Source organism: Castellaniella denitrificans, assembly GCF_027214045.1.
Taxonomy (GTDB): domain Bacteria; phylum Pseudomonadota; class Gammaproteobacteria; order Burkholderiales; family Burkholderiaceae_B; genus Castellaniella; species Castellaniella denitrificans_A.
On sequence record NZ_JAPWHE010000002.1, the window covers coordinates 111,665 to 167,335 of the forward strand.

Consider the following 55,671-nt stretch of genomic DNA (forward strand, 5'->3'; position numbering starts at 1 on the left):
ACTGGATCACCTTTCTCGATCCGGAAAGCGCTTTCGACATCACACTGAACGTGAAGATGATCATCATGGCGGTCTTCGGCGGGCCGGGCACGATCCTGGGCCCCATCGTCGGCTCCTTCATCTTGTCGGCCCTCTCCGAATTCCTGTCCAGCGAGGTCACCAGCATCGCGGGCCTGTTCTTCGGCGCCGTCATCGTGATCGCCGTGGTGCTGATGCCGCGCGGCCTGGCCGACGTGGCGCGGCGTTTCCGCCAGACGGGCTGGCGCTATTTCATCGAAAACATCCGGATGCATCGGCTATGAGTTCAAGTGCGATCCTAGAGGCTCGCGGCCTGACCCGCCGCTTCGCCGGACTGGTGGCCGTGCACGATGTCAGTTTTTCATTGTCGCCCGGAGAGATCCTCGGCTTCATCGGCCCCAATGGCGCGGGCAAGACCACGCTGATCAGCCTGCTGAGCGGCACCCTGGCGCCCACCGAGGGCGAGGTCTGGTTCGACGGACGGCGCATCGACCGCATGGCGGCCTTCCGCCGGGCGCGCCTGGGCATCGGCCGCACCTTCCAGATCATGCAGCCTTTCCCCGGCCTGTCGGTGCTGGACAATGTGGCGGTCGGCGCCCTGTTCGGCCGCGGCCAGGGCCAGTCCAGGCTGGCGCTGGCGCGCGAAAGCGCCCGCGAATGCCTGCGCTTCGTCGGGCTGGGCAAACACATCGATCACCGCGCCGAGGATCTGGGGGGACCCGACCGCAAGCGCCTGGAACTGGCCAAGGCCCTGGCCATGCAGCCGCGCGTGCTGCTGTGCGACGAGGTCATGGCCGGCCTGAACCTGGTGGAGATCGACGAGGTCATCGAAATCATCCGCAAGGTGCGCGACACCGGCATCAGCATCATCGTCATCGAACATGTCATCAAGGCGATCCGCACCTTGTCGGACCGCATCATGGTGCTGCACCATGGCGAGAAGATCGCCGACGGCGCGCCCGACAGCGTGCTCACCGACAGTCGCGTCGTCGAAGCCTATCTCGGGAAGAAGCGCTCATGAACGCCACCCATTCCTCGCAGGACGCGATCCTGCGGATCCGCGACCTGTCGGCGGGCTACGGCCTGGTCCAGGTGCTGCAATCGGTCTCCCTCGATGTCCGGACGGCCGAATTCCTGGCGCTGGTGGGCGGCAATGGCGCGGGCAAGACCACCCTGCTGCGGACGCTTTCCGGCCTGCTGCCCGTGCAATCGGGAACCATCGAATGGAATGGCCGGCCCGTCGGCGGGCTCACGCCTGACACGATCTTCCGCCTGGGGATCGTGCAGGTACCCGAAGGCCGCCAGCTCTTTCCCCGCATGTCGGTCCAGGACAATCTGCTGATGGGTGCCTACCGGCGTGACGACAAGGCGGAAGTGCGTGCCGATCTGGACAAGGTCTACGGGCTGTTCCCCCGGATGGCGGAACGGCGGCGCCAACTGGCCGGCAGCATGTCCGGCGGCGAACAACAGATGTGCGCCATGGCGCGCGCCCTGATGGCCCGGCCGCGGTTGCTCCTGGTCGACGAGATGAGCCTGGGGCTGGCGCCGATCATCGTGGACCAGTTGATGGAGAATCTGATCGAGATCCGCGACCAGGGAGTCACCATCCTGCTGGTCGAGCAGGACATCCACCTGGCGCTGGCGGCGGCTGACCGGGCTTATGTGCTGGAGACCGGCCGCATTGTGCGCGAAGGGCCGGCCCGCGACCTGATCGAAGACCCGGAACTGAAACGGGCCTATCTGGGGGTCTAGGCGCCCAGGCCCGGCTCAGGCCGCATCGCGGACGGGAGGAGCCGGCTGGGCGACGGCCTCGGCCACGACGTCGCGCGACAGTTCCGGCGCCAGCATCTCCATCAGGACATAGACGAAATCGCGCAGGAACACCCCGCGCTTGATCGCCACGCTGGTGGTGTGCCGACCGAAGAGATGTCCGGCGGGGAGGCCGACCAGTCCCTTGTCGCGACGCGGGTCGAACGCCATGCCGGCGATGATGCCGATCCCCAGGCCGATGTCGGCGTAGGTCTTGATCACATCGGCGTCAATGGCCTCCAGCACGATGTCGGGCTCGATCCCCGCCCGCTCGAACGCCGCGTCGATGGCGCGCCGCCCCGAAAACGCCCGGTCGTAGGTCACGATGGGATACCGGGCCAGGTGCTCCAGCGACAGGTTGCGGGCGGCGCTGGACGTCAGCCCGGTCAGGGGATGATCGGGAGGCACCACCAGCGTGTGCTCCCATGCGTACACCGGCAGGGCCACCAGGCCCGGGGTCTGGGCCAGGGTCTCGGTGGCGATCGCCAGGTCCGCCTGCTCGTGCAGGACCAGCCTGGCCAGATGTTCCGGATTGCCTTCGGCCAGGGATACATGGACCTTGGGAAAGCGCGCGCGAAACGCCGGGATCACGCGCGGCAGCAGGTAGCGGGCCTGGGTGTGTGTGCAGGCGATCACCAGTGAGCCTTCGTCGCGCTGGGCGAATTCGTCGCTGACCTTTTTCAGGTTGTCGACTTCGCGCATGATGCGGTCGATGACTGCGGACACGGCCTGGCCTGGCTTGGTCAGGCCCTTGAGCCGCTTGCCGTGTCGCTCGAAAATCCGCACGCCCAGTTCGTCCTCGAACTCGATGATGGCCTTGGACACCCCAGGCTGTGACGTATACAGCGAGCGGGCGGCTTCAGTCAGGTTGAAGTTGCGCCGGATCGTTTCGCGGACAAAGCGGAATTGCTGCAGGTTCATGGCGATGGCCCTATAGGAAGAGCCATTATATGTAATATAGAACCTGTTTAATATTATTTTTTGTTATTTGTTTAGGCGGGCGGCCAGCCGGAGCATGGCCCGCGCCCTTCAGGGGCGCGGGCGAAGCGTCCCTATTTCATCGAGATCGTGGTGTTGACTTCGCGCGAATGCGCCTGCCAGCGGGCGGTCACCGTCTTAGTCTGGGTCCAGAAGTAGATCGACTGACGGCCGTTGGGGCCCAGGTCGCCCAGCTTCGAGGCCCGCGAGCCCGTGAAGCTGAACCAGGCCACCGGCACCGGGATGGGGATGTTGATGCCCACCTGGCCGACGTCGATGTTGTTCTGGAAATATCGGGCATGCCCGCCGTCCTGCGTGAAGATCGAGGTGCCGTTGCCGTTGGGGTTGGCATTGATGAAGGCCACCGCCTCTTCCAGCGTGTCCACCAGCACCACCGACAACACCGGCCCGAAGATCTCCTCGCGGTAGATGCTCATGCCGGCCTTCACGCCGCTGAAGACCGTCGGCCCGACGAAGTTGCCCTTTTCGTAGCCGGCGACCTTGACGCCGCGACCATCGAGCAGCAGTTCGGCGCCCTCGTCCACGCCCTTCTGGATGAAACCCTCGACGCGCTGCTTGGCGGCGGGCGAGATGAGCGGCCCCAGGTCCGCCTGGCGGTCGGTGCCGACGTTGATCTTCAGCTTGCGGGCGCGCTCGACGAAGTCGGGCAGCCATTTCTGCGCCTCGCCCACCAGCACCAGCACGGAAATCGCCATGCAGCGTTCACCGGCCGCGCCGAAGGCCGCGCCCAGCATCGAATTCAGGGCGGCCTCGCGGTCGGCGTCGGGCATGATGACGCTGTGGTTCTTGGCGCCCATCATGGCCTGGCAGCGCTTGCCGGCGTTCGAGGAGCGTCGGTAGATTTCCGTGCCGACGCGGGTCGAACCGATGAAGGAAACGGCCTTGATGTCGGGATGGTCGCACAGGGCGTTGGCGACGTCCGGCCCGCCATGCACCACATTCAGCACCCCCGGCGGCAAGCCGGCCTCCAGGGCCAGTTGGGCCACCATCAGCGAAGCCGTGGGATCCTGTTCGGACGGCTTGTAGACGAAGGTATTGCCGCAGGTCACGGCGATGGGGAACATCCAGCACGGAAGCATCACGGGGAAATTGAAGGCCGTGATCCCGGCGCAGACGCCCAGGGGCTGGATGACCGAATAGACGTCGATGCCGGTGGCGGCGTTCTCGGCGTAATCGCCCAGTTGCAGGGTGTTGGCCGACACCGCGTGATCGACGCCTTCGAGGCCGCGCGCGACTTCGCCCTCGGCGTCGGGCAGGGTCTTGCCATGCTCGCGGGAAATGGCCTCGGCGATCTTCGGGGTATGTTCCCGCAGCAACTGGGCGAAGTCCACCATGATCTGGCGGCGCTTGGCCTGGCTGGTGTTGCGCCAGGTCTTGAAAGCTTCCTTGGCATTGGCCACCGCCCGCTCGACCTCGGCCGGCGTGGCGAAAGGCACCCGGGCGACCACTTCCTGGGTCGCCGGATCGATGACGTCGCGCCATTCCGTGGTTTCGGACTGGACGAGTTCCCCGCCGATCAGCAGCGGGACGCGTGGGATGTCGCTCATTCAAACCTCCTGGGTAAATTCAGTGAAAGCGGAAATCAGTGCTTGACCAGCGGGCAGGTCGAGGCCGACAAGGGCTGGAAGGCGTCCTTGGCCGGAATCGTGGCCACCAGCCTGGACAGGTCCCATTCGCCCTTGGACTCGGCGGGCTTCTTGACCTCGTACAGGTACATGTCGTGGATCACCCGGCCGTCGGGACGGATGGAGGCATTGTGCATGATGGGATCCTGGATCGGGATCTCGCGCATCTTCGCCGCCACCGTATCTCCCTGGGTGGAGCCGGTGGCCGCCACGGCCTTCAGGTAATGCCGCACGCTGGAATACACCCCGGCCTGCGTCATGGTGGGTTTCTTGCCCTGATAGGCCTTGGCGAAACGGGCCGACCAGGCGCGCGAAGCATCGTCGAAGTCCCAGTAGAAGCCGTCCACATAGCTCAGGCCCTGGGCGTTTTCCAGGCCCAGCGCGCGCAGGTCGGAGAGGAACACCAGCAGGGACGCCAGGCGCTGGCCGCCCTTGACGATGCCGAATTCGCGCGCCTGTTTGATCGCGTTGACCGTATCCTGGCCGCCGTTGGCCAGGGCCACGACCTGCGCGCCGGAACTCTGCGCCTGCAGCAGATAGGAGGCGAAGTCCGGCGCGTTCAGCGGATGCGGGACGGAGCCTTTGACCGTGCCGCCCAAGGCCTTGACCATATCGGACGCGCCCTTTTCCAGAGAATGGCCGAAGGCGTAGTCCACCGTGATGAAGAACCAGGACTTGCCGCCCTTGTCGAACATGGCCTTGACGCCGCCGATGGACTGGGAATAGACGTCGAACATCCAGTGGAAGCCCACCGGAGAGCAGCTCTTGTTGGTCAAGTCCGTGGTGGCCGGACCGGAAAACATCACGACTTTGTTCTTTTCACGGGCGATGTTCTGCACCGCCAGGGCCACGGCGGAATTGGTCAGGTCGGCGATGGCCGTCACCCCGTCGCGATCGAACCATTCGCGGGCGCGCGCCGCCCCCACATCCGCCTTGTTCTGATTGTCCGCCGACACCAGATCGATCTTCATGCCCTTGCATTCGGCCTTCAGGCAGTCGTCGATGGCCAGTTGCGCCGCCGCGACCGATCCCATGCCGCCCATGGACGCGTAAGTGCCCGACATATCGGTCAGCACCCCGATCTTGACAGGCGGGGTCGCCGCCTGCGAAACGGACATGGACAGCGCGGTGGCGCACAGGGCGGCCGCCAGGGTCGGCGTGAATTTCTGCATGGTCTTGTCTCCGTTGTCGTTCGAGCCCGCCGTCCGTGCGGCAGACCGGGAGAGTCGTTGCTCCCCGGTTCAGTTTAGTTGTGTGAAAAACTTATTACCATCAAAATATTTGCACATTCATTGACGATATTTGCACAAGAGAAACCATGACCGATTGGGACGCGATCCGCTATTTCCTGGAAGTCGCCCGCACGCAGCGGGCCAGTGCCGCCGCGCAGCGCCTGGGGGTGCGGCACAGCACCGTCACGCGGCGCATCCGCGCACTGGAACAGGATCTTGGGGTAACGCTGTTCGACAAATCCCGTGCCAGTGGCTACACGCCGACCGAAGAGGGCCTGCGCTTTTTCGCACACGCCGAGCAAGTGGAGAGCGCGCTGCTGGCGGCCCGCGAATCGCTGTCCGGCGCCGCCCAGATGCCGTCCGGTCATCTGCGGATCGGCTCCACGGAAGGTTTCGGCAGCACGATCCTGACCCCCCTGATCGTGGACTTCCAGCGCCGCCACCCGGCGATGACCCTGGACATCATGCCGGTACCGCGCTTCATCAGCCTGTCCAAGCGCGAAGCCGACATCGCCATCGCGCTGGAGCGCCCCCAGCGCGGTCCCTACCTGTGCACCAAGCTGGCCGACTACAGCCTGCGGCTATACGGCACCCGCGACTATCTGGCCCGCCACGCGCCGATCCGGCGCCAGGCCGATCTGGGCGGGCATACCTTCATCGGCTACGTGGACGAACTGCTGTTCAGCGACCGGCTGCGCTACCTGGACGACCTGGTGCCGCCCTCGCGCGTGGTGTTCCGCAGCACCAGCGTGCTGGCCCAGTACCAGGCGGCCCTGGGTGGTCAGGCGTTGGCGGTTCTGCCCTGCTTCCTGGCGGCCCAGGACGAGCGCCTGGAGTCCGTGCTGGCCGATTCGGTCCTGGTCACGCGCAGTTTCTGGATGTACTGCCACGAGGATCTGTACCGCACACGCCGGGTGATGGCCTTGTGGGATTATCTGAAACAGGCCGTGGCGCTGAACCGCGATCTGCTGGATGGCCGGGCCCGGGAACTGCGCACCCCGGCCGGGGACTGGACGCCGTCCTACGCCCTCCGCCGCCCGGACCCCGGCCCCGGAAAGCCCCCCGCCCGGGGCTGAAAAAGGCTCAGGCCGGCGGAGCCTTGCGACGCCTGGGCTTGGGCATGCGCACCCGCCGCCACATCAATCCCAGGCCCAGCGCCAGAAACACGGCATGCACCAGCCACAGGCCGACGCCGAAGGACAGCGTGCCGTTGGCGATCCAGCCGCGCGACAGATTGATCAGGTTCATGTATAGCAGGGCCAGCAGGCCGGCGATCAGCAGGTCGCCCGATCGGCCCAGGCGCGGATTCACCGCGCCCAGCGGCAGGGCGATGAGCGCCAGGTTCAGGACCGCCAGCGGCAACGACAGGCGCCACATGAGCTGGGACAGGGACTCGGGATCGCCCTGAGTGATCAGATCCAGGCTCGGGCGCGCCTTGATCTGCTGCAAGGCCTGTTGCCGCCTGGCTTCCAGTGCCCCGGGATCGCTGCGGCTCTCGATGCGCACGCCGTAATGATCGAAATCGAGCATGCGCATTTCAGGTGAGTCCGGCTTCAGGTCGTAGCGATGCCCCGGCCCCAGCACCAGGAAGCGGTCGCCGTTGGCCTCGGTGCGGATGGCGGCGCTTTCGGCCGTGACGACGCTGAGCCAGTCAGGCTCGATGATCCGGGCCACCACCCGGCCCAGTTCATCGTCCGGTCGGGTGGGCGATTCGGCGAAGAAGACCCGCCGTCCATCGTCAGTCTCGATGAACTGGCCGGCCGAGACCTTGGACAAGTCGGAACGCTGCTCGAAGCGCTGGCGGTATTCGGCGATCTGGCCATAGGCCCAGGGCGAGGCCGTCAGGGTCAGCACCGCCACCACGGCCGCGACCGGCAGGGCGAAGCGCATCACGGGCCACAGCCACTGGCCCAGCGACAGGCCGCTGGCGAACCAGACGGACATTTCCGATTCGCGATAGCTGCGCGTGACGGTGGTCAGCACCGCCACGAACAAGGTCACGGACAGGATCACCGGCAGCGCGGTGATGCTGGAAAAGGCCGCCAGGCCCAGCACCACGTTGGCCCCGATGTCGCCATTGGCCGCCTCGCCCAGCAGACGCACGATGAGCACGCTCAGCCACACCACCAGCAACGTGGAAAACACGATGCCCGCGTGGCTGGTGATCTCGGAAAAGACGGCGCGCTTGAACAATGACATGGGAAAATGCGGAATAATGGACCGTCTGCTCTCGAATCCACCGGACCCAAGGAAAACGAATGGAATTTAGCACATCGACGTCGGCATCCCTGCACACGCTGAAGACCCAGGCCCTGGCCGTGGGCGTGTTCCAGGACGGCGTCCTGAGCCCTGCCGCCGAGGCCCTGGATCAGGCGTCCAAAGGCGCGATCCGGGCCATCGTCAAGGCGGAATTCGACGCCGCGCCCGGCGCCATCCTGACGCTGCACGCGCCCGCCGGCATCACCGCCGAGCGAGTCATTTTACTCGGCCTGGGCGCTCAGGACCGTCTTCCGGCAACCATTCTGGCGCGCGCCCACGAGGCCCTGGCCGCCTATTGCGTGCGCGCCGGGCTGGGCCACGCGGTTTCCACTCTGTGCGCCCTGCCTTGCGCGGACGCCGACGTCGCCGATTGCGCCCGCACGGCGGCCCGGCTGGTCAGCGCGGCCACCTACCGCTACGACGCCACTTTCAGCAAGTCCAAACCCGCGACCAAGCTGCGCGCCTTCGTGCTGCATCTGGGCCGGACCCAGGCCGCCCGGGCCCGCGCGGGTCTGGACCAGGGCGCGGCCATCGGCGCGGGCATGAACCTGGCCCGCCTGCTGGGCGACCTGCCCCCCAACGTCTGCACCCCGTCCTACCTGGGCAAGACGGCGCGCGGCCTGGCCAAACAGTTCAAGACCCTGAAAGCCGAGGTCCTGGACCAGAAAAAGATCGAAGCCCTGAAGATGGGCTCTTTCCTGTCGGTGGCGCGCGGCTCGGCCGAACCGCCGGCCTTCATCGTCCTGCGCCACACCCCGGCCGCAGCCTCGGCCCGCAAGGCCGCCCCCATCGTGCTGGTGGGCAAGGGCATCACCTTCGACGCCGGCGGCATTTCCCTCAAGCCCGGCCCCGGCATGGATGAAATGAAATTCGACATGTGCGGCGCCGCCAGCGTGCTGGGCACGATGCGCGCCGTGGCCGAACTGAACCTGCCGCGCGAGGTCATCGGCATCGTCCCCAGTTGCGAAAACCTGCCCAGCGGCACCGCCAACAAACCCGGCGACATCGTCACCAGCATGTCGGGCCGCACCATCGAGATCCTCAACACCGACGCCGAAGGCCGCCTGATCCTGTGCGATGCGCTGACCTACGCGGAACGCTTCAAGCCCGCCGCCGTGATCGACGTCGCCACGCTGACCGGCGCCTGCGTGATCGCCCTGGGCCACGTCAACAGCGGGCTGTTCACCCAGGACGAGACCCTGGCCGCAGACCTGCTCGCCGCCGGCCGCCAGGCGCTGGACCCGGCCTGGCGCCTGCCCCTTGAGGACGCCTACCAGGATCAGCTCAAATCCAATTTCGCCGACATGGCCAACATCGGCGGCCGGCCCGCCGGATCGGTCACCGCCGCCTGCTTCCTGTCCCGTTTCACCGGAAAATATCCCTGGGCGCACCTGGACATCGCGGGCACGGCCTGGCTCGAAGGCAAACAGAAGGGCGCCACCGGTCGCCCCGTGCCCCTGCTGGTCGGCTACCTGCTGGGGCAATGCCAGGCATGAGCGCGCCGGGCCGCCCCGAGCGCACAGGCCGGATTGCGCGGCACGGGGGCATGATCCGGTGAGCCGGGTGGATTTCGCCTACGGCGCGGCCCACCGGCTACGCATGGCCTGCGGCACGGCGGCGCGCCACGTCGGCGCGGGCCGCCGCCTGCTGGTCTACTGCACCGACGAGCGCCGCCTGCGGCGCTTCGACGCGCTGCTCTGGGAATTCGAGCCGGCCAGCTTCATTCCGCACGTACTGGCCGATGACCCGCTGGCCGACCAGGCCGATGTGGTCCTGGTCGCCGACGCCGCGACCCTGAACCGTACACCGCCCCTGGGCTGGTTGCTCAACCTGGACCTGGAGTGCCCGCCCGACGCCGGACGCTTCGAGCGCATCCTGGAAATCGTCTCCGGTCACGAAGCCGACATCCAGGCCGCCCGCAGGCGCTGGGCCACGTACCAGCAGGCCGGCCACGATGTGCGGGGACACCGCCTGCCCTCCGACCATCCCGCCATCGGGAACCATCGCGGCGCTTGAGTGTCTAATGTAATGGACTGCCATGCCGGGCTGCCCGGTATGGCCCGGATCGATGCCGCTCACATGGACGACACCGTTCAGCTTGTTGTAAGATTAAAGTGATTCCGGCCAGTGCCCCGCACCGGCCCCACGCACCACAGGAAACCGCCATGTCCGACTTCCGCCATACCCTCCCCGACACCGGCGCCTATGCCGCTCCGGCCGCCGCCCGCAACCGCGTCCTGCGCAATACCTACTGGCTGCTCGCGCTGTCGCTGATCCCCACGGTCCTGGGGGCCGCCGTCGGTCTGACCTTCGGCATGAACCAGGTCATGGCCACCAGCCCCGGCATCAGCACACTGGTGTTCCTGGTGGGCGCCATCGGTCTGATGTTCATGATCGAGCGCAACAAGAACTCCTCGCTGGGCGTCGCCCTGCTGCTGGGCTTCACTTTCTTCATGGGCCTGATGCTGTCGCGACTGCTGGGCCACGTCCTGGGCATGGGCAACGGCGCCCAGCTCATCATGCTGGCTTTCGGCGGTACGGCGGCGGTCTTCGGCGTCATGGCCGCAGTCGCCACGACCACCAAACGCGACTTCACCCACCTGCAGAAATTCCTGTTCGTGGGCGTGGTGCTGCTGATCGTGGCGTCGCTGGCCAACATGTTCTTCCAGATCCCGGCCCTGATGCTGACGCTGTCGGTGCTGGCCATCGGCATCTTCTCGGCCTTCCTGCTGGTCGACCTGCAGCGCATCGTCCAGGGCGGCGAAACCAACTACGTCTCCGCCACGCTGGCCGTCTACCTGGACCTGTACAACATCTTCGCCAACCTGCTGATGCTGCTGGGCATCTTCGGCGGCAACCGCGACTAGCCTTTCCAGGCGATCGAACATCAAGGCGGGCCGAAAGGCCCGCTTTTTTTACACTGGCTGGCGTCAGCCCAGTCCTCCGGAACGCATCTTCCTCACCCCCTCGGCCGCCACCAGGCCCACCGCGATCCAGATCGGCACGTAGGTCAGCCACTGGGCCGGGGCCACGGGTTCCCCCATGAGCAGGAACGCCACCCAGAACAGCAGCATGGGCTCCACGTAGCTCAGCAACCCGAACAGGGACAGGGGCAGCATGCGGCTGGCCGCCAGATACATCGACAGCGACACCGCGCTCAGCAGCCCCAGCAGGGGCACCTGCAGGATCAGGCGCGGGTGGGCGGCGAACAGACGCACGGCCTCGCCGGCCTGGGCCTGGAGGACAATGACGGCAGCCGGCAGCAGGAAGAACATGTCGAACCACAGGCTGGTCAGCGCGTCGATCCGCAGCCGCCGGCGCAGCATGAAATATGGCGGATAACCCAGCGCCACCAGCAGCGTGGTCCAGGACACCGTCCCCAGCCGCCACCACTCGTGCCCGACGCCCAATGCGGCGAAAGCCACCGCCCAGGCCTGCCAGGCACTGAGCCGTTCACGATAGAACAGCCGCCCGACCAGCACCATCACCAATGGCAGCAGGAAATAGCCCATGGACACATTCAGCGCATGGCCATGCAGCGGCGCCCACACGAACAGCCACAGCTGGACCCCCAGCAGGAGCGAGCACACGACCATGGCCGCGAGAAAGCGGCCCCGGGATAAATCCCGCGCGACCTGGCGCACCGCCCCCCAGCCGCGCGCGCGCTGCACCACCAGCGCCAGCATCGGCAACCCCATCAGAATCCGCCAGGCGAACACGATATCGCCATCGAAGGGCCGCATCAGCGTCGCGTAGTAGTACAGGGTGGCGAACAGCGCCGAGGACGCCACCGACAGGAGGATGCCTTTTTTCATCGTTTTCGTCGGTTCGCGAGCGCTCAGTAGCGCTGCAGCTCCATCAGCACCTGGCGCGTGCGCAGCGGCGCGTCCAGCACTTCGTCCAGGCGCTCCCGCAGCGCCTGGCGCAGCGACGGTCCGGCGCCCGCCTGCTCGAAGTCCGGCATCGGGGCGTCCAGCCCGTAGCCGGCCTGCTCCAGCAACAGCCATTCGAAACGACGCAGCACGGCGGCATGAGGGCGTTCCCGCGACCCCGCCAGCACATCCAGAGCGGCCTCGTACGCATCGAACACGCCCGGATGCGGATCCTCGCGCGCCAGCAGGCGCAGGATCAGCTCGTTCATGTACCAGCCCGACATCATCGCCCGGCCGTCCAGCAGTCGCACCGGACCGGACTCGGCGCGCGTCAGCGTGCGGACCTCGGTCGAGCCGGTCCATGACAGCCACAGCGGCTGGAAGCCGACCAGCACCGGACGCAATGCGGAATACGGACGTTTGGCGCCCTTGGCCACCAGTGCGACGCAACCGTGGTCGCGGGTGAAGGCCTGTACGATCAGGGAAGTTTCACGCCAGGGGCTGGCGTGCAGCACGTAGCCGCGCGCATCCAGGATGCGCTGGCCGCGTCTACTCATAGCCCAGTTCCCGCAGGGCCGCCTCTCGATCCGACCAGCCCTTGCGGACCTTGATATAGACGTCCAGGAAGACCGGCTTTTCGAGCAGTTTGACGATGTCCTGGCGGGCCTCGGTGGCGATGCGCTTCATGTGCTGTCCACCCGCTCCCAGCAGGATGGGCCGATGGCTGTCACGCTCGATCACGATGCAGGCCGCGATGCGCGCGCCTTCCGCGTTTTCTTCCCATTGCTCGATCACCACGGTGCAACCATAGGGCAGCTCGTCGCCGACCAGGCGGAAGATCTTTTCCCGGATCAGTTCGGCCGCCAGGAAACGCAATGGCCGGTCCGTCAGCGTGTCGGCTTCGAACAGATGTTCGCCTTCCGGCAGATGGCGGGCGATCTCCTGGACCAGGATGTCGAGCTGCACGTCGCGCAGCGCGCTGACCGGCACCACGGCCGCGTAGGGAAATTGTTCCATCAGGCGGGACACGTAAGCGAACAGTGCGTTCTTGTCCTTGACCGCGTCGACCTTGTTCACCGCCAGGATGACCGGGCGGTTCTTGGGCAGCAGCGGCACCACGCCCGCATCGCCCGCCGACCACTTTCCTGCCTCGACCACGTGGATCACGACATCGACTTCGGCCAGGGCCTGGGTGACCACCCGGTTCATCATGCGGTTCATGGCGCCGCCATGCCGCGTCTGGAAACCCGGCGTGTCGACGAAGACGAACTGGTCCCGATCGCGCGTCAGCACGCCGTGGATGCGGTGGCGGGTGGTCTGGGCCTTGCGCGAGACGATGGACAGTTTCGCCCCGACCAGGGCATTGCCCAAGGTGGACTTGCCCACGTTGGGACGGCCCACGATGGCGACGAAACCGCAACGGCTGGGGCTGGTAGCGTTCATTTCTTGTCCTGTTCCTTCTGGCTCTTGGGCGTGTCCTGCGCCACGGCCACGGGCAGGGACAACTGGGCCGGCTTGCGGCGGCGCGACGCCCGGCGCGCGGGCCCCAGGGCTTCGATGGCGACGATCGCCTGGCCGGCGGCGGCCTGTTCGGCCGCACGGCGGCTGCTGCCCGAAGCCTGCACCCGGATGCCGAGCGGGGCGATCTCGCACACCACGTCGAACATCTGGTCATGTGCTGCCCCCCGGGTGGCGACGACCTCGTAATGCGGCAAGGGATGGCCGCGACCCTGGACGAGTTCCTGCAGCAGGGTCTTTGGATCCTTGCCGAATGTGCGCAGATCGATGTGCGCCAGGATCGGGCGGTACAAGCGTTCGATGACGCGGCTGATTTCCGGATAGCCGCCATCCAGGTAGACGGCGCCGAAGAGGGCCTCCAGCGCGTCGGCCAGGATCGAGGGTCGGCGAAAGCCGCCGCTTTTCAGTTCGCCCTCGCCCAGACGCAGGTGGGCCGACAAGGAAAGGTTCTGGGCGATGTCGGCCAGCGCGGACTGCTTGACCAGGTTCGAACGCACCCGCGACAGGTCGCCCTCGTCCATTTCGGCGTGCTCGGCGAACAGCAGCGTGGAGACGACGAAATTCAGCACGGAATCCCCCAGAAACTCCAGGCGCTCGTTGTGCGGCATGCCATGGCTGCGGTGGGTCAGGGCCCGCTCCAGCAGGGCCGCGTCCCGAAAGCGATAGTCCAGGGCGGACTGCAGGGAGTCCAGGGAAGCCATTACTCGAATCCACCGATCCGGCTCGGCGAGCCGAAGTTCATCCAGATGAAGAAAGCGCGGCCGACGATGTTGCGGTCGGGCACGAAGCCCCAGTAGCGGCTGTCCAGGCTGTTGTCGCGGTTGTCGCCCATCATGAAGTAATGGCCGGCCGGCACCGTGCAGCGCACCCCGTCGGGCAGATAGGTGCACGCCTGGAAATCCGGAAAGCGCGTGATCGGCATCAGATCCTGAGGCGCCTGGGTGTTCAACAGGATGCGGTGCGACACGTCGCCCAGCTGTTCGCGGTATTGCCCCACGTAGACCGCGCGGTCGGGCTCGTAGTAGTCGCCGTCGCGGCTGCGCGGGACCGGCGTGCCGTTGATCGACAGGACCTTGCCGCGATATTCGATCACATCGCCCGGCACCCCGACCACCCGCTTGATGTAGTCCACCGACGGATCGACCGGATAGCGGAAAACGACCACGTCGCCGCGCCGGGGCGAGCCCAGGTCGAGGACCTTGCGGTCGATCACCGGCAGACGCAACCCATATTCGTACTTGTTCACCAGGATCAAATCGCCGTTTTCCAGGGTCGGCAACATGGAGCCCGACGGAATCCGGAAGGGTTCGACCACGAAGGAACGCAGCACGAACACGAACAGGATCACCGGAAAGAAACTGACGCAGTATTCCACCCACCAGGACGGGCGATTGGCGCGCTCATAGGCCTGGTCGCATTCGACCCGCAGGGCATCCGGATCGAGTCCGGCGGCGTTGTTGCGGCAGGCCTGCGCGGCGGCCTCGGCGCGGGCGCGGCGCCGGCCGCGCAGCATCCCGACATCCAGCAGCCAGACCAGGCCCGTCACGACCAGCGCGACGAACAGCAACAAGGCGAAGTCCCAACTCATGCGGCGTCCTTTCTCATTTATCCTCGACCTGCAGGACAGCCAGGAAGGCTTCCTGAGGAATCTCGACATTGCCGACCTGCTTCATGCGTTTCTTGCCGGCCTTCTGCTTTTCAAGCAGTTTCTTTTTACGCGTGATGTCGCCGCCATAACACTTGGCCAGCACGTTCTTGCGCAAGGCCTTGACGTTTTCGCGAGCGACGACTTCCGCGCCGATGGCGGCCTGGATGGCGATGTCGAACATCTGGCGCGGAATCAGCCCGCGCATCCGCGTGACCACGTCCCGTCCCCGGTGACGGGCATTGGCGCGGTGCACGATCATGGAGAGCGCATCGACCCGGTCGCCGTTGATCAGCAGATCCACGCGCACCACGTCGGCCACGCGGTATTCCTTGAACTCGTAATCCATGGAAGCATAGCCGCGCGACACGGATTTCAGGCGGTCGAAGAAGTCCAGCACGATTTCCGCCAGCGGAATCTCGTAGCGCAGGTGCACCTGGCGGCCATGGTAGCTCATGTCCAGTTGCACACCGCGTTTGGCCGTGCACAGCGACATGACCGGCCCCACGTATTCCTGGGGCATGAACAGCGTCACGGTCATGACGGGTTCGCGGATTTCCTGGATCTGACCGACTTCGGGCATGCGCGAAGGGCTGTCCACGCTCAGCAGCGTGCCGTCGCGGTGCAGGACCTCGTAGACCACCGACGGCGCGGTGGTGATGATGTCCATGTCGAATTCACGTTCCAGCCGCTCCTGGACGATGTCCATGTGCAGCAGACCGAGAAACCCGCAGCGGAAGCCGAAACCCAAGGCCTGGGAGACCTCGGGCTCGAACATCAGCGAGGAATCGTTGAGCTTGAGTTTTTCCAGGGAATCGCGCAGTTGGTCGTATTCGCTGGACTCGACCGGATAGACCCCGGCGAACACCTGGGGCTTGACCTCTTTGAAGCCCGGCAGGGGCGCCGCGGCCGGCTTGCCGGCCAATGTCAGGGTATCGCCGACCTTGGCGTGTTCCAGTTCCTTGATGCCGGCGATGATGAAACCGACGTCGCCGGCCGACAACTGGTCGCGCGGCTGGGACTTGGGTGTGAAGACGCCCACCTGTTCGCACAGATGGGTCGCGCCGGTGGCCATCAGCAGGATCTTGTCCTTGGGCCGCAGGGTGCCGTTGACCACCCGCACCAGCATCACCACGCCGACGTAGTTGTCGAACCAGGAATCGATGATCAGGGCCTGCAGCGGCGCGGCGGGATCGCCCTGGGGGGGCGGCACCCGCGCCACGACGGCCTCCAGGATCTCGTCGATGCCCAGACCGGTCTTGGCGCTGGCCAGGATCGCGTCGGTGGCGTCGATGCCGATCACGTCCTCGATCTCCGCGGCGGCGGCGTCCGGGTCGGCCGAAGGCAGGTCCATCTTGTTCAGGACCGGCACGACCTCGACGCCCAGTTCGATCGCGGTGTAGCAGTTGGCCACGGTCTGCGCTTCGACACCCTGGGTGGAGTCCACCACCAGCAACGCGCCCTCGCAGGCCGACAGCGAACGGCTGACTTCATAGGAGAAATCCACATGACCCGGCGTGTCGATCAGGTTCAGGGCATAGACCCGGCCATCGGCCGCCGTATAGCGCAGCGCCGCCGTCTGGGCCTTGATGGTGATGCCGCGCTCGCGCTCGATATCCATCGAATCCAGGACCTGGGCCTCCATTTCGCGGTCCTGCAGGCCCCCGCAGCGCTGGATCAGGCGGTCGGCCAGGGTCGATTTGCCATGATCGATGTGCGCAATGATGGAAAAGTTGCGGATGTGGTCCATAGGAAGATAGAAAGAAAAAATGAAAAAGGGAACGCCGCGGGGCGTCCCCTTCTCGTTCAGGCCGTATTTTAGCTTTTTCCCGGAAGGGGCATCATTGCGGCTTGATGATCACCCATTGGGACTGCTGATCGCGGCTGACCAGCAGCACGGCCGGGCGGGATTTGTCCAGACCCTTGACGATCTGGGCGTACTGCTTCGGACTGGAGACGTCGGTCTCGTTGATCCGCAGGATCACGTCGCCCGGCTCGATGCCCGCCGCCGCCGCCGCGCCATCGGCCTGGTCGACCACCACGCCCTGGTCGCCGGCATCGGCAGGCAGGGCCTTGACCTTCAGGCCCAGGCGGTCCGTTCCCTCATTGGGGGAAGGCGTCTCGTCGTTGCGGGACGCGGCCTTGTCGTCGAGCTCGGCGACCGTGGCCTTGAGCTCCAGCGACTTGCCCTTGCGCCAGACCTGGACCGTGGCGCTCGTGCCCGGACGGGTCGCGCCCACCAGACGCGGCAGATCGGTCATGTGCTTGATGGCCTGGCCGTTGAAAGCCGTGATCACGTCACCCGGATGGACACCGGCCTTGGCGGCCGGCCCGTCGGCCTCGACGCTGCTGACCAGGGCGCCCTGGCCCTTGTCCAGCCCCAATGCCTTGGCGACGTCGTCCTGGACCTCGGTGATCTGCACGCCGATGCGGCCGCGGGTGACCTTGCCGTGGGCCTTGAGCTGCTCGACCACGCGCATGACCTCGTCGATGGGAATGGCCAGGGAAATGCCCATGAAGCCGCCGCTGCGCGAGATGATCTGCGAATTGATGCCGACCACCTGACCCTGCAGATTGATCAGTGGGCCGCCGGAATTGCCGGGGTTGACGGCCACGTCGGTCTGGATGAACGGCAGGTAGTCGCCCGTGTCGCGGTTGATCGCGCTGACGATGCCGGCCGTGACGGTCGAATCCAGCCCGAAAGGCGAGCCGATCGCCAGCACCCATTGCCCCTTGCGCAGCTTGTTCGAGTCGCCGATGGGGATCGGCTTCAGGCCGGAGGCGTCGATCTTGATCAGGGCAATGTCGGTGCGGGCGTCGGTGCCGATGACCTTGGCCTTGTATTCCTTGCCATTGGTCATGGTGACGAAGATGCCGTTGGAATTGTCCACGACATGATTGTTCGTCAGGATGTAGCCATCGGCGGAGATCACGAAGCCCGAGCCGATGCCGCGCGGCACCGTGCGCTCACCCTGGGGTTGGGCGGGCGGCTGCTTGGGCCGGGCGCGCGGGCCCTGCTGGCCGAAGCCGGGCGGCATGAAGTCGGGTCCGAAGAACCAGCGGAACAGTTCGGAAGGATCGCCGTTCCCGGGCCCCATGGGCGAGCGGCGGACCGGCACGGCCTCGGTGGTGCGGATGTTGACCACAGAGCTTTCGGTCTCCTGGACCACCTGGGTGAAATCGGGCAGCGCCGCGCTGGGGGGGGCCACCGCCTGCGCCTGGGCGGCGCCAATGGGCAGGGCCATCGCCAGACTGACGGCGGCGCTCGCCGCCGCGCGCGCCACAGCGGTGTACGGCAGATGAAAAGCCATGGAGTTCTCCTTGGAGGATAGAAGGATCAGTGAGCGGCCTGGGGCAAATATTGCACGGCATGCGCCAGATCATGCACAGTCTGCGCGGGCACCTCGCCGACCGCGGTCAGCCAGTAGGAAGCCAACCGCATCCGGTAGATGTTGATCGCGCCCTGCCTCAGGCCGCCCTGTCTGATACTTTGATCGCGTTTCGGGTCAAAGGTTTCAATGAAGATCGAAATCGCCGCCAATCCGTCGGACAGCACCATCTGATCGACCGCATGGCCAGGACCCATCTGGCGCGTCAGTTCGGCGATGGGCTTGAAGCCGGGGGGCGGCGTGAACCGCCAGCCCCTCGCAGCCAGGTTGGCCGGTTGGCTGGATTCGGTCCGCAGTTGCCAGTCGCGGGTGTTCCACCGCGAGGCCAGCGCCCCGGGGGGGATTTCCGTCCCGAATTGAACCCGGCTGAAGGCCACCTGGTCCACCAGCCTGCCCTGGGGGTCCAGGGTCTGGGCCTTGAGCAACAGATGGTTCTTCAGATCGGTGCAGATCCGGTAGCTGTAGCGCAATGCGTCGCGCGCACGCAACTCGGATATGGCGCATTCCCGTCCGGCGACGCGGTAGGTGCGATCCAGGCGCTCCCAGTCATAGTGCTTGGCGATGGATGCGCCCTCGCCCAGCAGCAGGGCCGGAAAATGGTCGCTGTGTGCGGGCCGCTCGACGATGAGACGGCGCTCCGGCAGCAGGCACTGTTCCATGCCGTTCTGCCTCAGGCATTCCTGGGGTGCGCCGTCGAGGACCTCCTGGCGTTCTCGCTCGCCGGTCCCGTCGACCTGGTGGACCAGATGCGTGGACTGGAGCATGCGGCCCTGCTGGTAGACAGTGACGCCGGCATAGTCCAGGGTCCGGGCTGCGGCCTGGACCTGGCGCAGGAACGCCAGCGGATCGGCCTCGGCCGCACCGGCCGCGGCGGCCCACGACAGTGCCAGACACAGCCCAGCCCGGCGTCCGGCCCGCGCCCAGGCCGGCATCAGCGCGCTCCCATCCCGTCGTAGGAGACCTGACGCACCGCACCCGCGCCCGCCATCGACTGGTGCGCGGCCATGTAGTCGGCCAGGCCCGGATCGGTCGCGTCCGTCTCGGCGGCCTGGGCCATGACCGGCGCGGCGGAGGGCGGCGCGTCCGGGGCGAAGAAGAACGGGCGGGCCATCCAGACGACGGACGCCACGGCCGCTGCGACCGCCAGCCCGGACAGACTGTTGCGCACCAGATGACGACGGATCAGCGGCGACGGCGCGACGATCGCGGGCTCGGCGTCCAGGGCGGCCGACACGCGCGCATAGAAACGGTCGGTCGGACGGATCGCCAGGTCCGGACTGCGCATGACGTCGCCGATCAGATGGTAGGTGTCCCATATCTGACGCCCATAAGGGGTGTCCAGTTCTTCGGAACGGATGTCGGCCTCGCCGTCCACCCAGGAGGACACCGAGGCTTCCCAGGCGCGTTCTGTCACGGCGGAATCGGGTTTGGCGTTCATGACGGCTCCTTACCAGCGGTGTTCCGAATCGCGTTCCATGACCGGCCGCAGACGCGCCGCGATGGCCTCGCGGGCGCGATAGATGCGCGAACGGACGGTGCCGATGGGGCATTGCATGGTGCTGGCGATCTCTTCATAACTCATCCCTTCGATTTCCCGCAACACGATCGCGGCGCGCAGATCGTCCGGCAGTGCGTCGATGGCCTCGTTGACGGCCTGGGCGACCTGCCGGCTGGCCATCAGCGATTCGGGGGTACTCTGATCACTTAGGCCATCGATCTGGTCAAAAGTTTCACCGTCCTCGTTTTCCAGGGGCGTCACGGCGGCGGGCCGGCGAAAACTGGCCGCCTGCCAGTTGCGGGCGGTGTTCAGGGCGATACGGTAAAGCCACGTGTAGAAGGCGCTCTCGCCCCGGAACTGAGGCAGGGCGCGATAGGCCTTGATGAAGGCCTCCTGGGCGACGTCTTCGATCTCGGCCGGATCGTGGATCATGCGCGACAGCAACCTCATGATCTTGCGCTGGTATTTGATGACCAGCAGATCGAAGGCGTGGCGCTCGCCGCGCCTGACGCGCTCAACCAGCGCGAGGTCGACCTCGCGCTCGGTCACGGGAACCGCCTCGCGGCGCGCATGCCGCTCGGGCGCATCAGACACGGAACAGTCCGCGGGGGCTGCGCCGTGCCCTGTCCGGTTCCCGCAGTCAGAGGCGCCCCACCAGCATCGAACCGTTCGTGCCGCCAAAACCGAAGGAGTTGGACAGCGCCACGTCGATCTTCAGGTCGCGCGCCTCGTTGGCGCAATAGTCCAGGTCGCATTCGGGATCCTGGTTGAAGAGATTGATGGTCGGCGGCGAAATCTGATGGTGCACCGCGAGGGTCGTGAAGACCGCCTCGATGCCGCCCGCCGCGCCCAGCAAGTGTCCGGTCATGGACTTGGTGGAATTCACCACGAGCTTGTACGCATGGTCGCCGAAGGCGAGCTTGAGCGCCGCCGTCTCGTTCTTGTCGCCCAGGGGCGTGGACGTGCCGTGGGCGTTGACGTAGCTGATCTGGTCGGGATTCACGCCGCTGTTGCGCAGCGCGTGCAGGATGCCCCGGCGCGGACCGTCCTGGTCAGGGCTGGTGATGTGGTGCGCGTCGGAACTCATCCCGAAGCCAAGGAATTCGCCGTAGATGCGGGCGCCTCGGCGGCGGGCATGTTCGTATTCCTCCAGGACCAGCACACCGGCCCCCTCGCCCAGGACGAAGCCGTCACGGTCGCGGTCCCAGGGACGCGAGGCGGTCTCGGGATCGTCGTTGCGGGTCGACAGCGCGCGCATGGCGGCGAAGCCGCCCATGCCCAGGGGGGACACGGAGCTTTCGGCGCCGCCCGCCACCATGATGTCGGCATCGCCGTATTCGATCAGGCGCGCGGCATCGCCAATGCAATGCAGCCCGGTCGTGCAGGCCGAAACCACGGCGTAGCTGGGGCCCTTCAGGCCCAGCATGATGGACAATTGGCCCGAGATCAGGTTGATCAGCGAGGCCGGCACGAAGAACGGTGAAATGCGGCGCGCTCCGCGCTGCAGGTATTCGATCTGGGTCTCCTCGATACGAGGCAGACCGCCGATGCCCGAGCCGATGATGGTACCAATGCGGTCGGCGTCCTCGGAGGAGATGTCCAGGCCCGAATCACGCCAGGCCTGGATGCCGGCCGCCACGCCGTAATGGATGAAGGAATCCATCTGCTTGGCTTCTTTGGCGCCCATGTAGTCGGTGACGTCGAAGCCCTTGACCTCGCCCGCGATCTGGCTGTTGAGCACCGAGGCGTCGAAACGCGTCACCCGGCCGATCCCCGAGCGCCCATGGACAATGTTGTCCCAGGCGGTCTGGACATCATTGCCCACGGGCGACACGATGCCCAATCCGGTTATGACGACACGTCGTTTCACTGAGTCGGCTCCTGAATCTGTAAAAAATAAAAAGAACCCATGCCGCGTGGGCTGTGCGCGCTTGCGCCCGCCTCGCGGCCTGCATGCCGCCCGGATCCGCCGGACGATGAAAAAGGGCAGCCCGGGACGGGCCAGACAGGGCGGGCTGTTTCAGCCCGCCGATGACGCCCGCCTCGAACCGCCCCGGCAGCCTGTCCGGCTTGGTGCGACAGGCTGTCGACCCTGATGCGGCAAGCCGCAACAGGGTGGTGATGATTACTGCTTGCTGTGCGAGGTGATGTAATCGACCGCCTGCTGGACCGTCGTGATCTTTTCGGCTTCCTCGTCGGGAATCTCGGTTTCGAATTCGTCTTCGAGGGCCATCACGAGCTCGACCATATCGAGCGAATCGGCACCGAGGTCGTCAAGGAAGGAAGATTCGTTCTTGATCTCGGCTTCGTTGACGCCGAGTTGCTCAGCGACGATCTTCTTGACGCGCTGTTCGATGCTTTCCATGCATATCTCCAGTAAGGAAAAATCCCGCGAATTATAGCCAAATGAGAGCAACGGGGCTGCGGGTTTGTGTCAAAAAAAACAGTCCCGGCCGTCGGACGGCTTCCATTCCGGAAGCACGGTCGCGCCCGGGCCTGCCTGCTGAGGTTGAACGGATTTTACCTTAGACGGGCCGGCTCCGTTCCGGATGTCTACATATACATACCACCATTGACGTGCAACGTCGTCCCTGTTACGTAGCCGGCCTGGGGGCTGGCCAGATAGGCGACCGCATGGGCGATTTCCGCCGCCGAGCCCAGTCGGCCCAGGGGAATCTGACCCAGGATGGCGGCGGTCTGGCTCTCGTTCAGAGCGCGGGTCATATCGGTGTCGATGAAGCCCGGCGCCACGCAGTTGACCGTGATGCCCCGGCTGCCGAGTTCAATCGCCAGCGCACGCGACAGGCCGGCCACGCCGGCCTTGGCCGCGGCATAGTTGGCCTGGCCCGCGTTGCCGCTATAGCCCACCACGGAGGTGATGTTGATGATGCGGCCCCAGCGGGCCTTCATCATGGTCTTGGCCACACCGCGCGAGAGGCGGAACACGGACGACAGATTGGTGTTCAGCACGGCGGCCCAGTCCTCGTCCTTCATGCGCAGGATGAGACCATCGCGGGTGATCCCGGCATTGTTGACCAGAATGTGCGGCCCACCCTGGCCGGCCAGTTCGGCCAGCAGGGCGTCGCAGGCCGCCGCATCGTTGACTTCGAGCACCGCACCCCGTCCGCCTTGGGGCGCCAGGGCTTCGGTGATGGCCTGGGCGCCGGCCGCGGACGTCGCCGTCCCCACGACCGTGGCGCCCGCAGCCGCCAGTTCGAGGGCGATGGCGCGGCCAATGCCACGCGATGCGCCCGTCACGAGGGCGAGCTTGCCCGCCAGCACAGGTTCCGACATGTCAGCCTCCCAGGGCTTCCAGCGTCGTCTTCAGGGACGCCGGATCAGTGATGTTGAATGTGTTGATTTCACGGTCGATGCGCTTGACCAGGCCCGACAGGACCTTGCCCGGCCCGCATTCGACGATGTGGGTGACGCCGTCGCGTTTCATGGCCTGGATGGTTTCCACCCAGCGCACCGGATGCCAGGCCTGCCGGACCAGCGCATCCCGGATGGCGGCCGGGTCGGCCGGACGGGCGACGTCGACATTGTTGATGAGCGGCATGGCCGGTGACACCAGGGCCACGCCATCCAGCGCGCGGGCGAGCACGGCGGCGGCCGGCTCCAGCAGGCGCGAATGGAAAGGCGCCGACACCGGCAGGGACACGGCACGCTTGGCGCCGGCGGCGCGCGCCCGTTCGCAGGCGCGCTCGACCGCCGCGGTATGACCGGCAATCACCACCTGGGCCGGGGCGTTGTAGTTGACGGCCTCGACGACCTGGCCCTCGGCGGCCTCTGCACAGGCCTGACGCACGGCCTCGTCATCCAGCCCCAGGATGGCGGCCATGCCGCCCTCCCCCACCGGCACGGCGGACTGCATGGCCTCTGCCCGCACGCGCACGGTGCGCACCGCGTCGGCCAGATCCAGCGCGTCTGCCGCCACCAGGGCGGAATATTCACCCAGACTGTGACCGGCCACCAGGGCGGGCGCCGAGCCGCCCGCCCGCCGCCAGGCGCGATACATCGCGACGGAACACAGCAGCATGGCGGGCTGGGTATGGGTGGTCAGATTCAGGGTTTCGCCGGGCCCGCGGGCGATCAGACCGGACAGGTCCTCGCCCAGCGCCGCGTCGCCGTCGCGCAGCGTGGCCTGGACGCCGGCGTCGTCCGCCCAGGCATCCATCATGCCGACGGTCTGCGAACCCTGGCCCGGAAATACAAATGCAATCTTCATGAGCTAGCCTTCAGATTTTCACGAGGACGGAGCCCCAGGTGAAGCCGCCACCCACCCCTTGCAGCAACACGGTCTGGCCCGCGCGGATGCGCCCGTCGCGCCAGGCGACGTCCAGTGCCAGCGGCACGCTGGCCGCCGAGGTGTTGGCGTGACGGTCCAGCGTGACAATGAGCTTTTCTTCGGGCAGGCCGAGCTTGCGGCCAATGAAATTCAGGATGCGGATGTTGGCCTGGTGCGGCACCATCCAGTCGAGGTCGGACACGGCCATGCCGGCCTCGTCGCAGACCTCGTGCGCGGAGCGCGTCAGGGAATTGACGGCCAGCTTGAACACCGCCTGGCCATCCATCCGCAGGAAAGGGTCGCCCGTGACCCGGCCGCTCTCGACGTTGCCGGCGGCGCACAGGATGTGCTGCTGGCGTCCGTCGGCGTTCAGCCGGGCGGCCAGGATGCCGGGCTCGTCGGAGGCGCTCAGGACCACGGCCCCGGCGCCATCGCCGAACAGCACACAGGTGCGGCGGTCATTCCAGTCGAGGATTCTCGAGAAGACCTCGGCGCCGATCACCAGGGCATGGCGCGCGCGACCGGCCCGCACGAAGGCGTCCGCGGTAGCCAACGCGTAGACAAAGCCGCTGCACACGGCCTGGACGTCGAAGGCGGCGGCGCCGCCCACCCCCAGGTTGGCCTGCACCAGGCAGGCGGTGCTGGGGAAGATGAAGTCCGGCGTGGAGGTGGCGACAATGATCAGGTCGATCCGGTCGGCCGTCAGACCGGCGCTTTCCAGGGCCGCGCGCGCGGCGGCCGTGGCCAGCGCGCTGGTCTTGGTGCCCGGTTCGGCGATGTGGCGCTGGCGGATGCCGGTGCGTTCCGTGATCCATGCATCGGAAGTCTCGATGCCGCGCGTGGCCAGATCGGCGGCCAGATCATCGTTGCTGACGACGCGTGGGGGCAGATAGCCGCCCGTTCCTGTGATCCTGGCGTAAGGCATATCGATTCCGGAAAGAGAAGGACTAGGCCGTCGGGGCCGGCGGCCGGCTGCGCAGGGCGTCGAGACGCTGGATGGTGCCCTCGAGGAGTCCGTTGAGCACGGCCTCGCGGGCGCGCTGCAATGCCTGGCCATAGGCGTAGGCGTCGGCGGAGCCATGGCTCTTGATGACGATACCGCGCAGGCCCAGCAGGGCGGCCCCATTGTAGCGGCGATTGTCCACGCGGGCGCGGAAGCGCTGCAGAACGGGCGTGGCCACCAGGCCCGCCGCCATGGTGAAGGCGTTGCGGCGGAATTCCTCGCGCATCATGGCGCCGATCATGCGGGCCAGGCCCTCGACGGACTTCAGGACCACGTTGCCGACGAAACCATCGCAGACGACCACGTCCACCGTGCCCTTGAAAATGTCGTCGCCCTCGACGTTGCCATAGAAATTCAGGCCGCTGCCGCGCAGCAGGTCGGACGCCTGCTTGACGACCTCGTTGCCCTTGATGAGTTCCTCGCCGATGTTCAGCAGGCCGACGGACGGTTGCGCGCGACGGTCCACGGCGGAAACCAGGGCGGCCCCCATGAGACCGAATTGCAGCAGATGGTCCGCCGTGCAATCGACGTTGGCCCCCAGGTCCAGCACCGTGGTGGAACCGCCCCGCTGGTTGGGCAGCGCGGTGGCGATGGCCGGACGATCAATGCCGTCCAGCGTCTTCAATACGTAACGGGAGATCGCCATCCAGGCGCCGGTGTTGCCGGCCGACACGGCGGCGTCGGCGCGGCCGTCCTTCACGGCCTGGACGGCCACCCGCATCGAGGAGTCTTTCTTGCGGCGCAGGGCGATTTCCACCGAGTCGTGCATGGTGACGACCTCGGAGGCGTGCAGGATCTCGAACTGGCCGGCGGACGCCGCGTTCTGCTGCAGGACCTGACGGATCTGTGCCTCGTCGCCGACCAGCAGGCACCGGGTATCCGGATGCGCCTGGGCGAAGGCCATGGCCGCCGGCACGGTGACCGGCAAGCCATGGTCACCGCCCATGCAATCGATGGCGATGATCGGATTGGAATGAGACATCGGCGCGTGGAAGAACCGGGGCGCGGATGACTTATTCGTCGTTCTTGGTCTTCAGAACCTTGCGGCCGCGATAGATGCCGTTCGGGCTGATGTGATGGCGCAGGTGCAGTTCACCGGTGGTCGGCTCGATGCCCGTGGCGGGCGCCGTGAGGAAATCGTGCGAACGATGCATGCCGCGCTTGGACGGGCTCTTTTTGTTTTGCTGGACAGCCATGATGACTCCTGTGATCGGGGCCGCTCATTTTAAGGTAAGCACGAGCCCGTGTGTTGAAACGAAAATTCAGTCTTTCCCGAGGTCTTTCAACGCCGCGAACGGCGAAGGCCGCCGGGGCGGTTCCGGCACATCCCCGTCCCCCGGACACGTCTCGTGGCGGGGAGCGTAGGGAAGCGCCAGGATCAACTCGTCCTCGACCAGGCCCAGCACGTCCAGACGCTGATCGGACACGAGGTATTCGATCTCGGGACCCTGACCCTCGGCTTCGAGCGCATCCATGGCATCCAGTTGCGCCTGGGTTTCCACCAGGCCCAGCGTGCCGGACACCCGCAGCGTCAAGTCGAAGGCTTCCAGGCAGCGCTGGCAGACGACGCGCACCGGCCCCTGGGCCTCGACATCCAGCCAGGCCTGCCCGGACGGCGCATCGTACCGACCACGTACTTGCCAGTGCATTTCGCCATCCTGCGGTTCGGGCAGATCCTGGCACAAGCGAGTCAATTGCGCAGCAACGACCCTGCCATCCAGGACACCCCCGGCCCGCGCGAACCCGGTCGCATCGATGACCATGAAAATTTGCTGCTCGGGAAAACTCTAGATCATACCCGATCACTGGCCACCGGGTCAACGCGCCCGTGCCTTCCGCGCACGGTAAACTGGCGGGCGCCCATCAGGAATTCCCCATGCCGCTCATACTCGCTTCCAGCTCGCCCTACCGCCGTGCCTTGCTGCACCGGCTGGGTCTGCCCTTCTCCGTCGAGACCCCGGACATCGACGAGCGCCCGCGCCCGGACGAGTCGCCGCTCGACCTGGCCTTGCGCCTCGCCCGGGAAAAAGCCGCCGTGATCGCCGCGCGCCATCCCGGCGCCCTGGTGATCGGCTCGGATCAGGTCGCCGTATTCGAGGGCGAACCCATCGGCAAGCCGGGTTCTTTCGAAGCCGCCCGCGTCCAGCTGCGGCGATTCGGCGGCCGCGACGTCCTGTTCCATACCGCCCTGTGCGTCACCGACGGACAGCGGCGCCTGCTGGAGCAGGTGCCGACCGAATGTCGATTCCTGGCCCTGGACGAGGCCCGGATCGAACATTACCTGCGCACCGAACAACCCTTCGACACGGCCGGCAGCGCCAAAGCGGAGCAACTGGGCATCGCACTGATGGAACGCATCCGCAGCGACGACCCGACCGCCCTGATCGGCCTGCCCCTGATCGCCCTGTGCCGCATGCTGCGCGCCTTCGGCCTGGAGCCTCTGGCGTCCCACCCCGAGATCGAACCATGACCACTCTGCACCTGATCCCCGTCGGCCTGGGCCAGGCGGACCCCGAACGCTGGCTGCCCCGGGCCGCCCGCGAAATCACCGCCACGCTGCGCTGCTTCATCGCCGAAAACGCGAAAACCGCGCGCGCCTTCCTGAAACAGATCGAGACCGCCGTCCCGCTGCAGGAAATCACCATCCACACATTGAAGCCGGACACACAGGCGGGCGAAATCCGCGCCTGGCTGGCCGCCGTCCCCGCCGGCCAGGATGTCGGCCTGGTCTCGGAGGCGGGCTGCCCGGCCGTCGCGGATCCTGGCGCCCTGGTCGTGGCTCAGGCGCATGCCGCCGACATCCGGGTCGTGCCCTGGACGGGGCCTTCGTCCATCATGCTGGGCCTCATGGCCAGCGGCCTGCAGGGCCAGCGCTTCGCATTTCACGGCTATGCGCCGGTCAAGGCGCACGAGCGCGACGCCCAGTTGCGTGCCTGGGAATCGGCATCGCACAAGCAGCGGCAGACCCAGATCCTGATCGAAACCCCTTATCGCAATACCGCGCTGTTCGAGGCGCTGCTGCGCACGCTGCGTGAAACGACCCGGCTGTGCGTCGCCAGTTCGCTGACCTGCGACGACGAGTCCATCGCCACGCGCACCATCGCCCAGTGGCGCAAGGCCGGCGCACCGGATTTCGATCGCAAGCCGACGCTTTTCCTGTTCCTGGCGGACTGAACCCTCCGCTCAGCCCGGTCCGGCATGCCGATCCCGCCCGGTCACGCGCCGGCCGCGCCACCACGCCGGCAGTCGCGCGGCCAGCAGCAACCCCAGCGCCAGGGCGTACAGACGCGGTTCCAGAAAATCGTTCTTGCCCGCCCGCATCCAGTCGAAATGCAATGCCGACAGGATGGCGGCCGGGTAGACCAGCGCATGCAGACGTTTCCAGCCGCGTCCCAGGCGGCGCATCCACCCATGTGTGGACGTCACCGCCAGAGGAATCAGGCACAGCACGGCCAACGCGCCCACTCCGATGAAATCGCGCCGCCAGAGATCGGCCCACATCGAGGCCGGTATCCAGCCCCGGTCCCAGGCCGCCCATGCAAGGACATGCAGCACCGTATAGAAAAAAGCGTACAAACCCAGTTTGCGCCGATGGCGCAACAGGCCGGACCAGCCCAGCCGGCGCGCGGGCGTCACGGACAGGGTTGCCCACAGCAGCACCAGCGCCCAGAGGCCGGAGGAGCGGATCAGGAATTCCTGCGGATTGACGCCCAGCCCTCCCGTCGTGCCCAGCACGATCCAGCGCAGCAAAGGGAACAGGCCGCAGATATGGACGCAGGCGCCCAGAACCCATCCACCACCCGGACGCGGGCGGCGAGCGGCTGCGGCGATGGGATGCGCGCCCATCAGAAATGACGCGCCAGATCCATGCCCGCGTACAACCCGGCCACCGATTCGGCGTAGCCGTTGAAGGGCCGGGTCGGCAGACGGGGCGCAAACCAGCCAGTCCCGATACGATGCTCGGTTTCCTGGCTCCAGCGGGGATGCGGCACCGACGGATTGACGTTGGCGTAAAAGCCGTATTCGCGCGGCGCGGCGCGCATCCAGCTGGTGACGGGCGGCTCCGCCTGCAGGCGGATGCCGACCAGTGACTTGGCCGATTTGAAACCGTATTTCCAGGGCACGACCACTCGCAGGGGCGCGCCGTTCTGCGCCGGCAGGGCGCGGCCGTAGACACCGAAGGTCAGCAGCGCCAGCGGATGCATGGCCTCGTCCATGCGCAGGCCTTCGACATAGGGCCAATCCAGGATGCCCGCCGACACACCGGGCATGGCGTCGGGCTGCACCGCCGTCGTGAACACCACGTAGCGTGCGTCCGCCGTCGGCTCGACCTGCCGCAGCAGATGGGACAGAGAATAGCCGGTCCAGGGCACCACCATGGACCAGGCTTCGACGCAGCGCAGCCGGTAGACGCGCTCCTCGAGCGGCGCCAGGCGCCGCAGCGTGTCCAGGTCCAGGGTCATGGGCTTGCGCACGGTCCCGTCGATCCGCACCGTCCAGGGGTCCAGACGCATCCGCCCCGCGTATTCGGCCGGGTCGCCCTTGCCGGTCCCGAACTCGTAGAAATTGTTGTAAGTGGTGATATCCCGCCACGTGTTGGGCGGCTCGTCGGTCGACCAGCGGGCATCGCGCGGCGCTTTGAGCGGGGGACCCGTGGGTCCGTCGGCGTCGGCCGCCCGGGCCAGGCCGCCCGCGCCCAGCGCCAGCGAGCCCAGGGCCGCCTGCTGCAACCAGCGCCGCCGGGAACGCCAGACGGGTTCGGGGGTGATCTCGGAGGACCGGATGCCGATTTCCCAAGGTGCGCGCATGATGAAACCCACTGGATTGCGAAGCAATTAAATTTAGACCGTCTGCTGCGGAAAAAGTTCGGCGGCGCTCCGGCCCGCGCGCGCCCGGACCCAGGCCTGCATGTCGGCCACCGTGGCCGCGAGCGCGGTCGGCCGGGCCGATTCCAGCAGGGCCGGCGCATGCGCGCCGTAGGCGACCGCCAGACTGTCCACCCCGGCTGCCCGCGCCATGAGCACATCGTGGGTGGTGTCGCCCACCATCAGCACCGAATCCGGCGCCAGGTCCAGCTCGCTCAGCAACTGAAGCAACATGTCCGGATCCGGCTTGCCGCGCGCCTCGTCGACCGTGCGCGTGGCATGGAACAGATCGCACAGGCCCAGCCGCTCGATCGACTCGTCCAGACCGCGCCGGCTCTTGCCCGTGGCCACCCCCAGGACCGCCCCGCCCGCGCTCAGATCGCGCAACAGGCCCGCCTGGCCTTCGAACAGATGCATTTCGTGCTGCAGCGCCATGAAATGCGCGCGGTAGCGGTCGACGAAAGCGTCCACGCGACCGGCCTCCAGATCGGGCACCAGGCGATACAGGGCCGCCTGCAACGACAATCCGATGACCCAGCCGGCTTCTTCGCGGGACGGCTCGCGCAGCCCCAGATCCCGGCAGGCGCCCAGCAGCGCCCCGACGATGTGATGCGTGGAATCCAGCAGCGTGCCATCCCAGTCGAAGATCACGGCGCGATAGTGTTTTTGCGGCGGGGTCGGGGATGTCGTCATGGGTGGAGATGCTCCAGGTGATCCAGCAGCGCCCGGCAGGCGGGCGGCAGCGGGGATTCGAAGACCAGGGGTTCGCCGGACACAGGATGGGGAATCTCCAGCCAGTGCGCATGCAGGAACATGCGCCGGAACCCATGGACGGCCAGGGCGGCGCGCACGGCGTCCGGCCCGTATTTTTCGTCGCCCGCGATCGGGTGCCCCTGGGACGCCAGGTGCACCCGGATCTGGTGGGTTCGCCCCGTGCGCAGTTCGGCCCCCACGAGGGAATAGCGTCCGGCATAGCGGCGTTGCAGCGTGACGATGGTGTGGGCGGGCTTGCCCAGGGCATCGACGCGCACCCGGCGTTCGCCGTCCGGCGTCAGATACTTGAGCAGGGGCAGGCGGATGTGCTGGCGATCGTTGACCCAGTCGCCCACGACCAGGGCCAAGTAGTGCTTGCGGCCCCGGCTCTCGCGCATCATGTCGTGCAGGGCCACCAGGGCCTTGCGGCTGCGCGCCACCATCAGCACACCCGAGGTTTCCCGATCCAGACGATGCGCCAGTTCCAGCAGCCGCTCGTCCGGCCGCGCCGCGCGCAATTGCTCGATCACGCCGAAAGAGACCCCGCTGCCGCCATGCACGGCCACCCCGGCGGGCTTGTCGATCACCAGCAGATGGGCGTCTTCGTACAACACGGGGAAGGCGGCCGGCGGCACCGGCGGCGCGGCGCCGGGCGCAGGCAGGCGCAGCGGCGGGACGCGCACCGTGTCGCCGGAAGCCAGGCGGGTCTCCGCGCGGCAACGGCCCTTGTTGACCCGTACCTGGCCGTCGCGGATGGCCTTGTAGACATGGCTCTTGGGCACGCCTTTGCAGATCCGCAACAGGAAATTGTCCAGTCGCTGTCCCTCGTGCTCGTCCCCCACGACCACATGGCGGACGGCCGGCGGCGAAGCGGAGACATCAACAATTTTGCGCATAGGGAAAAGCGGCATATAATCGCAACAGCCCATAGAGGCTGGAAACCGCCGGGCGTAGAGACGCAATGGATGCATCTCCGTCGGGCAGCAGGGACCCCATTGTACTGCCTCACTTCCAGCCTCCAGGTCCTTGGTCGCCGGCTCCGTTCCGATTCCTTCCCCCGCATGCTATCGCCGGGCGCTGGAATCGAAGTCAGGCCGCGTACGACGCCGCAGATTCTGCTCGCTCTTCCGCACCGGACGCGGCCCATGGCCTGCGTCCGCCGTTCACAGCAATCATTTCGTCAATCACGCATCGTGCCCTTGACCCTCCTGCTGACAGAACCCCGCGCCCAACGGCGCACCGTGCCCCCTCCCCAGGAGACCGGCGCGGCCTGACCTCGTCAGCGCACCGATCCCCTCGCAGACTGCCGCATCGCACACCGAGTGACCCGTGGCCGTGCGCCGAATCCGGCGCACCCTGACTACGGAGAAACCCACTCATGAAACGCATGCTGTTCAATGCGACGCACCAAGAAGAATTACGCGTCGCGATTGTCGATGGCCAGAAGCTGATCGATCTGGACATCGAGACCGCCGGGCGCGAACAGCGCAAAGGCAACATCTACAAGGGCGTCATCACCCGGATCGAACCGGGCCTGGAGGCCTGCTTCGTCAACTACGGGGAAGACCGCCACGGCTTCCTGCCCTTCAAGGAAGTCGCCCGCACCTACTTCAAGGAAGGCGTGGACGTACGCAGCGCCCGCATCCAGGACGCCCTGTCCGAAGGCCAGGAACTCATCATCCAGGTCGAAAAGGAAGAGCGCGGCAACAAGGGCGCTGCCCTGACCACCTTCATCTCCCTGGCCGGCCGCTATCTGGTCCTGATGCCCAACAATCCGCGTGGCGGCGGCGTGTCGCGCCGCGTCGAGGGCGAAGACCGCCAGGAACTGCGCGAGGCCATGGACCAGCTGGAAATCCCGGCCGGCATGAGCATGATCGCCCGCACCGCGGGCATCGGCCGCAGCGTCGAGGAACTGCAATGGGACCTGAACTACCTGCTGCAGCTCTGGACCGCCATCGATGCCGCCGCGCGCGAAAACAAGGCGCCGATCCTGATCTACCTGGAATCCAGCCTGGTCATCCGCGCCATCCGCGATTATTTCTCGCCGGAAATCGGTGAAATCCTGATCGACACGGACGACATCCACGACCAGGCGACCGCTTTCATGAGCGTGGTCATGCCCGACAACGTCAATCGCGTGAAACGCTACCGCGACGACGTGCCCCTGTTCTCGCGCTTCCAGATCGAGCACCAGATCGAGACCGCCTATTCGCGCACGGTCACGCTGCCCTCGGGTGGCGCCATCGTGATCGACCACACCGAGGCCCTGGTGGCGGTGGACGTCAACTCTGCGCGTTCGACGCGCGGCGCCGACATCGAGGAAACCGCCCTGCGCACCAACCAGGAAGCGGCCGACGAAGTCGCCCGCCAACTGCGCCTGCGCGACCTGGGCGGCCTGATCGTGATCGACTTCATCGACATGGAGGACAGCAAGAACCAGCGCGCCGTCGAGCAGCGCCTGCGCGATGCCCTGCACTTCGACCGCGCCCGCGTCCAGATGGGCAAGATCTCCCGCTTCGGCCTGATGGAATTGTCCCGCCAGCGCCTGCGTCCCGCCCTGAACGAAGGCTCGCACGTCACCTGCCCGCGCTGCACCGGCACCGGCGTGATCCGCGACGCGGAATCCAGCGCCCTGCACGTGCTGCGCCTGCTCCAGGAAGAAGCCATGAAGGAAGGCACGGCCGCCCTGCACGCCCAGGTGCCGGTCGACGTCGCCACCTTCCTGCTCAACGAAAAACGCCGCGACATCAGCCAGATCGAATCCCGCCTGAAGGTCAACCTGGTCCTGATCCCGAACAAGTCCCTGGAAACCCCGCACCACCACATCGAGCGCCTGCGCCACGACGACCCGCGACTGGACGAGAACAAGACCAGCTTCGAGCTCGCCCAGGAACCCGAGGACAAGCTCGTCTGGCAGCCGAACAAGGCCCAGGAAGCCAAATCCCGGCCCGAGGCCCTGGTCAAGGGCATCCAGCCCGCTCAGCCTGCTCCGGCCCACGTGGAACGCCCCCCCCGCGCCACCGAAGCCGCCACCTCCGCGGCGGCACCGGCCGCGCCCCAGGGCGGCCTGCTCAAGCGGCTGTTTGGCTGGCTCACCGGCTCGACCACCGAAACAGCCACCCCCGCCGCCCAGGCGGCCGCAGCCACCCCGTCCCGCGAGTCCGGCGACGGCCGTCGGCGCGGTGCCTCCGGTCGCAATGGCGGACGCCGGGGCGAACGCCGCCAGGACGGTTCCCGAGGCGAACGCGCCGGCCGTTCCGAACGCAACGAACGGGGCGACCGCCCGGAGCGTGCTGAACGCGCCGACCGTGCTGAACGGGCGGAAGGCCGCCCCTCTTCGCGCCGTGAACGCACGGCCACCGAGAGCGCGCCGGCCAACCAGACCGACACCCCGGTCGCCGAAGTCCAGAATGACGCCGCCGAGCCGCGCCGCAGCCGCAACCGCCGCGGCCGCGGCCGCAACCGCACCGAGGAATCCAACGTCCAGTCGGCCGAAACGATCGCAGTCCAGGCCGGTGAAATGACCGCCACCCAGGCTGACGAGACGGCTGACGTCCAGGCCCCGGTCCAGGTCCGTCACGGCTCGAACAACCCCTACGGCCTGCCGGACGCGCCGCAAGCCCCGGCCGCCGAACCGCAGGACGATGACGCCGCAGTTGCCGGTCCGGCCGTGGATGCCGATGCCGACACCGACCTGGACACCCCGGATCCGGAACGCAAGCGCCGTCGTCGTCGCGGCCGCCGCGGCCGCCGCAGCGGCGACGCCGCCGATACCGGCTCCACCACCGAGGACACCTCGGCCGAAGACGAGTCGTCGAGCCTCGAAACGCACGAAACGCCCCGTTTCGACCCCGAGGCGCTGGCGGCTGAAAGCCCGGCCGCCATCCAGTCCATGCCGGCCATGTCCGCCGATGAACCGGTCACGCCGATTCAGACCCCGGTCCAGGCGGAGCAAGCCGCGCCCAGGTCCATCGTGAGCGACGAAACGCCTCGCGAGACGCCCGAGGAAACGGCACCGACCGCTCCCCCGGCGGCCGAGCCCGCCGCGCGGACCGAGGACGACACGGCCGCGCCGGTCCCGGCCCAGGTGGCGTTGGAAGCCACGCCGGAAACGACGGAACCCGCCCCCGCGATCGAGGCGCCGGCCCCCGTGGCCGCCTCGACGACTTCGGCCACGCCCCAGCCGATCGCCCTGCCCTCGGACGAATCCCTGCAAGCCGCCGGCATGCAGATGATCGAGACCCGCGCCAGCGCGCCCTACGCGCCGCCCGCGCCGCCCAAACCCCTGGGTCGCGTACGCAAGCCGGTCGCCCAGTCGCAGAGCGAACCGCTGCAGCAGGTCGAAACCTCGCACTGACACGGCGCCGGGGCTCCATGAGCCCCGGCCCGATCGCCATGAAAAGCGCCCGCTGCCAAATCTTCAGTACAGACATGCAGCGGCGCGAAAGGTATTGTGGGCCAATAAGTTAGGCTAAAAACCGACCATCGCGGGCTTCCTCGGTTTTTGGGGCTAGATGCCACATGGGCGCTTTGCAGTTGCAAGCGGAAATCAAGACTCGGAATCATGCCCACCCGATTGTTCACCGCACGCCCACGGCGTTTTCTGATCGGCCTGCTGGGTGTGGCCTGCCTCGCGCAGGTTTCCCTGCCCGCACGGGCGCACCCGCACGCATGGATCGGTGTGCAAAGTACAGCCGTATTGTCACCCGATGGCACATTCGCCACGATCAAGGAACAGTGGCTCTTCGATGAAATATACAGTGCAGCCATCATGGATGGCATGGCGGCCGACAGTCCCTCCGGACAGGCCACGGTGCGTGAGTATGCCGCCATGGTCATCGAAAACCTGAAGTCCTATGATTACTTCACGAAAATCACGGTCGATGGCAAGCCCATCCACCTGGATCAGGCCAGCGAATTCGCAGGCACGATGCAAGGCAACCAGTTGCTGCTGACGTTCACCGCGCCGCTGAGCCAACCGGTGGACCCCGTCGCCCACCAGGTGACGTACGCCATCTATGACCCCAGCTATTTCATCCAGATGACGCACCGTCCCGAACAGCCGCCCGTGATCGAAGGCCGGGCCAGGCAGGCCTGCCGCCTGCGCGTTGCCGCGCCGAACCCGACGCCCGAAGACATCGCCCGGGCCTATGCGCTGGATCGCGGCGCACAGGCCGAAGACGGCCTCGGGGATCTGTTCGCCGAAACAGTTCACTTCCAATGCGGATAGGCGGCGTCCGGGGGATCGGCGTCCTGGCGGCAGCGTGCCTGACCGTCGGACTGGCGCTCGCGGTCTGGTTCTTGATCGATGCGCAGGGCTGGTGGGCCAGCGCCCTGATCCGGATCATGTCCGCACAGGCCGGCCTGCACCAGCAACTGGCGCAGGCGATGCGCGAAGTCGGTCACGAAGGCTGGATCGCCGCCGCGCCGCTCATCGGCCTGAGTGCTCTCTATGGCGTATTCCACGCGGCGGGGCCTGGGCACGGCAAAGCCGTGGTGACGGCCTACCTGGGCACCCGCCAGGCACATCCAAGGCAAGGTCTGCTGCTGGCCACCCTGGCCGCCCTGGTACAGGGCGCAGTCGCCGTGCTGCTGGTGGAAGTCGTGGCGAATCTGCTGGACCTCTCGCTGCGCCACGCCCAGCGCGCCGGCGCGCAGATGGAAAATCTCAGCTTCGCCCTGGTCGCCCTGCTAGGCGCCGTGCTCGCCCTCAAAGGCGCGACAGCCTTGTACCGGCGATGGCAGTGGTGGCGGTCGCACACCGGATCGGCCGGGCTTTTCACGGCCGGCGCCGGCATGCGGGCCTATTGCGCGGACTGCGGCTCGCTGCATCGCCTGGCGGCGACGCACGACAAGACTTCACTGAACTGGCGCGAAGGCCTGCCCGTAGCCCTGGTGATCGGTGCGCGGCCTTGTACCGGTGCGATCCTGGTGTTGCTGGCCGCCTACCCCCTGGGTCTGCGCTGGGCCGGGATCGCGGCCGTGATGGCCATGTCGGTCGGCACCGCCCTCACGGTGAGCCTGATCGCCGTGGGCGCCGTCTCGGCCCGAACGGGCATTCTCCGCGCCCTGGGGCGCACCGGCGGCGTCCGCTCGAACCGGATGCGCGTCGGTCTCGAAATCCTGGGGCTGCTGGGCGGCCTGTTCATCTGCCTGCTCGGCTTGGGGCTGCTTCAGCAAGCCCTGCGCACACCAGCGCACCCCCTGCTGTAGCCACGCGCAAGGCGCTCGAACAGGCTGACGCCACAACGGTCGACCGGATCCGCAAGGAACTCGATGCGACCGTGCGCTTCAGCGCGCACGACGTCAATCCGCCGCTGGGCGTGCTGATCAGGTCCCGTCCCTGGGCAACGTGTCCACGTCGGTTGGAAACCGGCCCTGAAACTCACGGTTTCGGGCTTTTTGCATGACGGTCTCGTCGGGGGATCAGGCCGCTTTCACGACCTCGATCGGCTGGCGCGTGAACAGCGCCAGCAGGTGCGCCAGTTCGGACTGCATTTCACGGCGGTCGACCACGCGGTCGATAGCGCCTTTTTCCAGCAGGAATTCGGCGCGCTGGAAGCCTTCCGGGAGCTTTTCGCGCACGGTCTGCTCGATCACGCGCGGGCCGGCGAAGCCGATCAGGGCATTGGGCTCGGCCAGCACCACGTCACCCATGAAGGCGAAGGAGGCCGACACGCCGCCCATCGTCGGATCGGTCAGGACGCTGATGAACGGCAGACCGGCCTCGGACAGTTGGTGCAGCATGGCGGTGGTCTTGGCCATCTGCATCAGGGAAAACAGGGATTCCTGCATGCGCGCGCCGCCCGAGGACGACACGCAGACGAAAGGCAACCGCCGGTCGATCGACTCCTGGACGCCACGGGCGAAGCGTTCGCCCACCACCGAGCCCATCGAGCCCCCCATGAAGGCGAACTCGAAGCACGCCAGCACCGTCGGAACCGACAGCACCGTGCCGCTCATCACCACCATCGCCTCGGTTTCGCCGGTCTGCTTGACGGCCTCGGCCACGCGTTCCGGGTATTTGCGCGAATCCTTGAACTTCAACGGATCCATGGGGCGTGTCTGGGCGCCGATTTCCACGCGGCCATCCGGATCCAGCAGCGCGTCGATGCGCGCCCGGGCGCCGATGCGCATGTGATGGCTGCATTTGGGGCAGACATTCAAGGTCGCCTGCAGGTCTTCCTTGTACAGGACCGATTCGCAGGACGGACACTTGACCCACAGGCCCTCGGGCACTCGCTTGGAGGCCGAATCGCCACTGCGGTTGATGCGTGGGGGGAGGATCTTTTCAAACCAGCTCATGGTCAACCTTGTTTTCTGATGGGTTCGATGGCCTGGCGCACCTGGGCCAGCCATTGGGCCGCCGCGCCGATGGCGGCCTGAGGACCGTCGCTCAGCGACGCCTCCTCGATGATCTGAATGAGTCTGCTGCCGATCACCACGGCGTCGGCGTGCCGCGCCACGCGCGCAGCGCTGTCGGCGTCGCGGATGCCGAAACCCACGCCCACGGGGATGCGCACGTGACGGCGGATGTCGGTCAGGCGACGCGCCACCTCGTCGGTGTCCAGATTGCCGGCCCCGGTCACACCCTTGAGCGAGACGTAATAGACGTAGCCCCGCGCCAGGCGGGCGACTTCGCGGATGCGGGACTCGGCGGAAGTCGGCGCCAGCAGGTAGATGGGATCCAGACCCGCCTGCCCCAACAGGGCGGCGAATCCGGCGGATTCCTCGGGTGTGTAATCGACGACCAGCACACCGTCCACGCCCGCCTCGGCGGCCCGCCGCGCGAAAGCCTCCTGGCCCATGCATTCGACAGGATTGGCGTAGCCCATCAGGACCACCGGCGTCTCGGTATCCTGACGGCGGAATTCGGCGACGATGTCCAGCACCGAGCCCAGGCCGACACCCGCGGCGATGGCGCGTTCACCAGCCTGCTGGATCACCGGGCCGTCGGCCATGGGATCGGAGAACGGCACGCCCAGTTCGATCACGTCGGCGCCGGCGGCCGCCAGGGCATGCATCAGCGCGGGCGTGGACGCCACCAGGGGGTCGCCCGCCGTCACGTAGGGAATCAGGGCCGCCCGCCCCCCCAGGGAGGCGAAGCGGGCCGCCAGGCGGGCATTCGAAACAGTCATGGGGTCATTCCTCAGAGCGTAATGCCGCTGTATTCGGCCACGGTGTGCATGTCCTTGTCGCCCCGGCCGGACAGATTGACCAGGATGATCCGGTCGCGCGGCAGCGTCGGGGCGAGCTTCGCCGCATGGGCGATGGCATGCGAGGACTCCAGGGCGGGCATGATGCCTTCGATGCGGCAACAATCGTGGAAAGCGGCCAGGGCTTCCTGGTCGGTGACGCCGACGTACTGCGCGCGCCCGCTGTCGTGCAGCCAGGCGTGTTCCGGCCCCACGCCAGGGTAATCCAGCCCGGCGGACACGGAGTGGGTCTCAGTGATCTGGCCATGCTCGTCCTGGAGCAGGTAGGTGCGGTTGCCGTGCAACACGCCGACCACGCCGCGACTCAGAGACGCCGCGTGACGGCCCGTGTCCAGGCCCTCGCCGGCGGCTTCGACACCGATCAGCTGGACGGATTCGTCCTCGATGTAAGGATGGAAGATGCCGATGGCGTTGGATCCGCCGCCCACGGAAGCGATCACGTAGTCCGGCTGTCGGCCCGCGTCGCGCGGCATCTGTTCGCGGCATTCCCGTCCGATGATGGTCTGGAAGTCGCGCACCATCCGGGGATAGGGATCGGGGCCGGCCACGGTGCCGATGATGTAGAAGGTGTCCTCCACATGGGTGACCCAGTCGCGCATGGCCTCGTTCAGGGCGTCCTTCAGGGTGCGCGAACCGGATTCGACGGGCACCACCCGGGCGCCCAGCAACTTCATGCGGTAGACGTTCGACGCCTGGCGGCGCACGTCCTCGCTGCCCATGTAGACCACGCACTCCATGCCATAGCGCGCCGCCACGGTGGCGGTGGCCACCCCGTGCTGGCCCGCCCCGGTCTCGGCGATCACGCGCGGTTTTCCCATGCGCTTGGCGAGCAGGGCCTGGCCGATGCAGTTGTTGATCTTGTGGGCGCCGGTATGGTTCAGGTCTTCGCGCTTGAACCAGATCTGTGCGCCACCCAATTGATCGGACCAGCGCCGGGCATGGTAGACCGGACTGGGCCGGCCGACGAAGTGTTCCAGCTCGTAGGCGAATTCGCGCTGAAATTCAGGATCGTCGCGATAGCGCGCATACGCCTCGCGCAGCGCATCCAGGGCGTGCACGAGTGTTTCGGCAACGAATGAACCGCCAAACTTCCCGAAATGCCCCTGGGCATCCGGCAGATGATAGGGTTTCAAAGTCCAGTCTCGCATCAAGGGCGCCGCCCGGGGTTTCCCAGCGGCGCGCACGGGCCAAACGGCCATTTTAGCAGCCTAAGATCCGATCACTGCCGCCCCGCCTGGACCCCGGGCAGTTCGTTGATGGCGGCCAGCGCCTGGCGGATCTGCTCGCCATCGCGGACTTCGACGGTGAAGACCATGTGCGCCAGCGAGCGGCGGCTGTGCGTCGTGACGCGCACCACCCGCAGGCGCAGGCGCGCGAAGACTTCGGACAGATCGCGCAGCAGGTTGGGCCGGTCCTGGGCGTGGATGGACAAGTCCACGGGATACATGGCCTGGGCGGTCTGGCCCCAGGCGACCTCGATGCAGCGTTCCGGATGGCGCTGTGCCAGGACCGCCCAGGAAGGGCAGTCGCGACGGTGGATGGACACCCCTCGACCCCGCGTGACGAAACCCTCGATGACGTCGGGCGGCACGGGCCGGCAGCAACGCGCCAGCTGCGTCATCAGGGAATCGACCCCCACCACCAACACCCCGCTCTTGCCCGTGCGGGCGACGCTGCCGACGTCGCTGGCGTAGACGCGGGCCTCGTCCGGCTGTTCACGGGCCGGCTCGGGATCGCGCAGCGCGTGATCGATCTGCCGCAGGCTGAATTCCTCCTTGGCCGCCGCGACGTACAGGTCATCGGCGCGGGCGAAGCCCAACTGCTGGGCCAGGTGTTCCTGGTTGACGGCGGTCCGCCCCAGGCGCTGCAGTTCCTTTTCGACCAGGCTCTGGCCCTGGGAGATGCGCTGCTGCAGTTCGACCGCATTGAACCAGGCCCGGACCTTGGCCCGGGCGCGCGGACTGGCCAGGTAGCCCAGTTGGGGATTGAGCCAGTCGCGGGAAGGACCGCCGGACTTGGCGGCGGTGATTTCCACGGTCTGCCCCGTACGCAAGGGCGTGGACAGGGGCACGATCTGGCCGTCCACCCGGGCGCCCCGGCAGCGGTGGCCAAGGTCGGTATGCAGCAGATAGGCGAAATCCACCGGTGTGGAGCCCGCGGGCAGTTCCAGCACGCGCGCCTGGGGCGTCATCACATAGATGCGCGCATCCGGGGGCGTCGCGCCGGACGCCGGCGCCGTGCCGCCCTCGTCCTTCCAGGACAGCAACTGGCGCATCCAGGCGATCTTCTGGTCGTATTCCCCGGCGGCCGACACCTGGCCGCCCCGGGCGCCGGCTTCCTTGTAGCGCCAGTGGGCCGCCATTCCGTATTCGGCGAAATGATGCATGTCGCGGGTGCGGATCTGGACCTCGAAGGCGCGGCCCTCGGCATCGGCCACCACGGTGTGCAGGGAACGATAGCCGTTGGGCTTGGGGCGGGCGATGTAGTCGTCGAACTCCTCGGGCACCGGCGTCCACAGCGCATGCACCAGGGCCAGCGCGGCATAGCAGGCCCGCTCATCCTCGACAATCAGCCGCAGGGCGCGCAGATCGAACAACTGGTGGAATTCCAGGTGCTTGATGCGCATTTTGTTCCAGATGCTGTAGATGTGCTTGGGCCGGCCGCTGAGTTCGGCCCGGATCCCGGCCTCGGCCAGCGCCGCCCGCAGGCGCGCCATCACGGCCTCGATGAAGCTCTCTCGCTCGGCGCGCTTTTCCTCGAGCTGGCGGGCGATGGTCTTGTAGGTGTCGGGCTGCAGAAAACGGAACGACAGATCCTCCATTTCCCATTTCAACTGCCAGATCCCGAGCCGATTGGCCAGCGGCGTGTACAACGCCATGGTTTCCCGGGCGAACTCAGGCGGACAGGGCGTGCGGCTGGCCGCGTGCCAGCGCAGCGACTGCAGCCGCGAGGCCAGCCGGATCAGCACGATGCGCAGATCCGCAGCCATGGCCAGCAGCATCTTGCGCTGCATTTCCTTCTGGTCGGTGCCGGACACATCGCCGGCCCGGCCCGCGACGTCGCCCAGGCGCAACAGGGCGCGCACGCCCTGGACCAGGCCGGTGATCTCGGCGCCGAACGCCTTGCGCAGCGGATCGGCGCGCGCCAGTTCGCCCGCCGGCACCGGCTGCACGGCCAGCAGGGCGGCCGCCCGGGTGGGCGCGTCCGAATCAAGGTTCCGCAGGATCAGGACCACGGCGGCGGCGTGCGCATCCAGTGTCTCGCCCGTGCTGGCCCGCGCGCCGCGCAGGGGTTCGCGGACCCAGTCGGCCGCCTCGCGCAGGATCGCCGCATCGGCGTCGGCCAGACCGCCTCGGGCGGCCTGGAACCACTCGGGGTCGAAAGGATCTGCAGAAACGGGCTGCGAAGGAATGCTCATGACGCCGGAACAGGAAAAACGCGGCCTCGTTCGGGCCTTCGGACTTGGAGCCTCTATACTACTTGAGAGCGTACCTCCCCGCAGGAGCGCGCAGGCACACCCCCATGACGACCCAACTGCTGATCATCTGGCATTCCCGTACCGGCGCCGCCCTGCAGATGGCCCGGGCGGCCGCCGCCGGCGCACAGGCCGTGGCCGACGAACTCGGGGCGGGCGACCGTTTCGACCTGCAGGTCCGGCCCGCCGACACCGTGCGGACCGAAAACCTGCTCGCCGCCGACGGCTACCTGTTCGCCGCCCCGGAAAACCTGGCGGCGCTCAGCGGCGCCATGAAGGAATGCCTCGATCGCACCTATTATCATGTGCTGGACCGGCTCAACGGCCGGCCCTACGGCGCCGTCATCACCGCCGGCTCCGACGGCGAGGGCGCCCGCCGGCAGCTGGAACGCATCTGCACCGGCTGGCGTCTGAACCCCATCGCCCCGACCTTGATCGTGCCCATGCGGGCCCAGACGCCCGAGGCGATCCTGGCTTGCAAGACCGTGCCCGACGACTGGCTGGCGCGCGGCGAGGAACTGGGCGGCACCCTGGCCGCCCTGCTGCTGTAAGGCACAGGGCCATTTTCAAATGGTGACATCTCGCCACCTTCCGGCCTGCAGGCCGGCCGGATCCGCATCGCCCCACCTCCCGCACGGACTCTGCGGGTTCTCCCTGATAAATTCGGTAAAATCCCGACAGGCCGTTTCAAGGCCCCGTCTGCAAGCCCGGAGCATCCTCATGACTCACGTCGTCACCGAAAACTGTATCAAGTGCAAATACACCGACTGCGTCGATGTCTGTCCCGTGGACTGTTTCCGCGAAGGGCCGAACTTCCTGGTGATCGACCCCGAGGAATGCATCGACTGCGCCGTCTGTGTGCCCGAATGTCCCGCCAATGCCATCTTCGCCGAGGAAGACGTCCCCCAGGACCAGGTCGACTACATTCCCCTGAACGCCGAACTGTCCCCCCTGTTCGGGCCCATCAACCGATCCGTCAGCCCCCTCGATGGCGCGGACGACTGGAACGGCGTGGCCGACAAGCTCAAATACCTGGAACGCCCCTAGCATCCTGGCCGGCGGGTTCGCGCATTCGGCATCAGACCACCTGCCATCACGCGTCGACGGTCTCCGGACGATCCGTCTGCAAAACCCCACATTCGGCCAGTATATGATCCATATACGGGAAATTCCGGTAGCGCCCTGTCACGATTACCGGTACTTTAGGTCTGGATGACCGATATTCCGGCGCGCGCCCCGCACCGGACCAGACCGACGGGAACGCATACCCATGCTGTACGACCTGCACGAGCTTCAACGCTCAATCCTGGCTCCTTTCACGGCTTTCACTGAAACCGGTTCACACCTGTTTTCCAATCCTTACAGCCCGCTGGCCTATACGCCGCTGTCGCGGCAGTTCGCCGCCGCCTACGAGCTGGCCCACCGCGTGGGCAAGGACTACGAAAAACCCGCCTGGAACCTGCCTTCCACCGAAATCGGCGGACGCGAAGTCGCCGTGTACGAAGACATTGCCCTGGCCCAGCCTTTCTGCCGCCTGGTGCATTTTCGCCGCGACACCCGCCGACACGATCCGCGCGTGCTGCTGGTGGCGCCCCTGTCCGGGCACCATGCCACCCTGCTGCGCGACACGGTGCGCGCCCTGCTGCCCAACCACGAGGTCTACGTCACCGACTGGATCGACGCCCGCATGGTGCCCGCGGCCGATGGCACCTTCGGCCTGGACGACTATGTGCGCTATGTCCAGACCTTTCTGCGCCACCTGGGCCCGGACACCCACGTGATCTCGGTCTGCCAGCCCACGGTGCCGGTCCTGGCCGCCATCTCCCTGCTGGCCGCCGCCGACGACCCCTGTCAGCCGCGCAGCATGGTCATGATGGGCGGCCCCATCGACACGCGCAAATCGCCCACCCAGGTCAACCGCCTGGCCACGACCAAACCCTACGAATGGTTCGAGGACACCCTGATCCACCGGGTCCCTTCCCGCTACCCGGGCGCCGGCCGGCTGGTCTATCCAGGGTTCCTTCAACACGCCGGATTCGTCGCCATGAACCCGGACCGGCACCTGAAATCGCACTACGACTTCTACCTGCACCTGCTGCGCGGCGATGACAGCGACGCCGAAGCGCACCGCCGCTTCTACGACGAATACAATGCCGTGCTGGACATGCCGGCCCGCTTCTACCTGGACACCATCCGGATCGTCTTCCAGGAATTCCGCCTGCCGTGCGGCACCTGGTCGATCGACGGCGAACGGGTCGATCCCGCCGCCATCCGCAAGACCGCGCTGCTGACCATCGAGGGCGAACTGGACGACATTTCGGGCCAGGGCCAGACACACGCCGCGCACGGCCTGTGCGCCAACCTGTCCCCGTCCATGCGGGAAGTCCACACCGCCGCCGATTGCGGCCACTACGGCATCTTCTCGGGACGCCGCTGGCGCCAGCAGATCTGTCCTAAAATAGCGACGTTCATCCGCGCCCATACCTGAGCGCTCCTCTCGCTCGCCTCCGGGGGACGGTGTACGCCGTCCCCCGTGCGTTTCCGCCCGCCGTGCCCACACTGACCGATACCCTCGACGCCCTGCTGCCGCAGACCCAATGTACGCAATGCGGGTACGACGGCTGCCGCCCCTACGCCCAGGCCATGGCCGAGGGGCTGGCCGACACCAACCGCTGCCCGCCCGGCGGGCCGGGCGTCATCGAGGCGCTGTCGCGGACGCTGAATCGTCCGGCGCGCCCCCTGGATCCGGATTGCGGCACGCACCAACCCTTCCGCGTGGCGCTCATCGACGAGACCCACTGCATCGGCTGCACCCTGTGCATCCAGGCCTGTCCGGTGGACGCCATCCTCGGCGCCAACCAGTGCATGCACACCGTCATCGAGGCCGACTGCACCGGCTGCGAGCGCTGCGTGGCCCCCTGTCCGGTGGACTGCATCGCCATGATCCCCGCTGGCCGCGACTGGACGGCCGAGGACGCCGACACCGCCCGCGCGCGCTACCAGGCGCGCAACGTCCGGTTGCGGTCACGCCACGACGAGGATGCCGGCCCCGCCGCGCGCACGCTGGCCAACAAGCCCGTCCTGACCGCCCCCGACTCCGGCGACAAACAGGATCGCATCGCCCAGGCCCTGGCCCGGGCGCGCGCCCGACGCCCATGAAACGCGCCGCCATCGAAGAATGCTTCCGCCGCCTGCGCGAAGCCAACCCCCACCCCAGGACCGAACTGGAATACGGCAGCGTCTTTCAACTTCTGGTGGCCGTCATGCTTTCGGCCCAGGCGACCGACCGTTCCGTCAACCTGGCCACCCGCCGATTCTTCCCGGAGCACGGTACGCCCGAGGGCCTGCTGGCCCTGGGCATAACGGGATTGACCGAGGCGATCCGCACCATCGGCCTGTACAAGACCAAGGCGCGCAATGTCATCCGCACCTGCGAACTGCTGCTGGAACGGCACGGCGGCCAGGTACCGGACCGCCGCGAAGCGCTGGAAGCCCTGCCCGGGGTCGGCCGCAAGACCGCCAACGTGGTGCTGAACACGGCTTTCCGCCAACCCGCGATGGCCGTGGACACGCACATCTTCCGCGTGGCCAACCGGACCGGCATCGCCCCGGGCAAGACCGTGCTGGCCGTCGAACAGGCGCTGCTGCGCCGGGTGCCGAAGGACTACCTGCTCGACGCCCACCACTGGCTGATTCTGCACGGCCGCTACGTCTGCGTCGCCCGCAAGCCGAAATGCCCCCGGTGTCCCATCGCCGACCTGTGCGAATACCCGGACAAGACCCGCCCCGAATAGGGCCCGCTATTGCACCGCAATATCCCAGCGACGCAACGACAACTCTGTAAAACCCCTATGGAGCCAAGGCCACGTCCGCTCCATACTTGAAGCATCCGCCATCGGGCGCCGCACTGCGACATTGAACACGGGGCATCATGGGCACAGAACCCTCCATCATTCTCGAAACCCGACGACTCTCGAAAACCTTTCTCGGCTTCACCGCCGTGGATTCCGTGGACCTGAAGATCCAACGCGGCCACATCCACGCGCTGATCGGCCCCAACGGCGCGGGCAAGACCACCTGCTTCAATCTGCTCACCAAATTCCTCGTGCCCAGCCAGGGCCAGATCTTCTTCGAAGGCAAGGAAATCACCGGCGACAAACCGGCTGAAATCGCCCGCAAGGGCATCATCCGGTCTTTCCAGATTTCGGCCGTCTTCCCGCAACTGACGGTGCTCGACAACGTACGCATCGCCCTGCAACGCGCCACCGGCACCTCGTTCCACTTCTGGCGCAGCGAGTCCAGCCTGCGCCACCTCGACGGCCGGGCCATGGAATTGCTCGCAGAGGTCGACCTGGCCGACTTCGCCGCCCAGATGACCGTGAACCTGCCCTACGGCCGCAAGCGCGCCCTGGAAATCGCCACCACCCTGGCCATGGAACCCAGCCTGATGCTGCTGGACGAGCCCACCCAGGGCATGGGCCACGAGGACGTGGACCGGGTCACCCGCCTCATCAAGCAGGTCAGCGCGGGACGCACCATCCTGATGGTGGAGCACAACATGAAAGTCGTTTCTTCCATCGCCGACCGCATCACCGTGCTGGCGCGCGGCGCGGTGCTGGCCGAGGGCGACTACGCGACCGTCTCGAACAACCCCGCCGTGATGGAAGCCTACATGGGCACCACCCAGGGCGAACTCGAAGGGGCCCACGCATGAGTCTCGCACTCGAAATCTCCGATCTGCACGCCTGGTACGGCGAATCCCACGTGTTGCACGGCGTGAACATGCGCGTCGAGCCCGGCCAGGTCGTCACCCTGCTGGGCCGCAACGGCGCCGGACGCACCACCACGCTGCGCGCGCTGCTGGGCCTGACCAGCCGGCGCACCGGCTCGATCCGCATCCAGGGCACCGAGTCGATCCATCTGGCCACCCACCGCATCGCGCACCTGGGCATCGGCTACTGCCCTGAGGAACGTGGCATCTTCGCCTCGCTGTCCTGCGAGGAAAACCTGCTGCTGCCGCCCACCGTGGGCGACACCCTGGGCGGAGGCATGTCGCTGGCCGAGATCTACGACATGTTCCCCAATCTGCTCGAACGGCGCCACTCGCCGGGTACCCGCCTGTCCGGGGGCGAGCAACAGATGCTGGCTGTCGCACGCATTCTGCGCACCGGCGCCAACCTGCTGCTGCTCGACGAGATCTCCGAAGGCCTGGCCCCGGTCATCGTGCAGGCGCTGGACCGCATGATCCGCACCCTCAAGACCAAGGGCTACACCGTCGTCATGGTCGAGCAGAACTTCCGCTTCGCCGCGCCCCTGGCCGACCATTTCTACGTCATGGAACATGGCCAGATCGTGGAACAATTCCCCGCCGGCCAGCTTCAGGAAAAACAATCCACCCTCGACAGCCTGCTGGGCGTCTGACCGGCGCCAGCGCCCCATTTTCCACCGATCCGCCGGCACAACCGGCACAAAAAGGAGACTTCCCATGAAACTGCGTACCCTATCCGCCGCGCTGGCCGTTGCCGGCCTGGGCTTCGGTCTCTCGGCCCAGGCCGCGGGGATTTCAGACGATGTGATCCGCATCGGTTTCATCGCCGACATGTCCGGCGTGTATGCGGACATCGACGGCAATGCCGGCGCCGACGCCATCCGCATGGCGATCGCCGACATGGGGGGCGAAATCAACGGGAAGAAAATCGAACTGCTGACCGCCGATCACCAGAACAAAGCCGACATCGCCTCGGCCCGCGCCCGCGAATGGTTCGACCAGCAGCATCTGGACATGCTGATCGGCGGCACCAATTCGGCCACCGCGCTGGCCATGGCCGCCGTGGCCGCCGAAAAGAAAAAGCCCTTCATGGCCGTCGGCCCGGGCTCTTCGGCACTGACCAATGCGCAATGCACCCCCTACACCGTCCACTACGCCTACAACACCGTCGCGCTGGCCCACGGCACGGGTTCGGCCGTGGTGCGCGAGGGAGGCAAGACCTGGTTCTACCTGACCGCCGACTACGCCTTCGGGCACTCGCTGGAACAAGACACGATGAAGGTCGTGGAGGCGTCCGGCGGCAAAAACCTGGGCGCCGTGCGCGCACCGCTGGCGACGACGGACTTCTCCTCCTTCCTGCTGCAGGCGCAAAGCTCCGGCGCCCAGGTCCTGGGCCTGGCCAACGCGGGCGGCGACTTCATCAACTCCGTCAAGGCCGCCAAGGAATTCGGCGTCACCCAGACCATGAAACTGGCCGGTCTGCTGGTGTTCATCAACGACATCCACGCCCTGGGCCTGGACAGCACCGCCGGCCTGTACCTGACCACGCCCTGGTACTGGGACCAGAACGATGAATCGCGTGCCTGGTCCAAGCGTTTCTTCGAACAGCACAAGCGCGCGCCGTCCTTCCTGCAGGCGGGCGATTATTCGGTGGCCAAGACCTACCTGGAAGCCGTCAAGGCCATCGGCACGGACGACGGCGATGCCGTCATGAAACAGCTCAAGAGCATCAAGATCAACGACATGTTCATGAAGAACGGCTACATCCGCAAGGACGGCCTGACGATGCACGACATGTACCTGGCTCAGGTGAAGAAACCCGACCAGTCGAAGGCGCCCTGGGACTACTACAACATCGTGCGCACCCTGCCGGCCGAATCGGTCTATGGCGCGGAATCGACCTCGACCTGCGCGCTGCTCAAGAAATAAGCGGCGCATGAACTCCGGGCTCCCTCCCCTGCCGGGCGGGAGCCCGCGATTCTCGTCCCTCCTCCCGCCCGCTTTCACCGCAGCCCTATGACAGAACTTTTCGGTGTTCCCATCCAGGCCCTGCTCGGCCAGCTCCTGCTGGGCCTGGTCAACGGCTCGTTCTACGCCGTCCTTTCGCTGGGGCTGGCCGTCATCTTCGGCCTGCTCAACATCATCAATTTCGCCCACGGCGCGCTCTACATGCTGGGCGCTTTCGTCGCCTGGATGGGCCTGCAGTACCTCGGGCTGAACTACTGGGTCATGCTCGCCGTGGCCCCCCTCGTCGTGGGCCTGTTCGGCATCCTCCTGGAACGCCTGCTGCTGCGTCGCCTGTACAAGCTCGACCCGCTCTACGGCCTGCTGCTCACCTTCGGGCTCACGCTGCTCATCGAAGGGCTGTTCCGCAGTTTCTACGGCGTCTCGGGCCAGCCCTACAGCACGCCCGCGCTGCTGCAGGGCGGCGTGAACCTGGGCTTCATGTTCCTGCCCATCTACCGCGCCTGGGTTGTCGTGGCCTCGATCCTGGCCTGCCTGCTGACCTGGTTCGTGATCGAGAAGACCCGGCTGGGCGCCCTGCTGCGCGCCGGCACCGAAAACCCCAAACTGGTCGAAGCCTTCGGCGTGAACGTCCCGCTGATGATCTCGCTGACCTTCGGCTTCGGCGTGGGCCTGGCCGGCTTCGCCGGCGTGCTCGCCGCCCCGATCCTGCAGGTCTCCCCGCTGATGGGCTCGAACCTGATCATCGTCGTCTTCGCCGTGGTCGTCATCGGCGGCATGGGCTCGATCCTGGGGTCGATCCTCACCGGCCTGGGGCTGGGCATCATCGAGGGCTTCACCAAGGTCTTCTGGCCCGAGGCCTCCAGCACCGTGGTGTTCATCATCATGGTGATCGTGCTGCTCACCCGCCCGGCCGGGCTGTTCGGGAAGGAATCATGAATCGTCAACTGATTGGCTATCTGGCCGCCATCGTCCTGCTCGCGGCCCTGCCCGGGCTGGGCGGCTATCCGATCTTCATCATGAAGGTCATGTGCTACGCCCTGTTCGCGTGCGCTTTCAATCTGCTGCTGGGCTACACCGGACTGCTGTCCTTCGGCCACGCCGCCTTCCTGGGACTGGCCGCCTACGCCTGCGGCCAGTCTCTGACCGTCTGGGGCTGGCCCACGCTGGGCGGGCTGCTCTTCGGTACCGCGGCCGCCGGCGTGCTGGGCCTGGTATTCGGCCTGCTCTCGATCCGGCGCAGCGGCATCTACTTTGCCATGATCACCCTGGCGCTCGCCCAGATGCTGTTCTTCTACTTCCTGCAGGCACCGTTCACCGGCGGCGAAGACGGGCTGCAGGGCATTCCGCGCGGCAGCATCCTCGGGCTGGACCTCGGCCAGGACATCAATCTGTACTACGTGGTGCTGGTGATTTTCGTGCTGGGCTACGCCCTGATCTGGCGCACCGTGCACTCGCCCTTCGGCCAGGTCCTGAAGGCCATCCGCGAAAACGAACCGCGCATGATCTCGCTGGGCTACGATGTGGACCGCTTCAAGCTGCTGGCCTTCGTGCTCTCGGCCACGCTCGCCGGGCTGGCCGGCGCCACCAAGTCGCTGGTGTTCGTATCGGCCACGCTGTCGGACGCCACCTGGCAGATGTCGGGCATGGTGATCCTGATGACGCTGATCGGCGGCATGGGCACGCTCACCGGCCCGGTGCTGGGCGCGATCATCGTCGTGGCCCTGGAAAACAAGGTCGGCGAGTTCGGCCGCTTCCTGATGCATCAGACCGGCATCGAATGGTTCCGCGTCCTGGGCGAATCGGTCACCATCGTCATCGGCCTGATCTTCATCGTCTGCGTGCTGTCCTTCCGACGCGGCATCGTCGGCGAATGGCTGGCCAGGCGACACAAGGCCGGTTGATCCGTCATCCGGCTGATGCAGTCAACGAAATTGGCCCGTCAGGGCCATTTTCGTTGGGGGGGTGTGTCCTCTCAAACCGAAGCAGCCCCCCACGTCGCCGCTTGCAAGCGGCTCCGGCTTGCCTGGCACAGAAGAGTCCTCAAGGACTCCTCTGTGTCCCGGCAAGCCCAAGATAGCTTTCGATGACCCGGGGATGTCCCGCCAGCATGCGGGATTCGCCTTCCAGGACGACGGCGCCGGTTTCCAGAACATAGCCACGATCCGCCACGTGCAAGGCGGCGCGGGCGTTCTGCTCCACCAGCAGGATGGAAACGCCGGTGCTGCGCAAGCGGGCGATGGTCTGGAAGATTTCCCGGACCACTCGCGGCGCCAGGCCCAGGCTGGGTTCGTCCAGCATCAGCAAGGCCGGACGCGCCATCAGGGCACGGCCCAGCGCCAGCATCTGGCGCTCGCCCCCCGACAACGTCCCCGCCGCCTGGCCGGCGCGTTCCCTCAAGCGAGGAAACAGGTCGTAGACCTCGTCCAGGGTGTCGCGCCAGCCCTGAACGCCGGCGCGGTACAAACGGAAGCCGCCCAGCAGCAGGTTGTCGCGCACGGACATGCTGGCGAACAGTTCGCGGCGTTCCGGCACCAGCGACAGGCCCTGGCCGACGCGGCGCTCGATGTCCCAACCCTGCACTTCCATGTCCTGGAACACGATCGAGCCCCGGCTGTGCCCCCGCAAGGGCAATGCCCCCATGATCGCGCCCAGCAGGGTCGATTTTCCGGCGCCGTTGGCGCCGATGACGGTCACGATCTCGCCCCGGCCCACGGTCAGGTCGATGGGATCCAGGGCGGCCACCTTGCCATAGTGCGCCGACAGACCCCGGACCGAGAGGACGGGGGCGGCGGATATCGCCACGCCCGTCCCTGCGACGGAGGAAAGGTCGGCGCTCATGTGGCTTCTCCGGGCCGCGCCACCTCGCGGCCTGCAGGCCGCTCGGCCTCTCCGGCACGCATCTCCCCCACCTCGCGGCCTGCAGGCCGCTCGGATTCGCCCGGCGCGGGACGGTCCGCGGGGACCGTCCCTGGTCCGGGCTCATCCCAAGTTTCGTCGAGGCCGCCCAGGTAGGCTTCCAGCACGGCCGGGTTGCGCTGAATGTCCGCCGGGACACCCTCGGCCAGCATCGTACCGAAATCCATGACCAGCAGGTGATCGGTCAGGTTCATCACAAAGTCCATGTCGTGCTCGACCAGCAGCAGGCTCATGCCCTCGCGTCGCAATTGATCCAGCACCGCCGCCAGCGCCTGCTTTTCCTGATAGCGCAGGCCGGCCGCCGGCTCGTCGAGCAGCAGCGCGATAGGATCGCAACACAGCGCCCGGGCGATCTCCACGATGCGCTGGCGGCCCAGCGGCAGGCTGCCGGCAGGCTGGTCGAGCACGTCGCCCAGCCCCACCCGTTCGATCTGGCGCGCGGCTTCGCGCAGCAGTGCCGCCTCGGCGGTCCGGTCCAGACGCAGCGCCGCCGACACCACGCCGGATCCGCTGCGCAGGTGGGCGCCCAGTGCGACGTTTTCCAGCACGCTCATGTCCGGCAGCAATTGCACGTGCTGGAAACTGCGCGCCAGCCCCCGGCGGGCGATCTCGCGTGCCGGCAGGCCGTCGATGCGGTCCCCCATGAAACGCACCGCGCCGCCGGACAAGGGCGCCACGCCGCTGATGAGATTGAAGGTGGTGCTCTTGCCCGCCCCGTTGGGGCCGATCAGCCCCATGATTTCGCCCGCCCGCAGGCGGAAGCTGATGTCGTTGACCGCCACCAGGCCGCCGAACTCCTTGCGCACGCGGTCGACTTCCAGGACCAGATCGCCCACCGTGGGCGAGGAACGGCGCGGCAGTTCCGGCGCGGCGGCCAGGCGCGCCGGATCATGGCCCTTGGATTCGGCGCGACCGCCCAGCCGCGACCACAGCCGGGCCAGGACGGGCCACAGGCCGTCGCGGGCGAACTGCAGCACCAGGATCATCAGCACGCCAAAGGCCAGCAGCTCCAGGTTCGCGCTCGTGCCCACCAGGCCGGGCAGCACATTCTGCAACTGGTCCTTGACGATCAGGATGGCGGCGGCGCCCGCCACCGCGCCCCAGACGCTGCCCGAACCGCCCACCACGGCCATGAACAGGTATTCGATGCCGTAGCCCAGGCCGAATGGGCTGGGGCTGACGGCGCGCTGCATGTGCGCGTACAGCCAGCCCGACACGCAGCCCAGCAGCGCGGCATAGACGAAGATGACGACCTTGTAGTGCGCCAGGTCGACGCCGAAGGATTCGGCCATGGAGCCGCTGCGCAGGGCGCGGATGGCCCGTCCCGCGCGTGAATCCAGCAGGTTGTGCGTGGCCCACAGGGCCAGCAGCAGGATCAGCCAGATCAACAGATACATGCGCGGCCCGGTTCCCAGGGACCAGCCGCCGATCGACAGCGGCGGAATACCCGCGATGCCGTCGTAGCGGCCCAGGAAATCCAGGTTGCCGTACAGGTAGTACAGCGCCAGGCACCAGGCCAGGGTGCACAGGGGCAGATAGTGGCCGGACAGGCGCAGCGTGATGGCCCCGAGCGCGTAGGCAACCAGACAGGTCAACGCCAGACCGGCGATCAGGCCCAGCCAGGGCGACACGCCCGCCACCGTCGTCAGCCAGGCCGTGGAATAGGCACCGAGGCCGACGAAGGCCGACTGGCCGAAGGACGTCAAGCCGCCGACGCCGGTCAGCAGGACCAGCCCCAGCACCACCAGGCTGTAGAGCCCGATATAGTTCATCTGGGTGATCCAGAAGGGGGGCACGCCGGGGATCCAGGGCAGCAGGGCCAGGATCGGGAGCAGAATCATGAGGAGGTGACGCGGGCGCATGCGGACCTATTCCTCCTCGTCCAGGTGGACGCTGCCGAACGAGCGCCACAGCAGGACCGGGATGATCAGGGTGAAGACGATGGCTTCCTTGAAGGGGCTGGCCCAGAAGGAAGAAAAGGCCTCGAGGACGCCGACGAACAGGGCGCCCGCCGCCGCGGCCGGATAGCTGACGAGACCGCCGAAAATGGCCGCCACGAAACCCTTCAGGCCGATCAGGAAGCCTGTGTCGTAATAAATGGTGGTGATGGCGGCGATCAGCATGCCCGACAGCGCGCCGATGGCGGCCGCCAGAGTGAAGGTCAGGCTGCCCGCCACCCGCGTGCTGATGCCCACCAGCCGCGCCCCGCGCCGGTTGACGGCGGTGGCCCGCAGGGCGCTGCCATAAAGCGTACGGCTGAAGAACAGCCACAACCCGCCGATCAGCGCGGCGCAGGTGGCCAGCACCGCGAAAGTCTGGGCGGTCCAGGCCACCGGCCCGATCTGCACCGTCCCCTCGACCAGGGCCGGCGTACGCCAGCCCTCGGCGCCGAAGAACAGCAGCCCCAGGCCGGTCAACGCAAAATGCACGGCGACCGATACGATCAACAATACCAGCACGCTGGCCTGCTCCACGGGCTGGTACACCAGGCGATAGATCATCGGCCCCATGGGCACCACCAGCGCCAACGCGAACAGCACCCGCAGGGCCAGGGGCACATCCGGCCCGGCCGCCAGAGGAGCCAGGGCCTCCAGCGCCAGCGGCAGGACCAGCGCCCAGCCCAGGGTGCGGCCGTAGCCGCGCCACTGGCGGGCGCGCCAGCACGAGACCGCCTCGACCAGGCAGACCAGCACGCCCATCAGCACCAGCAGGTGCGCCGTCCCCGGCACCCGGCCATTGGCGAGAAATGCCAGGGACAGGGCGCCGAAGGTGACGAATTCCCCCTGGGGAATCAGGATCACCCGCGTGACCACGAACACCAGCACCAGCGCCAGGCCCAGCAGGGCGTAGATGGCGCCGTTCAGGATGCCGTCCTGCAGGAGGATCAGCGCGATAGTCAGATCCACGGCAGTCTTACAGATCCGGCTGGTAGGTCCACTTGCCGTTCACGACCTGCACCATGACGCGACCGCGCTCGTCCAGGCCGGCGTGATCGGTCGGGCTCAGGTTGAAGACGCCCTGGGAGGCGGGCAGTTCCCTGACCTGTTCCAGGGCGTCGCGCAGGGCCGAGCGGAATTCCGGCGTGCCCGGCTTGGCACCGGTCTTCAGGGCGCGGGGAATCGCGTCGTTGATCAGTTGGCCGGCGTCCCACATGTGCCCGCCGAACGTGTTGGTCGTGCCCGCGCCGTACTTCGCCTCGTAGGCCTTGACGTACACCAGGGCGCTGGCCTTGACCGGGTTGCTGTCGGGCAACTGGGCCGCCACCAGCAACGGACCGGCCGGCAGGATCATGCCTTCGCAGGCCTTGCCGCAGACCCGCAACACGTCGTTGTTGGCCGCGCCATGGGTCTGGTAGATACGGCCCTTGTAGCCGCGCTCGACCAGCTCGCGCTGCGGCAGGGCCACCGGCGTGCCCGAAGCGGCGATCAGGATGCCGTCGGGCTTGGCCGACAGCAGCTTCAGCACCTGGCCGGTGACACTGGTGTCGGGCCGGGCGAAGCGTTCCGCCGCCACGACCTTGATGCCCTTGGCCTCGGCGGCGGCCTTCATTTCCTG

General features: G+C 66.9%; 56 protein-coding genes (2 of these 56 only partly in view). 22 read left to right on the top strand and 34 right to left on the bottom strand.

Going from position 1 to position 55,671, the window contains the following annotated elements; all coding sequences use genetic code 11:
* The 3 genes in view from O4H32_RS04650 to O4H32_RS04660 are tightly spaced (each overlapping or abutting the next) and all read left to right on the top strand, a layout consistent with a single transcriptional unit that may run on beyond the window.
* On the top strand, positions 1 to 302 hold the final stretch of the coding sequence (locus O4H32_RS04650; protein WP_269357158.1) for a branched-chain amino acid ABC transporter permease. It extends 646 nt beyond the left edge of the window; only the last 302 of its 948 coding nucleotides appear in the window; its start codon lies off the left edge, out of view; it ends in the stop codon at positions 300 to 302.
* On the top strand, positions 299 to 1,039 hold the full coding sequence (locus O4H32_RS04655; RefSeq protein WP_269357159.1) for an ABC transporter ATP-binding protein: 741 nt from the start codon (positions 299 to 301) through the stop codon (positions 1,037 to 1,039). Before O4H32_RS04650 ends, O4H32_RS04655 begins: the two co-directional genes overlap by 4 nt.
* The gene (locus O4H32_RS04660; RefSeq protein ID WP_269357160.1) at positions 1,036 to 1,770 is read left to right on the top strand and encodes an ABC transporter ATP-binding protein; all 735 of its coding nucleotides are present in this window, start codon (positions 1,036 to 1,038) and stop codon (positions 1,768 to 1,770) included. The genes O4H32_RS04655 and O4H32_RS04660 overlap by 4 nt, the downstream gene beginning before the upstream one ends.
* A 15-nt stretch (positions 1,771 to 1,785) precedes the next feature.
* Here O4H32_RS04660 and O4H32_RS04665 read toward each other — a convergent pair whose 3' ends face one another.
* The 3 genes from O4H32_RS04665 to O4H32_RS04675 all read right to left on the bottom strand — a co-directional run bounded on the left by O4H32_RS04665 (position 1,786) and on the right by O4H32_RS04675 (position 5,623).
* Positions 1,786 to 2,748, bottom strand: a complete 963-nt coding sequence (locus O4H32_RS04665; RefSeq protein ID WP_269357161.1) for a CysB family HTH-type transcriptional regulator — start codon at positions 2,746 to 2,748, stop codon at positions 1,786 to 1,788.
* 131 nt (positions 2,749 to 2,879) lie between these two features.
* Positions 2,880 to 4,373 carry a CoA-acylating methylmalonate-semialdehyde dehydrogenase gene (locus tag O4H32_RS04670; protein WP_269357162.1) on the bottom strand — a complete coding sequence of 498 codons (1,494 nt, stop codon included), beginning with the start codon at positions 4,371 to 4,373 and terminating at the stop codon, positions 2,880 to 2,882.
* Between the two features lie 35 nt (positions 4,374 to 4,408).
* A complete protein-coding gene (locus tag O4H32_RS04675; RefSeq protein ID WP_407932612.1) occupies positions 4,409 to 5,623 on the bottom strand; it encodes an ABC transporter substrate-binding protein in 1,215 nt (404 codons plus the stop codon).
* A 146-nt stretch (positions 5,624 to 5,769) separates the two neighbouring features.
* Here O4H32_RS04675 and O4H32_RS04680 point away from each other — a divergent pair, with 146 nt between their 5' ends.
* Positions 5,770 to 6,759 (top strand): LysR family transcriptional regulator, encoded by a 990-nt coding sequence (locus tag O4H32_RS04680; RefSeq protein ID WP_269357163.1) that lies wholly within the window; start codon positions 5,770 to 5,772, stop codon positions 6,757 to 6,759.
* 7 nt (positions 6,760 to 6,766) lie between these two features.
* Here the strand turns inward: O4H32_RS04680 and lptF are convergent, their stop codons facing one another.
* Positions 6,767 to 7,882: an LPS export ABC transporter permease LptF gene (gene lptF / locus O4H32_RS04685; RefSeq protein WP_269357164.1), complete on the bottom strand. Its 1,116-nt coding sequence runs from the start codon at positions 7,880 to 7,882 to the stop codon at positions 6,767 to 6,769.
* A 59-nt stretch (positions 7,883 to 7,941) separates the two neighbouring features.
* Between lptF and O4H32_RS04690 the strand changes: the two genes are divergently transcribed.
* The 3 genes from O4H32_RS04690 to O4H32_RS04700 all read left to right on the top strand — a co-directional run bounded on the left by O4H32_RS04690 (position 7,942) and on the right by O4H32_RS04700 (position 10,809).
* Positions 7,942 to 9,438 (top strand): leucyl aminopeptidase, encoded by a 1,497-nt coding sequence (locus O4H32_RS04690; RefSeq protein ID WP_269357165.1) that lies wholly within the window; start codon positions 7,942 to 7,944, stop codon positions 9,436 to 9,438.
* Between the two features lie 67 nt (positions 9,439 to 9,505).
* Positions 9,506 to 9,958 carry a DNA polymerase III subunit chi gene (locus O4H32_RS04695; RefSeq protein WP_331284273.1) on the top strand — a complete coding sequence of 151 codons (453 nt, stop codon included), beginning with the start codon at positions 9,506 to 9,508 and terminating at the stop codon, positions 9,956 to 9,958.
* A gap of 149 nt (positions 9,959 to 10,107) precedes the next feature.
* Positions 10,108 to 10,809 carry a Bax inhibitor-1/YccA family protein gene (locus tag O4H32_RS04700; RefSeq protein ID WP_269357168.1) on the top strand — a complete coding sequence of 234 codons (702 nt, stop codon included), beginning with the start codon at positions 10,108 to 10,110 and terminating at the stop codon, positions 10,807 to 10,809.
* A gap of 63 nt (positions 10,810 to 10,872) precedes the next feature.
* Here the strand turns inward: O4H32_RS04700 and rarD are convergent, their stop codons facing one another.
* From rarD to O4H32_RS04790, 18 genes are all read right to left on the bottom strand, one after another.
* A complete protein-coding gene (gene rarD / locus O4H32_RS04705; protein WP_269357170.1) occupies positions 10,873 to 11,757 on the bottom strand; it encodes an EamA family transporter RarD in 885 nt (294 codons plus the stop codon).
* Between the two features lie 23 nt (positions 11,758 to 11,780).
* Entirely contained in the window at positions 11,781 to 12,371 is a 591-nt protein-coding gene (gene recO, locus O4H32_RS04710) for a DNA repair protein RecO (RefSeq protein ID WP_269357172.1), read from the bottom strand.
* Positions 12,364 to 13,257 carry a GTPase Era gene (era, locus tag O4H32_RS04715; protein ID WP_269357174.1) on the bottom strand — a complete coding sequence of 298 codons (894 nt, stop codon included), beginning with the start codon at positions 13,255 to 13,257 and terminating at the stop codon, positions 12,364 to 12,366. Before era ends, recO begins: the two co-directional genes overlap by 8 nt.
* On the bottom strand, positions 13,254 to 14,033 hold the full coding sequence (gene rnc / locus O4H32_RS04720; RefSeq protein ID WP_269357176.1) for a ribonuclease III: 780 nt from the start codon (positions 14,031 to 14,033) through the stop codon (positions 13,254 to 13,256). Before rnc ends, era begins: the two co-directional genes overlap by 4 nt.
* Entirely contained in the window at positions 14,033 to 14,920 is an 888-nt protein-coding gene (lepB, locus tag O4H32_RS04725) for a signal peptidase I (RefSeq protein WP_269357178.1), read from the bottom strand. Before lepB ends, rnc begins: the two co-directional genes overlap by 1 nt.
* Before the next feature lie 13 nt (positions 14,921 to 14,933).
* The gene (gene lepA / locus O4H32_RS04730; protein ID WP_269357180.1) at positions 14,934 to 16,727 is read right to left on the bottom strand and encodes a translation elongation factor 4; all 1,794 of its coding nucleotides are present in this window, start codon (positions 16,725 to 16,727) and stop codon (positions 14,934 to 14,936) included.
* Between the two features lie 91 nt (positions 16,728 to 16,818).
* Complete coding sequence (locus O4H32_RS04735) at positions 16,819 to 18,288, bottom strand: DegQ family serine endoprotease (RefSeq protein WP_407932613.1); 1,470 nt, start codon at positions 18,286 to 18,288, stop codon at positions 16,819 to 16,821.
* Between the two features lie 26 nt (positions 18,289 to 18,314).
* On the bottom strand, positions 18,315 to 19,298 hold the full coding sequence (locus tag O4H32_RS04740; protein WP_269357182.1) for a MucB/RseB C-terminal domain-containing protein: 984 nt from the start codon (positions 19,296 to 19,298) through the stop codon (positions 18,315 to 18,317).
* Positions 19,298 to 19,804 carry a sigma-E factor negative regulatory protein gene (locus O4H32_RS04745; protein ID WP_269357184.1) on the bottom strand — a complete coding sequence of 169 codons (507 nt, stop codon included), beginning with the start codon at positions 19,802 to 19,804 and terminating at the stop codon, positions 19,298 to 19,300. The genes O4H32_RS04740 and O4H32_RS04745 overlap by 1 nt, the downstream gene beginning before the upstream one ends.
* Before the next feature lie 9 nt (positions 19,805 to 19,813).
* A complete protein-coding gene (gene rpoE, locus O4H32_RS04750; protein WP_269357555.1) occupies positions 19,814 to 20,413 on the bottom strand; it encodes an RNA polymerase sigma factor RpoE in 600 nt (199 codons plus the stop codon).
* A gap of 91 nt (positions 20,414 to 20,504) precedes the next feature.
* Positions 20,505 to 21,734 (bottom strand): beta-ketoacyl-ACP synthase II, encoded by a 1,230-nt coding sequence (gene fabF, locus O4H32_RS04755; RefSeq protein WP_269357186.1) that lies wholly within the window; start codon positions 21,732 to 21,734, stop codon positions 20,505 to 20,507.
* A gap of 255 nt (positions 21,735 to 21,989) precedes the next feature.
* The gene (gene acpP, locus O4H32_RS04760; RefSeq protein WP_043680887.1) at positions 21,990 to 22,229 is read right to left on the bottom strand and encodes an acyl carrier protein; all 240 of its coding nucleotides are present in this window, start codon (positions 22,227 to 22,229) and stop codon (positions 21,990 to 21,992) included.
* Positions 22,230 to 22,417: 188 nt separating this feature from the next.
* A complete protein-coding gene (fabG, locus tag O4H32_RS04765) occupies positions 22,418 to 23,158 on the bottom strand; it encodes a 3-oxoacyl-ACP reductase FabG (protein ID WP_269357200.1) in 741 nt (246 codons plus the stop codon).
* 1 nt (position 23,159) lies between these two features.
* Entirely contained in the window at positions 23,160 to 24,092 is a 933-nt protein-coding gene (fabD, locus tag O4H32_RS04770; protein ID WP_269357201.1) for an ACP S-malonyltransferase, read from the bottom strand.
* Positions 24,093 to 24,102: 10 nt separating this feature from the next.
* Positions 24,103 to 25,077, bottom strand: a complete 975-nt coding sequence (locus tag O4H32_RS04775; protein ID WP_269357203.1) for a beta-ketoacyl-ACP synthase III — start codon at positions 25,075 to 25,077, stop codon at positions 24,103 to 24,105.
* 22 nt (positions 25,078 to 25,099) lie between these two features.
* On the bottom strand, positions 25,100 to 26,137 hold the full coding sequence (gene plsX, locus O4H32_RS04780) for a phosphate acyltransferase PlsX (RefSeq protein ID WP_331284274.1): 1,038 nt from the start codon (positions 26,135 to 26,137) through the stop codon (positions 25,100 to 25,102).
* 31 nt (positions 26,138 to 26,168) lie between these two features.
* Complete coding sequence (gene rpmF, locus O4H32_RS04785; RefSeq protein ID WP_269357205.1) at positions 26,169 to 26,351, bottom strand: 50S ribosomal protein L32; 183 nt, start codon at positions 26,349 to 26,351, stop codon at positions 26,169 to 26,171.
* A 66-nt stretch (positions 26,352 to 26,417) separates the two neighbouring features.
* Positions 26,418 to 26,918 (bottom strand): YceD family protein, encoded by a 501-nt coding sequence (locus O4H32_RS04790; RefSeq protein WP_269357207.1) that lies wholly within the window; start codon positions 26,916 to 26,918, stop codon positions 26,418 to 26,420.
* Positions 26,919 to 27,031: 113 nt separating this feature from the next.
* Here O4H32_RS04790 and O4H32_RS04795 point away from each other — a divergent pair, with 113 nt between their 5' ends.
* A complete protein-coding gene (locus O4H32_RS04795) occupies positions 27,032 to 27,625 on the top strand; it encodes a Maf family nucleotide pyrophosphatase (RefSeq protein ID WP_269357209.1) in 594 nt (197 codons plus the stop codon).
* Positions 27,622 to 28,329: an SAM-dependent methyltransferase gene (locus O4H32_RS04800; protein WP_269357211.1), complete on the top strand. Its 708-nt coding sequence runs from the start codon at positions 27,622 to 27,624 to the stop codon at positions 28,327 to 28,329. Before O4H32_RS04795 ends, O4H32_RS04800 begins: the two co-directional genes overlap by 4 nt.
* Before the next feature lie 9 nt (positions 28,330 to 28,338).
* Here O4H32_RS04800 and O4H32_RS04805 read toward each other — a convergent pair whose 3' ends face one another.
* Genes O4H32_RS04805 through O4H32_RS04820 form a run of 4 tightly spaced genes read right to left on the bottom strand, consistent with a single transcriptional unit; the run spans position 28,339 to position 31,684 of the window.
* A complete protein-coding gene (locus tag O4H32_RS04805; RefSeq protein ID WP_269357213.1) occupies positions 28,339 to 29,001 on the bottom strand; it encodes a protein-methionine-sulfoxide reductase heme-binding subunit MsrQ in 663 nt (220 codons plus the stop codon).
* Positions 29,001 to 29,963 (bottom strand): protein-methionine-sulfoxide reductase catalytic subunit MsrP, encoded by a 963-nt coding sequence (gene msrP / locus O4H32_RS04810; protein WP_269357215.1) that lies wholly within the window; start codon positions 29,961 to 29,963, stop codon positions 29,001 to 29,003. The genes O4H32_RS04805 and msrP overlap by 1 nt, the downstream gene beginning before the upstream one ends.
* Before the next feature lie 33 nt (positions 29,964 to 29,996).
* Positions 29,997 to 30,713, bottom strand: a complete 717-nt coding sequence (locus O4H32_RS04815) for an HAD-IA family hydrolase (RefSeq protein ID WP_269357217.1) — start codon at positions 30,711 to 30,713, stop codon at positions 29,997 to 29,999.
* The gene (locus O4H32_RS04820) at positions 30,710 to 31,684 is read right to left on the bottom strand and encodes an RluA family pseudouridine synthase (protein WP_407932614.1); all 975 of its coding nucleotides are present in this window, start codon (positions 31,682 to 31,684) and stop codon (positions 30,710 to 30,712) included. Before O4H32_RS04820 ends, O4H32_RS04815 begins: the two co-directional genes overlap by 4 nt.
* A 467-nt stretch (positions 31,685 to 32,151) precedes the next feature.
* Here O4H32_RS04820 and O4H32_RS04825 point away from each other — a divergent pair, with 467 nt between their 5' ends.
* The 3 genes from O4H32_RS04825 to O4H32_RS04835 all read left to right on the top strand — a co-directional run bounded on the left by O4H32_RS04825 (position 32,152) and on the right by O4H32_RS04835 (position 36,986).
* Entirely contained in the window at positions 32,152 to 35,130 is a 2,979-nt protein-coding gene (locus tag O4H32_RS04825) for a ribonuclease E/G (protein WP_269357221.1), read from the top strand.
* 207 nt (positions 35,131 to 35,337) lie between these two features.
* The gene (locus O4H32_RS04830; protein ID WP_269357223.1) at positions 35,338 to 36,003 is read left to right on the top strand and encodes a DUF1007 family protein; all 666 of its coding nucleotides are present in this window, start codon (positions 35,338 to 35,340) and stop codon (positions 36,001 to 36,003) included.
* Complete coding sequence (locus tag O4H32_RS04835) at positions 35,994 to 36,986, top strand: nickel/cobalt transporter (RefSeq protein ID WP_269357225.1); 993 nt, start codon at positions 35,994 to 35,996, stop codon at positions 36,984 to 36,986. The genes O4H32_RS04830 and O4H32_RS04835 overlap by 10 nt, the downstream gene beginning before the upstream one ends.
* A gap of 213 nt (positions 36,987 to 37,199) precedes the next feature.
* Here O4H32_RS04835 and accD read toward each other — a convergent pair whose 3' ends face one another.
* From accD to O4H32_RS04855, 4 genes are all read right to left on the bottom strand, one after another.
* Positions 37,200 to 38,078 (bottom strand): acetyl-CoA carboxylase, carboxyltransferase subunit beta, encoded by an 879-nt coding sequence (accD, locus tag O4H32_RS04840; RefSeq protein WP_269357227.1) that lies wholly within the window; start codon positions 38,076 to 38,078, stop codon positions 37,200 to 37,202.
* Positions 38,079 to 38,080: 2 nt separating this feature from the next.
* Positions 38,081 to 38,911, bottom strand: a complete 831-nt coding sequence (gene trpA, locus O4H32_RS04845) for a tryptophan synthase subunit alpha (RefSeq protein ID WP_269357228.1) — start codon at positions 38,909 to 38,911, stop codon at positions 38,081 to 38,083.
* 11 nt (positions 38,912 to 38,922) lie between these two features.
* The gene (gene trpB / locus O4H32_RS04850) at positions 38,923 to 40,137 is read right to left on the bottom strand and encodes a tryptophan synthase subunit beta (RefSeq protein WP_269357229.1); all 1,215 of its coding nucleotides are present in this window, start codon (positions 40,135 to 40,137) and stop codon (positions 38,923 to 38,925) included.
* 71 nt (positions 40,138 to 40,208) lie between these two features.
* Complete coding sequence (locus tag O4H32_RS04855) at positions 40,209 to 42,407, bottom strand: RelA/SpoT family protein (protein WP_269357231.1); 2,199 nt, start codon at positions 42,405 to 42,407, stop codon at positions 40,209 to 40,211.
* A 104-nt stretch (positions 42,408 to 42,511) separates the two neighbouring features.
* Between O4H32_RS04855 and O4H32_RS04860 the strand changes: the two genes are divergently transcribed.
* From O4H32_RS04860 to O4H32_RS04905, 10 genes are all read left to right on the top strand, one after another.
* Entirely contained in the window at positions 42,512 to 43,015 is a 504-nt protein-coding gene (locus O4H32_RS04860) for a flavodoxin family protein (RefSeq protein WP_269357233.1), read from the top strand.
* Positions 43,016 to 43,184: 169 nt separating this feature from the next.
* On the top strand, positions 43,185 to 43,511 hold the full coding sequence (gene fdxA, locus O4H32_RS04865) for a ferredoxin FdxA (protein ID WP_269357235.1): 327 nt from the start codon (positions 43,185 to 43,187) through the stop codon (positions 43,509 to 43,511).
* Positions 43,512 to 43,734: 223 nt separating this feature from the next.
* On the top strand, positions 43,735 to 44,952 hold the full coding sequence (locus O4H32_RS04870; protein WP_269357237.1) for a polyhydroxyalkanoate depolymerase: 1,218 nt from the start codon (positions 43,735 to 43,737) through the stop codon (positions 44,950 to 44,952).
* 29 nt (positions 44,953 to 44,981) lie between these two features.
* Positions 44,982 to 45,623 (top strand): RnfABCDGE type electron transport complex subunit B, encoded by a 642-nt coding sequence (locus O4H32_RS04875; RefSeq protein WP_269357239.1) that lies wholly within the window; start codon positions 44,982 to 44,984, stop codon positions 45,621 to 45,623.
* The gene (gene nth, locus O4H32_RS04880) at positions 45,620 to 46,258 is read left to right on the top strand and encodes an endonuclease III (RefSeq protein WP_269357240.1); all 639 of its coding nucleotides are present in this window, start codon (positions 45,620 to 45,622) and stop codon (positions 46,256 to 46,258) included. The genes O4H32_RS04875 and nth overlap by 4 nt, the downstream gene beginning before the upstream one ends.
* 137 nt (positions 46,259 to 46,395) lie before the next feature.
* A complete protein-coding gene (locus O4H32_RS04885; protein ID WP_269357241.1) occupies positions 46,396 to 47,178 on the top strand; it encodes an ABC transporter ATP-binding protein in 783 nt (260 codons plus the stop codon).
* Positions 47,175 to 47,885 carry an ABC transporter ATP-binding protein gene (locus O4H32_RS04890; RefSeq protein ID WP_269357242.1) on the top strand — a complete coding sequence of 237 codons (711 nt, stop codon included), beginning with the start codon at positions 47,175 to 47,177 and terminating at the stop codon, positions 47,883 to 47,885. Before O4H32_RS04885 ends, O4H32_RS04890 begins: the two co-directional genes overlap by 4 nt.
* 64 nt (positions 47,886 to 47,949) lie before the next feature.
* Entirely contained in the window at positions 47,950 to 49,161 is a 1,212-nt protein-coding gene (locus O4H32_RS04895; protein ID WP_269357243.1) for an ABC transporter substrate-binding protein, read from the top strand.
* An 87-nt stretch (positions 49,162 to 49,248) separates the two neighbouring features.
* Positions 49,249 to 50,136, top strand: a complete 888-nt coding sequence (locus O4H32_RS04900) for a branched-chain amino acid ABC transporter permease (protein WP_269357244.1) — start codon at positions 49,249 to 49,251, stop codon at positions 50,134 to 50,136.
* A complete protein-coding gene (locus O4H32_RS04905) occupies positions 50,133 to 51,101 on the top strand; it encodes a branched-chain amino acid ABC transporter permease (protein WP_269357245.1) in 969 nt (322 codons plus the stop codon). Before O4H32_RS04900 ends, O4H32_RS04905 begins: the two co-directional genes overlap by 4 nt.
* A gap of 139 nt (positions 51,102 to 51,240) precedes the next feature.
* On the opposite strand, the gene O4H32_RS04910 is transcribed toward O4H32_RS04905, so the two are convergent.
* The 4 genes in view from O4H32_RS04910 to O4H32_RS04925 are tightly spaced (at most 7 nt apart) and all read right to left on the bottom strand, a layout consistent with a single transcriptional unit that may run on beyond the window.
* Positions 51,241 to 52,038, bottom strand: coding sequence for an ABC transporter ATP-binding protein (locus O4H32_RS04910; RefSeq protein ID WP_269357246.1), 798 nt, complete (start codon positions 52,036 to 52,038; stop codon positions 51,241 to 51,243).
* A complete protein-coding gene (locus tag O4H32_RS04915) occupies positions 52,035 to 53,978 on the bottom strand; it encodes a branched-chain amino acid ABC transporter ATP-binding protein/permease (protein WP_269357247.1) in 1,944 nt (647 codons plus the stop codon). Before O4H32_RS04915 ends, O4H32_RS04910 begins: the two co-directional genes overlap by 4 nt.
* A gap of 6 nt (positions 53,979 to 53,984) precedes the next feature.
* On the bottom strand, positions 53,985 to 55,022 hold the full coding sequence (locus O4H32_RS04920) for a branched-chain amino acid ABC transporter permease (RefSeq protein ID WP_269357248.1): 1,038 nt from the start codon (positions 55,020 to 55,022) through the stop codon (positions 53,985 to 53,987).
* 7 nt (positions 55,023 to 55,029) lie between these two features.
* Positions 55,030 to 55,671 carry the 3' portion of an ABC transporter substrate-binding protein gene (locus O4H32_RS04925; RefSeq protein WP_269357249.1) on the bottom strand. It continues 528 nt past the right edge of the window, so the window shows 642 of its 1,170 coding nt (coding positions 529–1,170); the start codon falls outside the window, past its right edge; its stop codon occupies positions 55,030 to 55,032.

Excerpts from the sequence above, each read along its gene's own strand:
- O4H32_RS04655 (WP_269357159.1), top strand. The coding sequence starts at position 299 with ATGAGTTCAAGTGCGATCCTAGAGGCTCGCGGCCTGACCCGCCGCTTC.
- O4H32_RS04660 (WP_269357160.1), top strand. The coding sequence starts at position 1,036 with ATGAACGCCACCCATTCCTCGCAGGACGCGATCCTGCGGATCCGCGAC.
- O4H32_RS04665 (WP_269357161.1), bottom strand. The coding sequence starts at position 2,748 with ATGAACCTGCAGCAATTCCGCTTTGTCCGCGAAACGATCCGGCGCAAC.
- O4H32_RS04670 (WP_269357162.1), bottom strand. The coding sequence starts at position 4,373 with ATGAGCGACATCCCACGCGTCCCGCTGCTGATCGGCGGGGAACTCGTC.
- O4H32_RS04675 (WP_407932612.1), bottom strand. The coding sequence starts at position 5,623 with ATGCAGAAATTCACGCCGACCCTGGCGGCCGCCCTGTGCGCCACCGCG.
- O4H32_RS04680 (WP_269357163.1), top strand. The coding sequence starts at position 5,770 with ATGACCGATTGGGACGCGATCCGCTATTTCCTGGAAGTCGCCCGCACG.
- lptF (WP_269357164.1), bottom strand. The coding sequence starts at position 7,882 with ATGTCATTGTTCAAGCGCGCCGTCTTTTCCGAGATCACCAGCCACGCG.
- O4H32_RS04690 (WP_269357165.1), top strand. The coding sequence starts at position 7,942 with ATGGAATTTAGCACATCGACGTCGGCATCCCTGCACACGCTGAAGACC.
- O4H32_RS04700 (WP_269357168.1), top strand. The coding sequence starts at position 10,108 with ATGTCCGACTTCCGCCATACCCTCCCCGACACCGGCGCCTATGCCGCT.
- rarD (WP_269357170.1), bottom strand. The coding sequence starts at position 11,757 with ATGAAAAAAGGCATCCTCCTGTCGGTGGCGTCCTCGGCGCTGTTCGCC.
- recO (WP_269357172.1), bottom strand. The coding sequence starts at position 12,371 with ATGAGTAGACGCGGCCAGCGCATCCTGGATGCGCGCGGCTACGTGCTG.
- era (WP_269357174.1), bottom strand. The coding sequence starts at position 13,257 with ATGAACGCTACCAGCCCCAGCCGTTGCGGTTTCGTCGCCATCGTGGGC.
- rnc (WP_269357176.1), bottom strand. The coding sequence starts at position 14,033 with ATGGCTTCCCTGGACTCCCTGCAGTCCGCCCTGGACTATCGCTTTCGG.
- lepB (WP_269357178.1), bottom strand. The coding sequence starts at position 14,920 with ATGAGTTGGGACTTCGCCTTGTTGCTGTTCGTCGCGCTGGTCGTGACG.
- lepA (WP_269357180.1), bottom strand. The coding sequence starts at position 16,727 with ATGGACCACATCCGCAACTTTTCCATCATTGCGCACATCGATCATGGC.
- O4H32_RS04735 (WP_407932613.1), bottom strand. The coding sequence starts at position 18,288 with ATGGCTTTTCATCTGCCGTACACCGCTGTGGCGCGCGCGGCGGCGAGC.
- O4H32_RS04740 (WP_269357182.1), bottom strand. The coding sequence starts at position 19,298 with ATGCCGGCCTGGGCGCGGGCCGGACGCCGGGCTGGGCTGTGTCTGGCA.
- O4H32_RS04745 (WP_269357184.1), bottom strand. The coding sequence starts at position 19,804 with ATGAACGCCAAACCCGATTCCGCCGTGACAGAACGCGCCTGGGAAGCC.
- acpP (WP_043680887.1), bottom strand. The coding sequence starts at position 22,229 with ATGGAAAGCATCGAACAGCGCGTCAAGAAGATCGTCGCTGAGCAACTC.
- fabG (WP_269357200.1), bottom strand. The coding sequence starts at position 23,158 with ATGTCGGAACCTGTGCTGGCGGGCAAGCTCGCCCTCGTGACGGGCGCA.
- fabD (WP_269357201.1), bottom strand. The coding sequence starts at position 24,092 with ATGAAGATTGCATTTGTATTTCCGGGCCAGGGTTCGCAGACCGTCGGC.
- O4H32_RS04775 (WP_269357203.1), bottom strand. The coding sequence starts at position 25,077 with ATGCCTTACGCCAGGATCACAGGAACGGGCGGCTATCTGCCCCCACGC.
- plsX (WP_331284274.1), bottom strand. The coding sequence starts at position 26,137 with ATGTCTCATTCCAATCCGATCATCGCCATCGATTGCATGGGCGGTGAC.
- rpmF (WP_269357205.1), bottom strand. The coding sequence starts at position 26,351 with ATGGCTGTCCAGCAAAACAAAAAGAGCCCGTCCAAGCGCGGCATGCAT.
- O4H32_RS04790 (WP_269357207.1), bottom strand. The coding sequence starts at position 26,918 with ATGGTCATCGATGCGACCGGGTTCGCGCGGGCCGGGGGTGTCCTGGAT.
- O4H32_RS04795 (WP_269357209.1), top strand. The coding sequence starts at position 27,032 with ATGCCGCTCATACTCGCTTCCAGCTCGCCCTACCGCCGTGCCTTGCTG.
- O4H32_RS04800 (WP_269357211.1), top strand. The coding sequence starts at position 27,622 with ATGACCACTCTGCACCTGATCCCCGTCGGCCTGGGCCAGGCGGACCCC.
- O4H32_RS04805 (WP_269357213.1), bottom strand. The coding sequence starts at position 29,001 with ATGGGCGCGCATCCCATCGCCGCAGCCGCTCGCCGCCCGCGTCCGGGT.
- msrP (WP_269357215.1), bottom strand. The coding sequence starts at position 29,963 with ATGCGCGCACCTTGGGAAATCGGCATCCGGTCCTCCGAGATCACCCCC.
- O4H32_RS04815 (WP_269357217.1), bottom strand. The coding sequence starts at position 30,713 with ATGACGACATCCCCGACCCCGCCGCAAAAACACTATCGCGCCGTGATC.
- O4H32_RS04820 (WP_407932614.1), bottom strand. The coding sequence starts at position 31,684 with ATGCCGCTTTTCCCTATGCGCAAAATTGTTGATGTCTCCGCTTCGCCG.
- O4H32_RS04825 (WP_269357221.1), top strand. The coding sequence starts at position 32,152 with ATGAAACGCATGCTGTTCAATGCGACGCACCAAGAAGAATTACGCGTC.
- O4H32_RS04830 (WP_269357223.1), top strand. The coding sequence starts at position 35,338 with ATGCCCACCCGATTGTTCACCGCACGCCCACGGCGTTTTCTGATCGGC.
- O4H32_RS04835 (WP_269357225.1), top strand. The coding sequence starts at position 35,994 with ATGCGGATAGGCGGCGTCCGGGGGATCGGCGTCCTGGCGGCAGCGTGC.
- accD (WP_269357227.1), bottom strand. The coding sequence starts at position 38,078 with ATGAGCTGGTTTGAAAAGATCCTCCCCCCACGCATCAACCGCAGTGGC.
- trpA (WP_269357228.1), bottom strand. The coding sequence starts at position 38,911 with ATGACTGTTTCGAATGCCCGCCTGGCGGCCCGCTTCGCCTCCCTGGGG.
- trpB (WP_269357229.1), bottom strand. The coding sequence starts at position 40,137 with ATGCGAGACTGGACTTTGAAACCCTATCATCTGCCGGATGCCCAGGGG.
- O4H32_RS04855 (WP_269357231.1), bottom strand. The coding sequence starts at position 42,407 with ATGAGCATTCCTTCGCAGCCCGTTTCTGCAGATCCTTTCGACCCCGAG.
- O4H32_RS04860 (WP_269357233.1), top strand. The coding sequence starts at position 42,512 with ATGACGACCCAACTGCTGATCATCTGGCATTCCCGTACCGGCGCCGCC.
- fdxA (WP_269357235.1), top strand. The coding sequence starts at position 43,185 with ATGACTCACGTCGTCACCGAAAACTGTATCAAGTGCAAATACACCGAC.
- O4H32_RS04870 (WP_269357237.1), top strand. The coding sequence starts at position 43,735 with ATGCTGTACGACCTGCACGAGCTTCAACGCTCAATCCTGGCTCCTTTC.
- nth (WP_269357240.1), top strand. The coding sequence starts at position 45,620 with ATGAAACGCGCCGCCATCGAAGAATGCTTCCGCCGCCTGCGCGAAGCC.
- O4H32_RS04885 (WP_269357241.1), top strand. The coding sequence starts at position 46,396 with ATGGGCACAGAACCCTCCATCATTCTCGAAACCCGACGACTCTCGAAA.
- O4H32_RS04890 (WP_269357242.1), top strand. The coding sequence starts at position 47,175 with ATGAGTCTCGCACTCGAAATCTCCGATCTGCACGCCTGGTACGGCGAA.
- O4H32_RS04895 (WP_269357243.1), top strand. The coding sequence starts at position 47,950 with ATGAAACTGCGTACCCTATCCGCCGCGCTGGCCGTTGCCGGCCTGGGC.
- O4H32_RS04900 (WP_269357244.1), top strand. The coding sequence starts at position 49,249 with ATGACAGAACTTTTCGGTGTTCCCATCCAGGCCCTGCTCGGCCAGCTC.
- O4H32_RS04905 (WP_269357245.1), top strand. The coding sequence starts at position 50,133 with ATGAATCGTCAACTGATTGGCTATCTGGCCGCCATCGTCCTGCTCGCG.
- O4H32_RS04910 (WP_269357246.1), bottom strand. The coding sequence starts at position 52,038 with ATGAGCGCCGACCTTTCCTCCGTCGCAGGGACGGGCGTGGCGATATCC.
- O4H32_RS04915 (WP_269357247.1), bottom strand. The coding sequence starts at position 53,978 with ATGCGCCCGCGTCACCTCCTCATGATTCTGCTCCCGATCCTGGCCCTG.